This is a genomic window from Burkholderia sp. BCC1208 (genome assembly GCF_902833095.1).
Lineage (GTDB): Bacteria > Pseudomonadota > Gammaproteobacteria > Burkholderiales > Burkholderiaceae > Burkholderia.
On record NZ_CADFDY010000019.1, the window covers coordinates 1 to 51,624 of the forward strand.

29 protein-coding genes and 2 pseudogenes are annotated in these 51,624 nt (G+C 59.3%); 26 read left to right on the plus strand and 5 right to left on the minus strand.

Annotated elements, in window-relative coordinates; translation table 11 throughout:
• Window positions 1-106: 106 nt before the first annotated feature.
• From HWX09_RS32905 to HWX09_RS32940, 8 genes are all read left to right on the plus strand, one after another.
• The gene (locus HWX09_RS32905; protein ID WP_175888620.1) at window positions 107-355 is read left to right on the plus strand and encodes a hypothetical protein; all 249 of its coding nucleotides are present in this window, start codon (window positions 107-109) and stop codon (window positions 353-355) included.
• Between the two features lie 763 nt (window positions 356-1,118).
• The gene (locus tag HWX09_RS32910) at window positions 1,119-3,620 is read left to right on the plus strand and encodes a TcfC E-set like domain-containing protein (RefSeq protein WP_051421319.1); all 2,502 of its coding nucleotides are present in this window, start codon (window positions 1,119-1,121) and stop codon (window positions 3,618-3,620) included.
• The gene (locus HWX09_RS32915) at window positions 3,583-4,920 is read left to right on the plus strand and encodes a hypothetical protein (protein ID WP_155257288.1); all 1,338 of its coding nucleotides are present in this window, start codon (window positions 3,583-3,585) and stop codon (window positions 4,918-4,920) included. The genes HWX09_RS32910 and HWX09_RS32915 overlap by 38 nt, the downstream gene beginning before the upstream one ends.
• A 209-nt stretch (window positions 4,921-5,129) precedes the next feature.
• On the plus strand, window positions 5,130-5,906 hold the full coding sequence (locus tag HWX09_RS32920) for a molecular chaperone (RefSeq protein ID WP_155257289.1): 777 nt from the start codon (window positions 5,130-5,132) through the stop codon (window positions 5,904-5,906).
• 287 nt (window positions 5,907-6,193) lie between these two features.
• Window positions 6,194-6,709: a CS1 type fimbrial major subunit gene (locus HWX09_RS32925; protein WP_027782036.1), complete on the plus strand. Its 516-nt coding sequence runs from the start codon at window positions 6,194-6,196 to the stop codon at window positions 6,707-6,709.
• A 166-nt stretch (window positions 6,710-6,875) separates the two neighbouring features.
• The gene (locus tag HWX09_RS33930) at window positions 6,876-7,115 is read left to right on the plus strand and encodes a DUF2827 family protein (protein ID WP_027782037.1); all 240 of its coding nucleotides are present in this window, start codon (window positions 6,876-6,878) and stop codon (window positions 7,113-7,115) included.
• Between the two features lie 935 nt (window positions 7,116-8,050).
• On the plus strand, window positions 8,051-8,725 hold the full coding sequence (locus tag HWX09_RS32935; protein WP_063831205.1) for a response regulator transcription factor: 675 nt from the start codon (window positions 8,051-8,053) through the stop codon (window positions 8,723-8,725).
• A complete protein-coding gene (locus HWX09_RS32940) occupies window positions 8,722-12,081 on the plus strand; it encodes an ATP-binding protein (protein ID WP_027782039.1) in 3,360 nt (1,119 codons plus the stop codon). The genes HWX09_RS32935 and HWX09_RS32940 overlap by 4 nt, the downstream gene beginning before the upstream one ends.
• Window positions 12,082-12,169: 88 nt before the next feature.
• Here the strand turns inward: HWX09_RS32940 and HWX09_RS32945 are convergent.
• Window positions 12,170-13,376: pseudogene (locus HWX09_RS32945) on the minus strand (IS3 family transposase).
• Between the two features lie 1,167 nt (window positions 13,377-14,543).
• Here HWX09_RS32945 and HWX09_RS32950 point away from each other — a divergent pair.
• The 4 genes from HWX09_RS32950 (at window position 14,544) to HWX09_RS32965 (ending at window position 27,652) form a co-directional block, all read left to right on the plus strand.
• Window positions 14,544-24,875, plus strand: a complete 10,332-nt coding sequence (locus tag HWX09_RS32950) for a YadA-like family protein (protein ID WP_268907345.1) — start codon at window positions 14,544-14,546, stop codon at window positions 24,873-24,875.
• A gap of 265 nt (window positions 24,876-25,140) precedes the next feature.
• Entirely contained in the window at window positions 25,141-25,869 is a 729-nt protein-coding gene (locus HWX09_RS32955; protein WP_155257291.1) for a hypothetical protein, read from the plus strand.
• 447 nt (window positions 25,870-26,316) lie between these two features.
• Entirely contained in the window at window positions 26,317-27,042 is a 726-nt protein-coding gene (locus HWX09_RS32960; RefSeq protein ID WP_027782042.1) for a response regulator transcription factor, read from the plus strand.
• Window positions 27,043-27,139: 97 nt separating this feature from the next.
• Complete coding sequence (locus HWX09_RS32965) at window positions 27,140-27,652, plus strand: S8 family serine peptidase (protein WP_080681213.1); 513 nt, start codon at window positions 27,140-27,142, stop codon at window positions 27,650-27,652.
• Window positions 27,653-27,739: 87 nt separating this feature from the next.
• On the opposite strand, the gene HWX09_RS32970 is transcribed toward HWX09_RS32965, so the two are convergent.
• The 3 genes from HWX09_RS32970 to HWX09_RS32980 form a co-directional block, all read right to left on the minus strand.
• Window positions 27,740-31,357, minus strand: a complete 3,618-nt coding sequence (locus HWX09_RS32970) for an ATP-binding protein (RefSeq protein ID WP_230469056.1) — start codon at window positions 31,355-31,357, stop codon at window positions 27,740-27,742.
• A gap of 155 nt (window positions 31,358-31,512) precedes the next feature.
• Window positions 31,513-32,205 (minus strand): response regulator transcription factor, encoded by a 693-nt coding sequence (locus tag HWX09_RS32975; protein ID WP_051421325.1) that lies wholly within the window; start codon window positions 32,203-32,205, stop codon window positions 31,513-31,515.
• Between the two features lie 1,320 nt (window positions 32,206-33,525).
• On the minus strand, window positions 33,526-34,548 hold the full coding sequence (locus HWX09_RS32980) for a hypothetical protein (protein ID WP_155257292.1): 1,023 nt from the start codon (window positions 34,546-34,548) through the stop codon (window positions 33,526-33,528).
• A 960-nt stretch (window positions 34,549-35,508) separates the two neighbouring features.
• On the opposite strand from HWX09_RS32980, the gene HWX09_RS32985 reads away from it, so the two are divergent.
• From HWX09_RS32985 to HWX09_RS33050, 14 genes are all read left to right on the plus strand, one after another.
• Window positions 35,509-38,415: a YadA-like family protein gene (locus HWX09_RS32985; RefSeq protein ID WP_175888622.1), complete on the plus strand. Its 2,907-nt coding sequence runs from the start codon at window positions 35,509-35,511 to the stop codon at window positions 38,413-38,415.
• A gap of 522 nt (window positions 38,416-38,937) precedes the next feature.
• Complete coding sequence (locus tag HWX09_RS32990; protein ID WP_230469057.1) at window positions 38,938-39,945, plus strand: N-acyl homoserine lactonase; 1,008 nt, start codon at window positions 38,938-38,940, stop codon at window positions 39,943-39,945.
• Between the two features lie 563 nt (window positions 39,946-40,508).
• Window positions 40,509-40,937 carry an antitoxin Xre/MbcA/ParS toxin-binding domain-containing protein gene (locus tag HWX09_RS32995; protein ID WP_027782045.1) on the plus strand — a complete coding sequence of 143 codons (429 nt, stop codon included), beginning with the start codon at window positions 40,509-40,511 and terminating at the stop codon, window positions 40,935-40,937.
• Window positions 40,934-41,407 (plus strand): RES domain-containing protein, encoded by a 474-nt coding sequence (locus tag HWX09_RS33000; RefSeq protein ID WP_027782046.1) that lies wholly within the window; start codon window positions 40,934-40,936, stop codon window positions 41,405-41,407. Before HWX09_RS32995 ends, HWX09_RS33000 begins: the two co-directional genes overlap by 4 nt.
• A 466-nt stretch (window positions 41,408-41,873) precedes the next feature.
• Window positions 41,874-42,080 (plus strand): hypothetical protein, encoded by a 207-nt coding sequence (locus HWX09_RS33005; RefSeq protein WP_155257293.1) that lies wholly within the window; start codon window positions 41,874-41,876, stop codon window positions 42,078-42,080.
• A 967-nt stretch (window positions 42,081-43,047) separates the two neighbouring features.
• Window positions 43,048-43,692 (plus strand): lytic transglycosylase domain-containing protein, encoded by a 645-nt coding sequence (locus tag HWX09_RS33010; RefSeq protein WP_175888623.1) that lies wholly within the window; start codon window positions 43,048-43,050, stop codon window positions 43,690-43,692.
• A 19-nt stretch (window positions 43,693-43,711) separates the two neighbouring features.
• Window positions 43,712-44,071, plus strand: coding sequence for a TrbC/VirB2 family protein (locus tag HWX09_RS33015; protein WP_027782047.1), 360 nt, complete (start codon window positions 43,712-43,714; stop codon window positions 44,069-44,071).
• 19 nt (window positions 44,072-44,090) lie between these two features.
• Complete coding sequence (locus HWX09_RS33020; RefSeq protein WP_027782048.1) at window positions 44,091-44,411, plus strand: VirB3 family type IV secretion system protein; 321 nt, start codon at window positions 44,091-44,093, stop codon at window positions 44,409-44,411.
• 1 nt (window position 44,412) lies between these two features.
• Complete coding sequence (locus tag HWX09_RS33025) at window positions 44,413-46,893, plus strand: VirB4 family type IV secretion/conjugal transfer ATPase (protein WP_027782049.1); 2,481 nt, start codon at window positions 44,413-44,415, stop codon at window positions 46,891-46,893.
• On the plus strand, window positions 46,890-48,044 hold the full coding sequence (locus tag HWX09_RS33030; protein ID WP_027782050.1) for a type IV secretion system protein: 1,155 nt from the start codon (window positions 46,890-46,892) through the stop codon (window positions 48,042-48,044). Before HWX09_RS33025 ends, HWX09_RS33030 begins: the two co-directional genes overlap by 4 nt.
• Window positions 48,045-48,059: 15 nt before the next feature.
• Window positions 48,060-48,767, plus strand: a complete 708-nt coding sequence (locus HWX09_RS33035; RefSeq protein WP_027782051.1) for a type IV secretion system protein — start codon at window positions 48,060-48,062, stop codon at window positions 48,765-48,767.
• Window positions 48,768-48,948: 181 nt separating this feature from the next.
• Window positions 48,949-49,653 carry a type IV secretion system protein gene (locus HWX09_RS33040; protein ID WP_027782052.1) on the plus strand — a complete coding sequence of 235 codons (705 nt, stop codon included), beginning with the start codon at window positions 48,949-48,951 and terminating at the stop codon, window positions 49,651-49,653.
• Window positions 49,650-50,474, plus strand: a complete 825-nt coding sequence (locus tag HWX09_RS33045) for a TrbG/VirB9 family P-type conjugative transfer protein (RefSeq protein ID WP_027782053.1) — start codon at window positions 49,650-49,652, stop codon at window positions 50,472-50,474. Before HWX09_RS33040 ends, HWX09_RS33045 begins: the two co-directional genes overlap by 4 nt.
• On the plus strand, window positions 50,467-51,525 hold the full coding sequence (locus HWX09_RS33050) for a TrbI/VirB10 family protein (RefSeq protein WP_034185342.1): 1,059 nt from the start codon (window positions 50,467-50,469) through the stop codon (window positions 51,523-51,525). Before HWX09_RS33045 ends, HWX09_RS33050 begins: the two co-directional genes overlap by 8 nt.
• A 32-nt stretch (window positions 51,526-51,557) precedes the next feature.
• Here the strand turns inward: HWX09_RS33050 and HWX09_RS33055 are convergent.
• Window positions 51,558-51,624: pseudogene (locus tag HWX09_RS33055) on the minus strand (plasmid pRiA4b ORF-3 family protein); the annotation flags it as partial.

Sequence of the window (51,624 nt, forward strand, 5' to 3'; positions counted from 1 at the left end):
CGCCCGGGGTTGCGAGCGACAAGATCAAGAAGGAAGTGCTGGCGGGCAACTATGTTGGCACGGTGCCGCTGATGTTTGACACTGAGGTTGAATAAGGAGAAGTGGGGTGAAAAAGCTGATTTTGGCAATCGCCGCGAGCGCATGTGCAATGTCGGCGCATGCGGCAAATCCGGGACCGATTGATCTCAACGTCCAGTTTGCCGGTGAAGTCCCGCTGCCGAGTGTCTTTGAAGTGACGCCCAAGGGCTGGGATGGTGCGGCAGCGTCGCTCGCCGTGCCCGACGACTGGGCTGGGCACCGCAATGGCGGAAGTCCAGTGGGATGTGAAGAGCACCTATGGGTCTGTCCGGATTAAACTCCAGTCCCCGCTGCAGGAGAAAGAAGTGTCGCAAAAAAACCGCGGGGTGCTCGTACACAAGAGTGGTGATTTTGTTGAGCTTCTCGCGGCCGCAACCAGATCGAGCGGGAGTTGGGGTGATTGGGGAGTTTTGAATCATGACGAGGGGCAAGTGGTCTTGGGCGCCGACCAGGCCGCTAGAGGCGACTGGGTCGGTGTCCGATTGCGCCTGATGGCTCCGAACGGCATCCCGCGTAGCGGTACCTACACCGGCACGATGACTGCGATCTTCGAGACCGGGGTCGAGGGTTAAGACCGTACTGTGTACGTGCATGTGCGGTCCTCTCCGCCAGCACGCGACGACGGATTCCCCCTGTAAGCAGGGGCGAATCCGTCTTTCCGCAGGCGCCGGTTCAATGGCCATTGCGTGCCAGCATGGCGCTGGCCTATCCAAACAAACTGCGCCACTTTTCATTATTTAATAATCTGCTGCTTTCTCAAGCCGCCTCAGCGGTGTCCTGACTTCCTAAATCAGAGTTCTCTGATTCGTTTCGGTCATTCAATTTTCCATAATTCCATCTGTCGACACCGACCGCATCCCGTCGGCGTTGCGCTTCCATGCCGTCCACACCAATAAATCGCCGCGTCCGCAGGTGGTTGTGCTCGCGTGGCTTTGTGGCGCGCTTCGCCAATATGGGCTGTCCGGTTTCGATTGTTCCGCGTATCTACCGGGTTATCCATTTAACGGAATTTAACGAATGTTGGAGCAGTTATGCCAAAAATGAGCAAGATCAGCGTTGCTATTTTCCTTGCCATTGGCGCGCTGTGCCAACAGGATGCGTTCGCGCGTGCGGAGGTTGCCGGCTCGGGCACGGACCTATTCGAGCAAGCGGAGCAGCTTCCGGCGGATTTTCTCGAGCAACTGTTCGATTCGCCGTTGGTTGTGCGTATCGATTTCGATGGCCATTCGGCAGGCGAGGGCACGATCACGTTGAGTCGCGACGGAAAAGTCCAGTTGGTGGCGCTCTCGGATGAGCGGCGCAGCGGCATCGAACAGGGCGATCGCGAGCTGATCGAAAAATTTCTTCGTGAGCCGCGTGCGCTCGGCGCCTGCGAGACCGACTGCGGCGGCGTGCTCGCGCTTCACTACAACCTCCAGGACTCCGTTTTATCGATCGTGACGCGCCGTGCGGAACAGGATGGTGAGCAGAAGAAATATCACCCGCTGCCGGCCGGTGGAAGCACCGGCCTGATTACGTACAACTACCTGAATCTCACGGGTGGCCAGGGCCGTGAAATCGGCGGACGGTATTCGTTTGACGCCATCGGTAGCGTGGGAAACTGGTCCATCACGAGCGGCTTGCAGGCGACGCAGAACCGCGGCATGCGGCGAGCCAGCGAGATTGAATACTCGGTGCCCCGCCTGTACGCGCAGCGCGAGTTCGAGGGCAAGTTCGCGCGCGCGGGCTTCTTTACGCCGGACCTGGCAACGGGTATCCGCCCTCCGCGCATGCCGGGCGGAGGCGCGGCGACGACGCTTGGGGTGATGTTTGGCACCTCCGAGGCGCGCGAGGTCGAAGGTGCGCGCCCGAGCCTCTATCCCGTCTATGTGACCGCCAATCGCCAGGGCATGGTGGAAATCTACCGCAATGGCGCATTGATCCACAGCCAATCGGTGCAACCGGGGCTGCAGGTGGTCGATACGCGCCCGCTGCCCAGCGGCATCTATGAAGTGGAGGTGCGGCTCGTCGAGGATGGTCAGGTTACGTCCACGCAGAACGAGCTCGTCTACAAGCCCGCGGCGTGGAGCGATCCCACACAACGGTGGAAGTACGCATTTTTTGCTGGACAGGAACGCAACCTGATCGGCGAGGATCGCTCGCACGCGTTCACCGCGGGTGGCGCGATCAACTACCTCGCCCATCCGCGGGTCGTGCTCGGTGCGTCGGCGCAGCATGTGGCCGACGCCAACGTATTCGGCGCGTCGCTTGACTGGCAGTTTACCGACCGTGCGCGAACCTACTGGAATGTGTACCACTCGTCGAAGCACGGAGTCGGCGGCGATGTGCAGATCCTGATGCCGTACCGGGACGGGAGCGTATCGCTGAGCCACAGCCAGCGCTGGCAACGCAACGAGCGGCGCCATCGGAATGCGCGCTCGAGCGTGCGCAGTGGCAAGGTGCATGACTCGGCGATTACGTGGAGCCATCGCTTCACGCCGCAAACGAGCATCATGTCGCGCGCTTCATATGCCAGCGGCGCAACGACCGGCCTCGGTGTCGACCTGTCGGTTTCGCATCGACATAGCTTGTTCGGCAACGATCTCACCTGGCGTGTGTCCGGCTTCGATCGCCCCACCGGGACGTTGGCGAGAACTCGCAACCGAGGCGTCGATGTTGGCTTGAGTATTGCGCTCGGCAAGGAAAAGCGCAGTTACAACGTGAACCTCGGAACGCGAAGCGGCGCGGATGGCCAGCGTGATCATTATGCGTCGCTGGGCGTACGGCAGGAGCTCGACGCCGGCTTCTTCAAGTCGGTGGGGGCGAACGGAACCGTCGACCGGTATGGCTTGAGCATGGGCGCCACCACGCAGTTTGAACATTCGGTGGCTCGCGGCGATGCGTTCCTCCAGCGCTCGTCCAAGGAAGGCGGTATTGCCGGCGGGATGAACCTGTCCAGTACCGTTGGCGCGAACGGCAAATCCGCCGCCGTATCCGGCAAAGGCAACGCCTTCAACGGCGAGTCCGCGGTGATTGTGGACCTGGCATCCGATTTCGAGGACGTCAAGGTGCGTGCCCAGGATGCCTCGGGGGGCAGCATTGAACTGCGCCCGGGTCGCAATCTGGTTCCCGTGTCGGCTTATCGCGCGGGTCGACTCCAGTATTTCTTCGATCGATCGCAGGCGCCGGCGGCGACGCTGCAGCCGGCCGCGACCCATTACCACCTGAACAAGGGCGGCGTCGGGTACGAGAAGGTACACGTCATGAAGACGATGACGGTGATCGGTCGACTGGTCGACCATGCAGGCAAACCGGTGCGAGCAGCTCACCTGTCCAGCCCAGCGGGTCGGTCGGTCACCGAGGCCGACGGATTTTTCGCGCTCGAAGTGAGTCACGCCAAGCCGGTCGTAAAGGTCGAGAAAGGGGGCAAGCCGCTCTGCACGCTTCACCTGAAGCCGCAGGACCATCAAATGGAAGGTGACTCTCTGATTGTCGGGGAGTTGGAATGTGAACAGGAGCAGACCAATGCCGACTCTGGGGAAAGCCGTGATGAACAGGGGTAATCAGAAGGGTAGCGCCAATCGAGGCGCGCACGCATCCACCGCCCGAGTACTCATCGTGCTCATGCGATGGCTGGCCGGTTCAGTTTTGGTGCTAGCCGGCGCAACCGTGGCGCGCGCCGCCGATATGTCGATCGAGGCTGAATACCTGCCCGGTGCGCAGACCCAAGGCGAAAACGGCTTTCGCAATATCACGAGGCCGGCAGGCTTTTGTGCGGCCGATCCCGGTGGTTGTGCAGGTGTGACGACCGTCGACCTGCCGGTGGGCGATGTGAGTTACGGTGCACTCGATAGCGGTGCGAACGGGCAGGATGGTGTATATCTTCGGGCGCCAGCTAATCCGATTCGCGTCGAACTCAGGGACGAACGCACGAACCGGGTCACTGCGGTCACCTTCCGGGTCGCGGGCATGATCGGACAATACACACTCCGGCCGGATGTGTACCAACTGACCGGTACGCCCGCAGGAAGCGCTGAAACGGCACATGCGGCCCTTTGGAATGGAGGCGGCTGGCTACAGCCGCCGGCAGGGTGTACGGCGCTCTCCGTCCAGCCTATGGCCACGGCAAATGCCTACCGGTTCGGCTGGCGTTTGCCTCGCGACGGTGGGGGCTGTTTCAGGACCCCCCGCCAGTCGCTTCCCGCAGGAGCAGTCGTCCTGGATGGAAGTTCACTTGCCGTGGCCTACGAGCTCGTCACGCCGGATCCCGTATCGCTGCCCAATGGCACTTACCAAGGGGTGCACACCTTCACGGTGGGGCCAGGAAAGGATTTCGACTTCGGCGCGCATGCTCACGTGGCGCGATCGACCATTGATGTCGCGTTCGTCCTGAAGGTGCGCCACACATTCATGATCACGGACTCGGGCGCCGGTAACGACGTCAAGCTCGCCCCTGCTCAGGGCTGGTTGAACTGGATAGCCGAAGGCAAGCCCTCTACCAGGATCGAGCGTGACGTCGCGTACGGACTGTCTACGGGCGAGCCGCTGCGGGTAAGCCTGCGGTGCGAGGACGGTGAAGACGCAGCAGGCCGCTGCGTAATGCGCAACGCCCATGACTCGGTCGTACCGGTCGATCTTTCATTGACGGTGGCCGGCGCGACCACTGACCGTAAAGCGCCATTTAGTCGGATTCCACTGACCACGCGGGCACCCGCCTCACTCGATGTCGACCGGTATCTGGACAGTGCCGTGGCAACGGCCCATGTCGCCATTGACGGCCAGGGGGTCTCAGAGATGGGCCGGCATCCGGGGACGACTTATACAGGAAGGGCTTCCGTTGTATTTGATGCGATTGCCGAGTGACGCGGCGAGCAGGGCTGCGGCTGCCGCCGCCGCTTTCAGATTATTCCGATATTCGCGGCAACCTCGGGTGCGGAAAATGGAATCTCTGACATGCAGCCGGTCCACGCAAGCGCTGCATATTTTTGAACTGGCACACACGCAATGAGCGAAAGACGGGCCCCAGAAGCATCGGGCGAGATCGCATTCAGTGCCGATAAAAGGAGTGTCGAATGAAAGTCAATCTCGCGAAGTGTATGTTTGCTGGCCTACTGGCCATGTGCTCGCTTACGGTCAGCGCGGGCACGCCGTCGATCAACATTGGCCCCATGTTTGAGTACATGGGCGGAAAGCAGTCGTCGATCCTCAAGCGGATCCGGAACAAGGGGGATGCGACTGCATTCGTACGGGTCGAGGTGAGCGAGGTGGTGTTCAAGGATGACGGCAAGCAGGAAGAGGTGCCGCTCGATCCCGCGCTGTTGACCCAACGAGACGGCCAAGGGCTGATCGCGAGTCCCTCTCGCCTGATCGTGCCGGCCGAGGGTGCCCAATCGGTGCGTCTGCTCTATCGCGGCAAGCGCGACGCGGAGCACTACTATCGTGTGCGCTTTGTACCTGTCGTGCCGAAGTCGAAAGACGACTTTGTGCTGAGCAACGATGAAATCGAGCAATACAAGGAATCGCTGTCCGCGGGCATCAACGTCCTGACCGGATACGGTGCCATGGTGATCGTGCGTCCGGGCGATGAGCACTATCAAACGGAGTTCAAAGTGGAGGGCGGCAAGAGCATCGTCGAGAACAAGGGAAGTTCGATGCTGACGCTCGAGGCCTATCGCGTATGCAAGGAGAAGGGCGGTGCATGCGGTGAACCGACGGCGTACTACATCCGCCCGGGGAAAACGAAGGAGCTGCCGTGCGAAGCCGGCTCGCGTTGCGAGTTCGAACTGCGCGAAGGTGAAAAGCGAACGAGGATGCATGTCGAGGCTGGGCAAGTCGCGTCGGGGACGTAAAGGTGACCTTCCTCCACTGAAGTATTCCGTCGCAAAGGTGGTGGCAAGGCCGCAGTGACCCTGGCCCACCAATTTTCGAGCGGTGTACTCGAAGCGGTAGGTCAGTTGGTCGACAACCGTCGAGCGCTCCACTAGGAGCGGCCCCGATGACCTCGATAAGTTTTCCTACCTTAATCGGGAGTGAACAAATAAGAGTTGTCTGATTGGGGCAGGCGGGCTCGACACCGAGAATGTGGTTGGCAGCGCCAGTCTGATGCGCTGCCCTATTAACCGCTCTTGGAATATGTATGCATCAATCTATCATCCGCGCGTGTCTGCTGGGTGCGCTCGCAATCGCCGGTGCCGCGCACGCAGCGCCGCTGGAGCAGCATGAATTGGAGATCAAGCTGAGCGCTGAGGTGCCGGTGGCGAGCAGCATCGAGATCAAGGCGGAGGGTTGGGACCTTACCAAGCAGCAGCCGATCAAGTGGGGCGACGACCAGAAAAAGTTCGAGTCGCTGAAGCTGAAGGTGACCGCGAAAAGCGGGGTGGGCAAGGTGCGGGTCAAGCTTGCAGACGCCGCGGAGCCGCGCCTCGTCCACGAAGCCGACGCGCAAGCCTACTTCAAGGTGGGTGCCAAGGTCGGCGGCATGGACGTCGGCACCGATGCTGTCGAGGTTGTGACGAAGGACGAGGCGAAGAGCGGCACGTCGATCGAGCTGGTGATCACGCCCGGGGAGGCGAGCGACAAAATCAAGGCCGCCCCGGTGGCGGGTAAGTACACGGGCACGGTGCCGCTGGTGTTTGAGACTGAAGTCGAGTAAGGGGTGATCGGGTGAAAAAGCTTGCTTTGGCAATCGCTGCGAGTGCATGTGCGATGTCGGCGCATGCGGGAAATCCTGCTCCGATCGATTTCAACGTCCAGCTCGCCGACCAGTCAGGCACGCTCACGCGCGCCCATGAGCACATCTTGTCGATCGATTTGACCGTGTGCCAGCCGAGATCGCAGAAGGCAGCTACCGCTCACGCTGGCCGCTCTACCGCGCACATTCGGACGCCGTGCGGCATCTTTTCGTCGTCACCGCGATGCACATGAAGGGGCATCCGGCCGTCGTGCACTTCACGAAGAGCGTCGACAATCTGAACCACGGGATCACGTCGAGAGCACCGCGCTACCTGCTGTACGGGTTCATGGCCGCCTACGGCAACGCAGTGGTGTCGCGCACGTAGCAAAACGCGCCGAGCTACCTGTGCTACGAGCTGCTGTACGGCAGGCCATTTGCTGATCGACAGCTCGCCGCTCCCCGACAAGACCGGGTATTTCTATCCGGACTTCGACGCCAGGCCGGCGCGTGCTGTTGCAGGCATTTACGGAGTACGGCGCTAAACTCTCGACGCGTGCGACGAGCGCTCGAAGCACCTGCTCAATTCGGCCAGCATCCACAATCCCGGCAACCTCGCTGTGTATTCCCGCGCGATCGCATCGCCCTATCGCGAAGCATGACACATCGTATATTCTTTGGAGGCTTTGGCGCGTGTCAGGACTTGGGCCTCGACGAATTATCCACCGGATGCGGTGATGTCAGCCTGATTAATTCGCGGACGGTCTAGATTTCGAATACGGTCAACGAATGCTTCGTGGAGCTGAAATAGACGAGCAAGGTGTCCCAGGCAGCAATCAGCATGATGGGCTTTCGGCGTGTGTGCACATACGGTAACACGTTCTGGAGCGGCAAACTGAACTGCACGCAGAATCTCGATCGCTGATTCGGGCATGGGGTGGGAGACACACTATCATGCCAAATGGATTAGGCCGGATGTCGGCTCTTTGAATAAATTTCCATGAAAAATTGGCGCCAAGTATTCTACGTGAAAGCGACCCATGGAAATGGTGCACTGCAAAAATACCATGCTCGAGGCGAGACGTCGAGAAAGATGGACTGGCGAATGCCGTCACACGTCACATTGAGGTGCGCCATTGCCCCGCAAGCCACCATAGGAAACATGAATCCCTAGGCATGCAAGCGCGACGTCCGAAGAGAAATCTCGACTTGGTCGGTATCCGAATAGAAAGTTGATTAAGATTGGCAGAGGACCGAAGGGCGAGCCCGCGGATTGCAACTGGGTATCGGAAGGATAGACAGCTGTTTTTTGGGAAAATGTTGATGAATGCATCCACTGAAAGTGGTAACGCTCGTCGTCGCATCAATGTCGTCGTGGCCGATGACCATCCGGTAGTTTCTACCGGCGTCGCCGCGATCCTGTCGGCTGAGATGGATATCAATGTGGTCGGTGTTGCATCGACAATTTCGGACCTGCTGCATTTGTTGCAACAGCAGCCTTGCGATGTCTTGATCTGCGACTATTCATTCAGCGGCGATCAGCAGCCGGATGGAGTGGCGCTGTTCAAGCGACTAAGGCGCAGCCATCCACAGGTTGCGATTGTCGTGCTGACCGCACATCAAGATATCGCGCTGCTCGTCTCTCGCGTCATGAATACGGGCGTTGCTGGCTTCCTGAGAAAATCAAGCCAAGATTTCGCGCGCTTGGCTGCAATCGTGCGCCGTGTGCATGCCGGGCAAACGTTCGTTGATCCGGCCGTGGCTGTCGACCTGCTTGAGGCCGGACATGCTGCGCAGACTTCGATCGAATCGCTTAGCGAGCGCGAGCTCGAAATATTTCGAATGCTGGGACGCGGGATGTCGGTTACGGAAATCGCGATGCATACGAATCGCAGCATCAAGACGATCAGCCACCAGAAAATGCGGGCCATGCACAAGCTGGGGGCAAGATCCGAAGCGGACCTTTACCGCATCTACACGGAACATTTCGGCTCATGAGCCAGTCTCGCGCCAACGCAGAAGAAGCTTCGGACGGCACCGACGACGGAATCGTGACGGCAACCCAAGCTTACGTCCCGCTCAGGTTGACGTTTTCAAAGCGCCTGCTAATTGTTTCGACCATAACGCTGACGTGCCTTATCCTGGTGTGCGCTGGGGGCGTGACCGAACTCCTGATATCACATCAGCACGAGGAATTTGCGCAGCAATTTTCCGCGCAAAGAGAGGCATTGAAGGAGGAGGTCGACAGGCGCGAGGCCCGCATTCGCCAGCTGGTAGTGACGTACCAGATTGCAAAGGAGTACCTAGAGTTAGGTGACTCGCAGGCGCGGAAGGCTCTGTTGCCCAGAAAGAACCAGTTAGCTCAGACAGTGCCCGGATCTGCGGTGACCCGCGCATTCTCGATCGTTTCGACGCTCACTTCACCTTTGGACGCGGCTCGCCTTACAAATTTGATCGATCTGGCAAGATATGCGTCGACATTTTCGCTTTCCCATCAGGATCACTCGCCGGCGCTATCGGAGGGGTTTATCTATACACCGGATAAGCGATTTCTGGCAACGCTTCCGCCGCTCGCACCGGACCAGATTGCTCGGCTGAACACTGAAAAGGCCGCGGAAGACTTCATTGGGAAACGCATGGAGGCTATCGAAGAGGAGATGCAGCGCGATGCCCAGAACGGAGTTCGGGGCAAGGTTGTGTGGGTGACCGGGTCCAAGGATCCACTCAACGACATGACGACGACATATTTTGCGACATCCGTCTACGATGGTGAGCAACGCAAGGCAACGATCGCATTGTCAATTCCGTGTAATCGATTCAATCAGTATTTTCTGCACAACGAAGGCGATCCACATTTCTTTGTTGTCTCGTGCGCGGTGCAGCGACTATTGGGTATCGACGAAACGAATCCGCAAGAGGCGCATTGGGCGGAAATTATATCGAGAAATCCGTGGGTATACCGGGTGGCGAACGGACGGCTCCAACGTATCTGGCGAGAGGGCAGCTTCTTCGTTATTCAGCGCGTGCCGGGCCCACAGTGGGTTGCGGTATATGCATACACCTGGAGCGATCTTCTGAGCGCAATCAGGCAGCAACTGCTGCTTGTTGTACTAGCGACGCTGAGTGGGTGCGGTCTGGTCATCGGAGGCGCGTTCTGGATGAATCGTGAGGTGATTCGGCCGTCCAGGGAGCGGCTGCATAGCCTTTTAGAGGGCGAGGCGTTCAGTCGGTCCATCATCCAGGTCGCGCCAGTGAGCTTGATCGTCGTGGCCAGGGGGAGCGGTGCCATCCTGTTGCAGAATGCGGAAGCGCAAAGCCTTCAGATGGCCTTTGCCAGCCAAGGGGAAAAGGATTCCATCCCCGACAACGTACTTGCACGTGCCGGCGCACTGGTTAGGTTTCACGCGGGAAGTGCTGAGCGCTCCGGCGTGGTAAGCCGGTTTGAGATGGAGCCTGACCTCGAGGTTGCCTATGCGCAGGCAAAGTATCGCGGAGACGATGTTTTCGTGATCGGGATGGTCGATTTGGCGAAGCGAAAGGAAATCGAACGGCGGCTGCGAGAGTCTCGAGCGCGAGCTCAGGCCGAAAGTCACGAGAAGGGAATGTTTTTGGCGACGATGAGCCATGAAATCAGGACACCGTTGCACGGGGCATTAGGGAATCTTGAATTGCTTTCGCGAATGGGACTGACCCAGGAGCAGCGGTCGCGCTTATTGATCGCGCAGGACTCGTTCGACTCACTCCTTTCGCTGATCAACGGTGTGCTTGATCTGTCCAGAATCGAGGCAGGCGAGTTCCTGCTACAGGAACAGCCACAACACATTGATCAACTCGTCGAGCAGGCAAGCAGGACGTTTGCGGTGGACGCGCAGAAAAACGGCGTGCGGCTTCTCTGCCTGATCGATCCGGCTCTACGGGGCACGTGGATTTGTGACGGGTACCGGTTCACGCAAATAGTCACCAATCTCATTGGTAACGCCGTCAAGTTTACATCTCACGGGGCGATCACGGTTTCACTCGGCTCGACCGAGGACGGTCAGATTCGGCTCCGTGTCGCTGACTCCGGCAGGGGGATTCCCGAAGACGAGATTGAAAAGATTTTCATGCCTTACGTCCAAGGCTCGGCCGGGCCGAAAGGTTCGCGAGCAGGTACCGGGCTCGGCTTGTCTCTTTGCCAGAAAATCGCCGAACGAATGGGTGGAAGTATCACCGTCGAAAGCGAGGTTGGCGTCGGATCGATTTTCACCGTGGTGTTGCCACTTCGTCACGATTCAACGGCGCGAATCAACGGCGATGCCGGCCAAGGCATCGATTTCGTCGTGAGTTGCGATATTCCCAGTTGGCGTGGGCAACTGGTGGCCCAGCTCAGCGCGTGGTATCCGGCTGCCCGCGTTACGAGTGGTCAGGATGACGGGCGGGAGGAAGCGCATGCATCCACCGTTTTCATCGACGCGCGCGACTGGCTCGAACATGACGGTTCGCCCGAAAGGACTGGTGCTTACCGCCGCATTACGATCGGATTGGACGGGCCGCTTGTCCCGATTTCCACCGGCCATGCCGTCACAATTAGCGCCTACAGTGGTCAGTTGCTTCTCGACGCGATCGAAATGGTCCTTTTCGGAGCGGACGATGATGGTCGCGAGGGCACAGATGGTTCCGGCGAAATCACAGGTGGTGCGTGGAGTGATGCCAGCGTTCTGGTGGTTGAGGACGACCGAGTCAGTGCACAGTTGATGTGCGATCAATTACGGATGCTCGGGATCGGACATGTAGATGTCGTCGGTAGTGCGGAGGATGGCATTCGACGTTGCCAGTCCCGAATCTACGATCTCGTCGTCACCGATTCCAATTTGCCGGGCAAGGGCGGGGCGGAGCTGTTGTCCGACTTGCGATCAGCGGCGATATCGTGGCCGGTCGTTTTGTGTACTGCCGATGCGACACTCGCGGGAGTGGCAAACACCCCGTTCGATGCGCTCATCACAAAACCGTCGACTTTGAGCGACCTTTCTCTCGTGCTGCAAAACGTGCTCGGACCTGGCGACGTTCAGCAACAGACACTGGCTACACCTGGTGTCAGCCGACTTCTGTCGTTGTTCATCGAATCGTGGATTTCCGACAGAGAAGAACTCCGATTGATGGTGCAGGCGGGTCACGTGTCCGAGGTGCTAGAACGATTGCACCGGATCCAGGGCGCCCTGATGATTCTTGATAAGGGCGAGCTGGTAAGTCACTTGGAAGATTGGTCCGCGAAGATAGCGGAATCTAAATGTGTCGACGAAGCAGATTTGCAGTCGTTTGTCGATGCGGTGGAGTCTTGGCTGGCATTGCATGCTACAGCCAAAAAGTGCTCCTGAACGGTGATGCTAGCGGTTGAGATACATGCTGAACAGCCGTCAAGTGTCCCACGTCGGTGGAGTTGACCCTGTAATACCGGACACGGCATCACACTAAGGTTGCTGAATCCATCGCGCGCCGGAACTCGCGAAGCGAGCGGTATTTCAGCGCGCTATGGGGATGCTTCTCTTTGTAATGCTCGAACGCGATGGCCAAGTTGCATGCAGCAGTCGCTGCGTCCGGCTGCGGCATGAAGGCGACGTAGTCGCGTTTCATCATCTTCACGAAGCTCTCGGCCATCCCATTACTTTGTGGGCTGCACACCGGTGTGGTCAATGGCTTCAGGCCGATGGCCACTGCGAATCGGCGCGTGTCGTCGGCCGTGTAGCCCGAACCGTTGTCGCTCAGCCACTCGATTTCGGACGGTGTATGCAGTTCGTTGCCAAACCGATTTTCCACTGCAGTCAGCATCACGTCTCGCACGATGTCGCTGCTGTGGCCTGCCGTCGTGGCTGCCCAACTCATCGCCTCACGGTCACAGCAATCCGGCGCGAACGTTACGCGCAGCGGCTCGCCATTGTCGCAGCGGAACTCGAAGCCGTCCGAGCACCATCGCTGATTGCTGCGCGCGACGGCCATCTTGCCGTCGTGTCGACGTTGGGGGCGAGGCGGAAGCGGCCGGCGCTGCATCAGCAACCCGTGCGTGCGCATGACGCGATAGATTTGGCATTGAACGGCAACAGCCCAACCGCGACACGCTCGTTGCGCAATATGCCCCAAACCCGGCGATAGCCATAGCTGGGCAAATCGCCGATGACCCGGCGGATTTCCTCGACCGCGGTCGCGTCGTCAGTCTGCCTCGATTGACGGCCATCGCGCCACGTCGCCGGACGCGACAGTCGTGCCGATACGTTCGATCGCGACACGCCGAGAACTTCACAAACCAGTTTCACTGGTCGTCCTCCGGCAGCGAGGGACGAGTACGCTATCCATTTTTTTGCCCGGTCATACTCGACTGCTTGCCGGAGAATCTCGTTCTCCATGGTCTTCTTGCCGCGCACCCGTTGCAGATCATGAATCTGCTTGAGCGCGGCGGCCAGCTCGGAGGCAGGAACCACTTCCTCGCTAGCCTTGACCGCTGACAACTCCCGTTCTCGTACAGCTTGCGCCAGTTGAACAGTTTGTTCGGATTCACGCCGTGCTGGCGTGCGACCATCGAAACCGATTTCCCCGGCTCGAAACTCTCGCGAACCATCGCCAGATTTTGCTCCGCCGGCCAGCGCCGTCGGCACTCCGGGCCCGTCAACACTTCCATCAGCTCTTGGGAATCTATTCCCGGTAGGCGATATAAGTCGAACAATTAACTATGTCTTGGAAATTAAATATGCCTGATTCGAAATTTTAAAATCGGTTCGTTAATTGGCCTGTTATTTTTCGCCAGCAGATAATCATCTCCAATAAAAATTAGAATTTTTGATTGAATAGCATTGTCTTTAGGAGAACCCCGGCGATCGAATAGGAAATGGCTTATGTTTTCGCCAAAAAATAGGACATCGGACGGCTTTTTTGCGTCACTTCCTATATTTAATTGCATTCGGAGGGGCCGATAATTCGAGGGACTTTTGAGTCGGACCGTCATTACGTCCATGAGCGTAAAGCAGTGGACGTGCGCATGAAGCCCAGCGGATCTCGTGACCATTACCCGAATCGATGTGGGGCGGGATTTTGGTCGGCTGTTCGTTTGATAACAGTGATCGTCTGTGCTGATGGATGAATGCTATTTTTTGTTGAGATCGAGAGTTCTATGAATAAGTCGTACAAGGTGGTTTGGAACGCATCCAGTGGCACATGGACAGCGGTTTCTGAAACTGCGAAATCTCGTGCTCGCGGGGCATCGTCGAAAGATGTCTTGCGAAAAACTCCTGTTGTGTTGGCAGCTGCTATAGGGGTTGGGATGGCCGGGGGGGCAGGGCACGCTTATGCGTCCAATGCTGAGGGCGGCCAGCATTGCGAATCGGAAAGTGGTAAGTCAATGGAATGTGACAGTGGCGAAAATATTTCTAGAAAAAAAGTAGCGTCGTTGTTGGCGAGAGGCGTTGACGTCGCTAACTCGAAGATTACATCCTCCGCAGCAGAGGGGGCAGGAGCCGATGCGGCGAACGTCAAACAGTTGTATTCGGCGGGCGATGTGAGTGTCGTGATTGGTAACGGCGCACGTGCTGACAAGTACAATGGTTGGGAGGTTGGCAGTGTTGCGATAGGACCGAAAGCGATCGCCGGTAGATTTGACCAAGTCGTAATCGGCAATGAGGCGAGTGCTTCGGAAGACTACGCTGTCGCAATCGGCTTAAATGCAAACGGTGCGGGTCAATACGGGGTAGCGGTCGGGCCTCGGGCAAGCGCACAAGAATCTGCTGTGTCTATCGGGTCTGGAGCGGAGGCTCAGGACGAGGGTGTAGCTATCGGGGCCCGAGCAAAGGCAGTGAGCGGTTCGGTGGCTATCGGCGGTGACGCGAAGGCAGACCGTGTCGATACCGTTTCAGTTGGGGGTGGAAAGTACGGGCCGCTTCAGCGCCAGATAGTGAACGTTGCAGCAGGAACGCAAGACACCGATGTCGTTAACGTGAAGCAACTAAATGGCGTAGCGACTGCGCTAGGAGGCGGCGCAAGCATCGCTGCAGATGGCAGCGTAAAGGCACCGACGTACACGCTGGACAGCGGCAAGACGACTGCACACAACGTAGGCGAAGCGGTGTCGAACGTGGACGGCCGCGTGACGACGAACGCGACGAACGTCGCGAAACTGCAAGGCAACTTTGCTGATACCGGTCTGCTGGACGCGAAAACGGGCAAAGTGATTGCGGCGGTGACGTCAGATCAGATGAATGCCGCAGTTGCGAAGGCCAGTAGTGACCGGCTCGATGCAGGTCGGGTCACGATCGGGAAGGACGCGTACGCAACCAGTAACAATGTCGCGCTAGGCGTGGGCGCGAAGGCTGATACTGCGGGAGCAGGAACGGGCGTGATTGCTGTTGGCGATAACGCAGCAGCCGGTCGGCAGGGGTATTCAGGTGCTATTGCGATTGGCCAGGAAGCACGCGCGGTCGATGGCTCGCAAGGCGGCCTTATGCGTGCAATCGCAGTCGGAGCACGCGCGCAGGCGCAAGGGGTTTCTGTTGCCATCGGACCCGATGCTCAGTCCAGCCCAGGTAATGGGGTCGCGTTAGGGCACCAAGCCAGTGTAGGCGCGAATGCCACGTGGGCGGTCGCGCTTGGCACCGGCTCGGCAGCCGAGCGGGCCGATACGGTCTCGGTGGGGAACGCCGGACGCCAGCGTCAGATTGTGAACGTTGCGGCGGGTACACAGGACACCGACGTCGTGAACGTGACACAGTTGAAGGGCGTAGCGACGGCGCTGGGCGGTGGTGCAGGTATTGGCGCCGATGGCAGCGTGACCGCACCGAAATATCATGTTGGCGACAAGACCTACGGTAACGTTGGTGATGCGATTACGGCCGCGGCGGAAACCGGCGGCGGTGGCGGTACGAATCCGAATGCAGTTGCATACGACGATGCGACGAAGAGCGCGATCACGCTGGCTGGCGAGCAAGGCACGACGCTGAAGAACGTCGCAGCCGGCGCGGTGAGCGTCACGAGCATGGAAGCGGTGAACGGCTCGCAGCTGTATGGCGCCTCGCAGAGCGTGGCAAGTGCGCTGGGCGGCGGTTCGACGGTGGACGCAGCAGGCAAGCTGACGGTACCGGCGTACACGCTGGACAGCGGCAAGACGACTGCGCACAACGTTGGCGACGCGGTGTCGATTCTGGACGACCGTGTGACGACGGACGCGAAGAAGGTCACCGATCTGCAAGGCAATCTTGCCGAGTCCGGTCTGTTCGACAAAGACAAGAACCAGTCGATTGCGGCGCTGACGTATGACCGTAAGGCAGACGGTACGGCCGATCGCGGCTCGGTGACGCTTGGCGGCGCGGGTGCAAAGGACCCGGTGGCGTTGAAGAACGTTGCGATGGGCATTGGTGACACCGATGCGGCGAACGTGGGCCAGGTGAAAGGCATTACTACGGCGCTGGGCGCTGGCGCGGGCATCGGCGCCGATGGCAGCGTGACGGCACCGAAGTACCACGTTGGTGACAAGACCTACGGCAACGTCGGTGACGCGATCACGGCCGCGGCGGAAACCGGCGGCGGTGGCGGTACGAATCCGAACGCTGTCTCCTACGACGACAAGGCCAAAGAGGCGATCACGCTGGCTGGCGAGAAAGGCACGACGTTGAAGAACGTCGCAGCCGGCGTGGACGCGACCGACGCAGTGAACGTCGGCCAATTGTCGGATGCAACGAAGTCGATTCGCGATTCGCTCTCGGACGGCAGCCTGTCGATGCGCTACATCAAGGTCAAGGCTACGGGGCAAGCGGCAAACGCCATGGGAACCAATACCGTCGCGATCGGCGCGGGCGCAAACGCGACCGGAAATGGCTCGCTGGCCTTGGGTGCGGGTTCGCGCGCGAATGGGCTCAACTCGGTGGCGATCGGCCTCAATTCGGTTGCTACGGAGGCGAACCAGGTATCGGTTGGCGACGTCGGCCGCGAACGTCGCATTTCGAATGTGGCCGATGGTACGGAAGATACCGACGCAGTCAACGTGAATCAACTGACTGAAGCGGTCGAAAAGATGACCGACCGGACCGACAAGCTGTCGTCGGAACTCAGGTCGCGGCATAGCTCGCTGACGGCTAACGTCCTCGCAGCCAAAGCAGACTTGGCATCGGCCGACCCATCGAAATTCTTGCAAGTTGCCGGTGCGGGAGCGGATGGTAGTCAGGAGAATACCGCGAACATCGTCGGTGGCGATCCGGCGAGCGATACCGCCGCCGCGATCGGTGTAGGTTCCATTGCCTCGGGCGCAAATGCGGTCGCCCTCGGTGTGCGTAGCTACGCGTACTCGGATGGCGCAGTGGCCATCGGTAACATGGCCCAAACGGGTGCCGGCCAAGCCAACTCGGTGGCCATCGGGTCGAATGTGACGACCAACGGGGAAAGCGCGCTTGCTGTTGGTTCGCAGGCGCGGGCAAACGGTGACAACGCGGTCGCGCTCGGTAATAACGGCGTGGCGGCAATCGGTGCGAATTCCATTGCGATCGGTAACAAGGCCAGCTCCGCAGCAGGTGCGACTAATGGTATTGCGCTGGGCGCGTCCGCGAGTGTTGCACGCAATGTGGCCGACTCGATGGCGCTGGGCACAAATGCCAGCGTCGAAAAGGGCGCGAATAGTGCGGTCGCACTGGGTACCGGTTCCAAGGCGACGCGCGCCAATACCGTTTCGGTGGGTAACGCCGGAAGTGAGCGCCAGATCGTGAACGTTGCGGCGGGTACGCAAGGCACCGACGCGGTGAACGTGGCACAGCTGAGCGGCGTAACGACCGCGCTTGGCGGCGGGGCGGGCATCGGCGCCGATGGCAGTGTGACGGCACCGAAGTATCACGTCGGTGACAAGACCTACGGTAACGTGGGTGACGCGATTACGGCCGCAGCAGAAACCGGCGGCGGTGGCGGTACGAATCCGAATGCGGTTGCATACGACGATGCGACGAAGAGCACGGTCACGCTGGCTGGCGAGAAAGGCACGACGCTAAAGAACGTTGCGGCCGGCGCCGTGAATGCGACGAGCATGGAGGTGATGAACGGCTCGCAACTGTACGGCACGTCGCAGAGCGTGGCGAGCGCGCTGGGCGGCGGTTCGACGGTGGACGCAGCGGGCAAGCTGACGGCGCCGGCGTACACGCTGGACGGCGGCAAGACCACCGCGCACAACGTTGGCGAAGCGGTGTCGAACCTGGACGGCCGAGTGACGACGAACGCGACGAACGTCGAGAAACTGCAAGGCGATATTGCCGAATCCGGTCTGGTGGACAAGGACACGGGCAAGGTGATTGCGGCGGTGACGTACGACCGGAAGGACGGCACGGCGCATGGCAGTTCGGTGACGCTGGGCGGCGCGGGCGCGGTAGCGCCGGTGGCGTTGAAGAACGTTGCAGATGGCGCGGTGACCAAGACGAGCACGGATGCGCTGAACGGCTCGCAGCTGTACGGCGCGTCGCAGAGTGTGGCGAGTGCGCTGGGCGGTGATTCGACTGTGGACGCAGGCGGTAAGGTGGCGGCACCGACGTATACGCTGGACGGCGGCAAGCTGACTGCGCACAACGTTGGCGAAGCGGTGTCGAACTTGGACGGCCGCGTGACGACGGTTGCGACGAGCGTCGAGAAACTGCAAGGCGATATTGCCGAATCCGGTCTGGTGGACAAGGACACGGGCAAGGTGATCGCGGCAGTGACATACGACCGCAAGGAAGACGGTACGGTCGATCGTGGCTCGGTGACGCTTGGCGGTGCGGGCGCGGCAGCGCCGGTGGCGTTGAAGAACGTTGCAGTCGGTATGGCTGACACTGACGCAGTGAACGTGGGCCAGTTGAAAGGCGTTACCACGGCGCTGGGCGGCGGTGCAGGTATTGGTGCCGATGGCAGCGTGACGGCACCGAAGTATCACGTCGGTGACAAGACCTACGGTAACGTCGGTGACGCGATCACGGCTGCGGCGGAAACCGGCGGCGGTGGCGGTACGAATCCGAATGCGGTTGCATACGACGATGCGACGAAGAGCACGATCACGCTGGCTGGCGAGCAGGGCACGACGCTGAAGAATGTTGCAGCGGGCGCGGTGAACGCGATCAGCATGGAGGCGGTGAACGGCTCGCAGCTGTACGGCACGTCGCAGAGCGTGGCGAGCGCGCTGGGTGGCGGCGCGACGCTGGATGCAGGTGGCAAGCTGACGGCCCCGGCGTACACGCTGGACGGCGCCACGACGACTGCGCACAACGTTGGCGAAGCGGTGTCGAACCTGGACGGCCGTGTGACGACGAACGCAACGAACGTCGGGAAACTGCAAGGCGATATTGCCGAATCCGGTCTGGTGGACAAGGACACGGGCAAGGCGATTGCGGCGCTGACGTACGACCGTAAGGCAGACGGCACGGCGGATCGCGGCTCGGTGACGCTTGGCGGCGCAGACGCAAAGGACCCGGTGGCGTTGAAGAATGTTGCGATGGGCATTAGTGACACCGATGCGGCGAACGTGGGCCAGGTGAAAGGCATTACCACGGCGCTGGGCGGTGGTGCGGGCATCGGCGCCGATGGCAGCGTGACGGCACCGAAGTATCACATTGGCGACAAAACCTACGGTAACGTTGGCGACGCGCTCGCAGCTGCGGCAGCGAGCGGAGGCGGTGGTACGGATTCGAATGCGGTCTTGTACGACGATGCAGCCAAGACTGCGGTCACGCTGTCCGGCGAGAAAGGCACGACGTTGAAGAACGTTGCAGCCGGCGCTGTGAATGCGACGAGCATGGAAGCGATGAACGGTTCGCAGCTGTACGGTACATCGCAAAGTGTGGCGAGTGCGCTGGGCGGTGGCTCGACGGTGGACGGGGCCGGCAAGGTGACGGCGCCGACGATCCGCGTCGGCAGCAAGACCTACGGTAACGTCAGTGACGCGATTGCGGCCGCGGCAGCCAGCGGCGGCGGTGGTGGTAAAGGCTCGAGCTTCGTCACGATCGACGGCATGGGTTCGGACGGTAGTCGGTTCAACACCGCAAGCATCGCGACGGGCGATCCGGAGAGTACGACAGCCGCCGCGATCGGTGTGGACGCTCATGCGGCCGGGGCGAACGCGATTGCGCTCGGCCTGAACACCGGGGCGCTGTCGAACGAATCGGTTGCGATCGGCAATATGGCACAAACAGGCTCGGATCAATCGTACTCGGTGGCCATCGGTTCATGGGTGACGACCAATGGCGCGGGAGCGCTGGCGATCGGCTCGAATGCGAAGGCGAACGGCGAGAATGCGGTCGCGCTCGGCAGTAACGGCATCAAGGCAATCGGAGCAAGTTCGATCGCGATCGGCAATGCCGCTGAAGCCGCGGTAGGCGCGACCAATGGCATTGCGATGGGCACGAGTGCGAGCGTTGCACCGAACGTGACCAATGCGATGGCGCTGGGTGCCAATACGAGCGTGGAAGGCGCGGCGAACGGTGCCGTGGCGCTGGGCGCAGGCGCCAAGGCGACGCGCGCCAATACCGTTTCGGTCGGTGACGTCGGAAGCGAGCGCCAGATCGTGAACGTCGCGGCGGGTACGCAAGGCACCGACGCGGTGAACGTGGCGCAGCTCAGTGGCGTAACGACTGTGCTGGGCGGCGGCGCGGGCATCGGTGCCGATGGCAGCGTGACGGCACCGAAGTATCACGTCGGTGACAAGACCTACGGTAACGTGGGTGACGCGATTACGGCCGCGGTGGAGATTGGTAGCAGCAAGGATCCGAATGCTGTTGCGTACGACGATGCGGCGAAGAGCACGGTCACGCTGGCTGGCGAGAAAGGCACGACGCTGAAGAACGTTGCGGCCGGCGCCGTGAATGCGACGAGCATGGAGGCGATGAACGGCTCGCAGCTGTACGGCACGTCGCAGAGCGTGGCAAGTGCGCTGGGCGGTGGTTCGACGGTGGATGTAGCAGGCAAGCTGACGGCACCGGCGTACACGCTGGACGGCGGCAAGACCACGGTGAAAAACGTTGGCGACGCGGTGTCGAACCTGGACGGCCGAGTGACGACGAACGCGACGAACGTCGAGAAACTGAAAGGCGATATTGCCGAATCCGGTCTGGTGGACAAGGACACGGGCAAGGTGATCGCGGCGGTGACGTACGACCGCAAGGCAGACGGCACGGCGGATCGCGGCTCGGTGACGCTTGGCGGTGCGGGTGCAACAGACCCGGTGGCGTTGAAGAACGTCGCAGCCGGAGCGGTAAACGCGACGAGCACGGAAGCGGTGAACGGCTCGCAGCTGTACGGCGCGTCGCAGAGCGTGGCAAGCGTACTGGGCGGCGGTTCGACGGTGGACGCAGCCGGCAAGCTGACGGCCCCGGCGTACACGCTGGACGGCGGCAAGACGACCGCGCACACCGTTGGCGACGCGGTGTCGAACCTGGACGGCCGTGTGACGACGAACGTCGAGACGCTGCAAGACAACCTCGCGGAGTCCGGTCTAGTGGACAAGGACACGGGCAAGGTGATTGCAGCGGTGACGTACGACCGTAAGGAAGACGGCACGGCGGATCGCGGCTCGGTGACGCTTGGCGGTGCGGGCGCGGCAGCGCCGGTGGCGTTGAAGAACGTCGCAGCCGGCGCGGTGAACGCGACGAGCATGGAAGCGGTGAACGGCTCGCAGCTGTACGGCACGTCGCAAAGCGTGGCGAGCGCACTGGGTGGTGGTTCGACGGTGGACGCGACCGGCAAGGTGACGGCACCGAAGTACTACGTCGGCGACAAGACCTACGGTAACGTGGGTGACGCGATCGTCGCCGCAGCGGAAATGGGTAGCGGGACGGACCCGAACGCGGTTGCATACGACGATGAAGCCAAGAGTGCGGTCACGCTGGCTGGCGAGAAAGGCACGACGCTGAAGAACGTTGCAGCGGGCGCCGTGAACGCGACGAGCATGGAAGCGGTGAACGGCTCGCAGTTGTACGGCACGTCGCAGAGCGTGGCAAGCGCGTTGGGCGGCGGTTCGACGGTCGACGCAGCAGGCAAGCTGACGGCCCCGGCGTACACGCTGGACGGCGGCAAGACGACTGCGCACAACGTTGGAGAAGCGGTGTCGAACCTGGACGGCCGTGTGACGACGACTGCGACGAACGTCGAGAAGCTGCAAGACGATATTGCCGAATCCGGTCTGGTGGACAAGGACACGGGCACGGTAATCGCGGCGGTGACGTACGACCGCAAGGAAGACGGCACGGCGGACCGCGGTTCGGTGACGCTAGGTGGTGCGGGCGCGGCAGCGCCGGTGGCGTTGAAGAACGTTGCAGCAGGCGTGGATGATACCGACGCGGTGAACGTCGGCCAGCTGAACACCGGATTGTCCGATATGAAGCGCGAACTGGCTGAAGGCAACATCGATCTGAAGTACATCAAGGTCCGGGCCAGCGGCGCACCCGCGACCGCTACTGGCGCTCAGTCCGTCGCGATCGGTTCAAAGGCCCTGGCAGGCGGTTCGAATACATTGGCGTTGGGTACCGGTGCGCGTGCGCTCGCGAGCGGATCGGTTGCGCTGGGTTCCAATTCCGTTGCGAATGAGGCGATGACGGTGTCCGTCGGTGACGACGGGACCGAACGCAAGATCGTCCACGTGAAAGCGGGGGACGTTACAGCCAGGAGTACGGATGCGATCAATGGATCGCAGTTGTTCGAGGCGCTGGGCAAATTGAAATCCCGTGTCGCAGCTGAGCAGTCGCACCTGTTGTCTCGGGTCAATGCGCTTGCGGATTCGGACGAGTCGAATTCCCTGGTCGCGGTCGACGGTATGGGGGGGACGAACTCGGCGAGTATCAGCGGGGGCGATCCTGAGAGCACGACGGCCGCCGCGATCGGCGTGGAGGCTCATGCGGCAGGGGCAAACGCGATCGCGCTCGGGCTGAACACTGGGGCGCTATCGGACGAGTCGGTTGCGATCGGCAATATGGCGCAAACAGGCGCGGACCAATCGTACTCGGTGGCCATCGGCTCGAAGGTGACGACCAATGGCGCGGGGGCGCTGGCGATCGGTTCGAATGCGAAGGCAAACGGCGAGAACGCGGTCGCGGTCGGCAATAACGGCATCAAGGCAATCGGTGAAAGCTCGATTGCGATCGGCAATGCAGCAGAAGCCGCGGTGGGTGCGATCAACGGCATTGCGCTGGGTACGAGTGCGAGCGTTGCACCGAACGTGACCGATGCGATGGCGCTGGGTGCCAATACCAGCGTGGACGACAAAGCGAACGGTGCCGTGGCGCTGGGCGCAGGCGCCAAGGCGACGCGTGCCAATACTATTTCGGTGGGCAACGCCGGAAGCGAGCGCCAGATCGTGAACGTTGCGGCGGGTACGCAAGGCACCGACGCGGTGAACGTCGCGCAGCTCAGTGGCGTCGCGACCGCGCTGGGCGGCGGTGCGGGCATCGGTGCCGACGGCAGCGTGACTGCGCCGAAGTATCACGTCGGTGACAAGACTTACGGTAACGTCGGTGACGCGATCGCGGCTGCAGCGGCAAGCGGCGGCGGTGGTGGTACGGATCCGAACGCGGTTGCGTACGACGATGCGGCGAAGAGCACGGTCACGCTGGCTGGCGAGCAAGGCACGACGCTGAAGAACGTTGCTGCCGGTGCCGTGAATGCGACGAGCATGGAAGCGGTGAACGGCTCGCAACTGTATGGTGCGTCGCAGAGCATGGCCACTGCGCTCGGCGGCGGCTCGCAGGCAGGCGCCGACGGCACGATCTCCGCGCCGAGCTACTCGCTCGCGGGCGGCACGACGACGGTGAACAGCGTCGGTGCGGCGATCGGCAATCTCGACGGGCGGGTGACGGCCAACACGGGCGATATCTCGACCCTGAAGGATACGATCGAGAACAGCGGTCTGATCGATCCGACAACCGGGCACGCGGTCGCAGCGGTGCGCTACGATCGCAACGAAGACGGTTCGGCGAATCGTGCGTCGGTCACGCTCGGGGATGCCGGTACAGCTGTTGGCCTGCACAACGTGGCAGTCGGAGCGGTAAGCGCGACGAGCACCGATGCGGTGAACGGCTCGCAACTGCACGGCACGGCCACAAGCGTTGCGAATGCGATCGGAGGCGACACGACCGTCGACGAAAACGGGCATGTTGCGGTCAATTCGATCGAAGTGGGCGGTCACAAGTACGCGACCGTCTCGCAAGCGGTGCAGGCGGCTGCGGCGTATGGCGCCACCGATTCGCTGGCGGTGCGCTACGACGTCGACTCGCACGGCAACCCGAACTACGGTTCGGTGACGCTGGGTGGGCCCGCGGCGGCGCCGGTGATGCTGACCAACATTGCCGACGGCAAGAGCCAGTACGACGCAGTGAACTACGGCCAGCTGTCGTCGCTGAAGAGCGACTTCGAAAACCGCCTCGGCACGATGGACGATCGCGTCAGCAAGATTGAAACCACCGGCGGTTCGGGCGGTGACGCGCGCCGTACGGTCAGCAACGACCTGATCAGCGGTTCGGGCGAAGCGGGCCAGGCGGTTACGGCGGCCCAATCCGGCAACGGCAGCAACAACGTTGCGATGGGTTCGGGTTCGACGATCAACGACGATGCTGGCAACGCCACGGCAGTCGGCGCGAACGCGACGGTACGCGCCGCAGGCGGCACGGCGATTGGTGCGGGTGCTGATGCGCATGCGGCCAATAGCACGGCGATCGGCCAGGACTCGTCGGCTCGCGGCGAGAACAGCACGGTGATCGGCCAGGGTTCGAAGGCCCGGGGCGACAATAGCATTGCGATTGGTGCGGGTTCCGTCGCGAACGAGGACAACACGGTCTCGTTCGGTGACGGCTCCGACCAGGGCAAGCGCCGGATCGTCAATATCGCGGATGGCGTGAATGCGTCGGATGCGGCGACCAAGGGGCAGCTCGACCGGGCGGTTGGCGGGCTGCAAGGTCAGATCAACGGCGTATCGCGCAATGCCTATTCGGGCATCGCGGCGGCAACGGCGTTGACGATGATTCCGGGTGTCGACCCTGGCAAGACGCTGTCGTTCGGTATCGGCAGTGCGAGCTACAAGGGCTATCAGGCGGTCGCGTTTGGCGGGGAGGCCCGCATCAACAAGAACCTGAAGATGAAGGCCGGTGTGGGCTTGTCGAGCGGTGGCAACACCGTTGGCCTCGGCGCATCGTATCAGTGGTAACTGCCGACTGACGGAGCGGGGAAACCCGCTCCCGTATTTCCGGACCCGCCTCGCGCGGGTCTTTTTTATGTGTGTTCCGCAGGAGTGCACGCCAGCCGGTGCAACTCGGAGCGGATCGGAATCGGCCGACGCTGGACTGCGGTGATTCGTCCTTGGCTGATTTACGGCGGTCGGAATCGACAGCGATACTCGCCTTTTCATTCAAAGTGATGGAGGGGCGAGGCCACACGTCATGTGTCGGCGGATTCGTCGCTCGTATACGGATATGCAGGACATCACCGGTCATTTCGCACTACCGCTTGTCGCCCCTTTTTCCGACGTGCCGCCGCCGTACGGTCGGTGCGGCAGCGCGCTCGAGAAAATCCGGCAGCCCGGGCCACGCGTGTTCGACTTGTGCCCCCACGGAGTCTCGCGCGAACAAGCAAAAGCATCCGCCGCGGACTTCGGATCCGGCAACGCGCCATGGCGACGCCACCGTCCTGCGCGCCGCTCGTGGCGGCGAACGCTTGCCGTTGGCCTCGCGTTCGCGGCGCCGTGCTGCGTTGCTACACATATGCTCGAAAGCGGCGAGGCGCATCCGTCTCCCGACAGTGTTTATCGCGGCACGATCTCCGTTGCATCGACGCAGCAATCCGCACCCGCGCGCATACCTGCCGCGGAGGACGTAAATAGGCGGGCGGGTTCGCTCGCGATGCCGGAATATGAGACATCGCATGGTGACCCGGTGCGCAACGCTGCCGTCCCGACGACCGCGACGAAGTCTTACAACCCTGACTGGCACGCCACGGTACGCGCGGTGCCCAAGAGCGCGCGATCCAAGGCCAGGCATGCAGTCCCCATGGACGACGTAGCCGAAGGGCTCGACATGACGAACGCGGAATTCGCGTACTGGCGTGAAGCGACACGGGATCGCCAGCTCCATCGAGAGACCCGCTCCAAACGCGGCGAGTGGTATTTCAACTCCATCGACCATCCCCGCCTGATTCCCTATTGACGGTGGGCGACGCGTGCTCGATCCAGCCGAAATCCATGCGATCCAGAATCCGTTCAACAAGCGTGTGCTCCCGAACGTGTGATCGGACAATGCCATTCGGTCGGGCGTGACAGGCCATCTGCGCTGAAAAAGGCAGGCATGAGCCACGCGCACCTGCCGGACGGCGGGCATGTGGGCCATCGACCCATCTCGGCGCCGGTCGCGCGCCATGGTCGTCGTGCTTCCAATGATGCGCGGCGGATGCGCTTTTTTCGCGCTGACGATGAGAATTTTCTAGTCCCTTGAGGTGGTGTCGAGCGCTATTGTTCAGGCATGGATTTCGCGCGACCGTCTGTGTCGCGGTCTCCAGCTTGGGATGGCGCACTGTCGCAGTGACCGGATACCTTCTGTCGTGTCGGAGGCGTCATCGAGGCAATTTTTTGATAGCCATGTTCGGAATTTCCATCGATGAGCTTTATTGACCGAGAGAGTTATTCGATTTCGCCTTCGTCCGGTACGAATCCGGATGACTTTATTTCGGCGAGAAAGATAGATATTGTCGTTGCAGACCCTTATCCGATGATCGTGCAGGGTCTGCGCCACATATTCTCACGTGTGGATGGTATGCAAATCGTTGCCGAGGCGCATACGTTGTCTGGTATGGCCTCGCTGTTGAGCAGTTGTGCATGCGATGTGTTGATTTGCGATTATGCATTTGGCGACGATCCGGCGCCGGACGGGATGCGAATGCTCGAAAGGATCCGCAGAAACCATCCTCATGTGAAGATTATCCTGTTGGCCGAGTTGAGGGATGGCTTGTCTATCCGGCGTGCGCTGAAAAACGGTGTTTCCGCGTTCGTTGTGAAATCGAGCGACGATTCACTTTTCCTGCCCAAGATCGTTGATAAAGTCATGCGGGGGAAAAAGTATGTGGATCCGGACATTGCGGGGGATATGCTGTGCGATTCCAGTCGAGGTGGTGGCCGACAGGCGAGAACCAATTTATTGTCACCACGAGAGCTTGATGTGGTCCGATTTCTCGAGCGCGGATTGGCAGTTGGAGAGATTGCGGAAAAACTCAGTCGGAGTCGGAAAACCATCAGCACTCAAAAAGCAAGCGCGATGAGGAAGTTCGGCGTGAAGACCAATGTCGATCTGGTAGACGCTGTACGAGACATGCTTTGGCGAAGTTAACTCATTTTGTCTTCTGGTTCGATCTTCACGTCGACGCATGCTTACGTAATTAAAAGAGTGGGTCGCGTCATCTTTGAATCAATTTTTCGAGTTTGACATGATTGAAAATTTCAGGAGATATCTTCGCCTATTCACAATTTTTATGTTGATTATCGTCGAGCAAGGCGTAGCCGTTGTCGCTGCCGCCGGTAATGATGGCGTCAACGAGATCGACGCACCGGAAAATTGCCGAGGCGTGATTTCATTGGGGGGAAGCGACGTGACCGGTCGTCGCGTGTTGGACAGCAATACGCAACCACACGTGATGCGGAGCGCACCGGGGACGGACATCTGGACACTCTCAAACACCGGTACGCAAGCTCCGGCCGATGCATCCTACGGCTATATGCATCGCACCAGGGTCGCAGCGCCCAAGGTGTCGGGCGTGGTATCGCTGATGTTGACGACCAACCCCTGGTTGACTCCGGCTGAGGTCGCGAGCATTTTGAAGCGCACGGCATGTCTTATGTCCATTGTGTCGAAGACACGACCGTGCAGAGTGATTTCGCCGGGGCGGGGCGTACTTGATTGCGGAAGCTGCGGTATCGGCTGCTGCGGCCGAGCGAAATAGCCCGGCCCGCTAATGAACGGACCGACTTTCATTTGCCAGGCGGCTACCGCTCCGGTTGGATTTTCAGGCTGAGCAGCGGCGCTATCACTATTCACGCTGTGCGGCCATCAACGTGTTGAGTCTGGTAGTCAATAGCTCGACTTGTGCGAAAAACGCCGACAGTGCTGCCTCCTGGCCGATCACGCCATCCGCTCGAAGTCGGGCGGATAACCGCTCGCCCGCTTCGGCCAGGACGTCCGAACCGAATAATTTGCTTGCGCCGGCGATGCGGTGGATATGCTCGGCCGCTGCCACTACGTTGCCGCTTCGTACTGCGGCCTGAAGGAGGGCAATATCCTTCGCGGTCTCGACAAGAAATCCCGGGATCAACGTCGGCAAGTACGCGGAGTCTTCGGGCGAGAGGGGGGAAGCAAGACAGCGCATGGCGTCCGTCAGTGTCAGACAAGGCGACGCCGGTACCCAGCGTGCAAGCTGCTCCCGCAGTACGGTCAGCGTCGTGGGTTTGACGAGAAGGTCGTCCATGCCGGCTTCGGCGCACCGAATTGCTTCGTCGGGCAATGCGTTGGCCGTCAACGCAAGAATGGGGATGCGCCGCGACCGGGGTTCCCGTGAGCGGATGCGTCTTGCCAGCTCGTAGCCATCCATGTCCGGCATCGCGCAATCGCTAAGTACCAGTGCGATATCGTAATCATCCAGTGCGTGTAGTGCGTCCGCTCCGTTGGAGACTGCAACGACGGTATAACCGAGTCGGGCGACTTGCGCCTCGATTACAAACCGATTGATGGGATGGTCATCAACGACAAGAATGCGAACGCCTGACGACGGACATTCAGCGGATGGAAGACTGGTATCGGTCTCTGTGAAGCGAGGCACGGCGGCGGCATGAAGGCACAGTGCTTCGATTGCGGCGCTTGTCAACGGATTGTGGCTGAGCCGACAGATGCCGTCCGGCGAGATCTCGTATCCCGTCGGGATGGGTTCGTCTGTTAGGCTGATAACGAGCCTGTCGTCGCGGATTTCGAAAGGCTTGCATTCGTCCACAAAGCGTATGTCTGCCTGCGAGGTATCGCTAGTCACGACGACGCCGAGCGGCACCAGCAGTTCGCGCAGCGCGGATGCGAGCGCTATGTCGGATAGATCGATACTGGCGTGCTTGCCTGCCACCGGTGTGGACCGAACCACGAGATGGACATTCAGGTCGAATTCGACGATCACGTGCGTACCGATACACGGGGTGCTTTCAATGCGAATGGAGCCCTGCATCAGTTCGACCAGTCGTTTGCAGATGGCTAGCCCCAGGCCGGTGCCGCCGAATCGGCGTGATATCGACGTGTCGGCCTGGGTGAAAGGCGCGAACAGACATTGCAGTTGCGCCGGGGTGATGCCGATACCCGTGTCATGTACCGTGAAGCGAACACGTTGGCACGCGTTGCGGCAGTCGATAATCTCGACGCGTATGCCGACCTCGCCGCTTTCCGTGAACTTGATTGCATTGCTCATCAGGTTGAATAGAATCTGGCGAAGACGCAGGCCGTCTATTTCCAGTTCGGCGGCGAGTCGGTGGCTGACGAAATTGCGCACGACGAGGCCCTTGTCGTGGGCGAGCGTAGCGGCTACGGCACTGACTCCGTCCAGGAGCGCACGCAGGTCGGTCGGCTCAGGCACGATTTCCAACTGTCCTGCCTCGATCTTCGAGAAGTCGAGAACGTCGTCGAGAATCTGCATCAAAGTCATCGCGGATTCCCCGATCATGTGAAGCATCCGCTGCTGCTTGATGGTCAACGATTCGTGTCGCAACAGCTCGAGCATCCCAACGATCCCATTCATCGGTGTGCGTATCTCATGGCTCATGGTGGCCAGAAATCTTGCTTTTGACGCCGCGGCCAACTCGGCTGCTTCTTTCGCACGAGCCAGTTCTCTGGCTTGCGCCTTGATGTGAGTGACATCTGACCAGACGCCGCTCCAGAATATCGTTCCGTCATGCTCGGCTTGCGGCGTCGCTTCTGTGTGAATCCAACGCTCGCATCCATGGGAAAGACAGCGAAAATCGATGGAGACGGGCGTCATGGTCAGCGCGGAATGCTTGACAGCCGATTTGATGAGAGATCGGTCATCGGGGTGGACGCGTGAAAGCGCCGTCAGCGCATCGTCTTCCATCGCTTGTGCATCCAGGTCCCACATGGCACGGGTATTGCCTCCGATGTAAGGAAAATGATGCAAGCCATTTGGAGTGCGACGTAATTCGAAGACGACTGCTGGAAGATGGGCGGTCACGCGCCTCAATCGCTGGTCCAATGCGCGTGCGTGTTGTTCTGCATCGCGAATGGTGGTGACATCCACCAACGTGACTAGAAGTCCGCCCGGCTTCCCACTAGGTAATTGAAAGGGATGCATCCAGTACAGCCAGGACCGCTGCTTCTGGTCGCTGTCCATCAGGTTGACCTCGGCATGATGAGGTTGTTGCTGCCCCTGCACTTGTTCGCTTATCGCATGGATGTGCCTATTCCATTGGGGATCCAGCGGGGACGCCTCGAGCGTCGTTTTACCGATCAGCTCGTCGCGCTTCAACGAGAATGCAGTTTCATAAGCGTGATTGAGTGCGATATATCGGTTCGCGCTATCTTTCGCGACCAGCGGGTATGGAAGAGACTCCATCAGCGCTTCGCGGAAGCTGAGCTGATCTGCCAGTTCACGTTCAACTGCTAATCGCCGGCGGATCTCGCGGCGCAGCCGGACGTATGCAGTTGTGATGGTTGCCAATACGATCGCGGTGCCGAGCAACACAAGCTCGAACGTTTTCCATGGCAGACCCGCCGAATATCGAGGCCATAGCCATCGGCTTCGAATGCGTTGCTGTTCCCGTTTCGGGATAGCGGAAATCGCGCGGTTGATCAGGGGAATCAGTCGTTCGTAGCGACGGTTGACTGCAATACTGAGCCGACTGTCGAGATCGGCCGGCGACGCGATTTTGAGAATGCCGGGAAAATAGTTCCGGATGTTGAAATCTACGATGGCCGCGTTTCCGACATAGGCATCGGCACGTCCTTCCGCCACTGCGTTCATTGCTTGATGGGCGCTCGCAGCCACGACAATTTCCGTCTCGGGCATCTGTTGCCGTACCGTGGCGGGAAGCTCGCTGGGATCCGAGATGGCTACCCGGCGGCCGGCAAGGTCGATGATGCCTTGCGGCGACGCGTGAGGTCGAGTGACGACTACGTCGGGGAGAGTGATAAACGGGACGCTATAGAGCAAGACCCCGTCCCGGGTGACCGGCGTATTGACTGGTATGGCTGCATCCAGATCACCCGACTGTGCGAGTGACAAGGTTTCGGCCCACGAATTCGTTTTCACGACAGCAAAGCGAATGCCGAGCGATGCCGAAATATGTTCCAGGTAGTCCGCAGCAATGCCGCTCGGGCGATCCTTCGTGTCAAGGTAGGCAATTGGTGCCCATTGCGGGTCCACGCCGAGCTTGATCGGGGGAAGCGAGGCCAGCCAGCTTCGCTCGTCCGACGTAAGCAGCAAGCGGTCGGCCGTTCCGTGAATTTGAGTGTGCACCGCCGGCTCCTTCGGCCAAGGCACCGCCGACCGAAGCGTCGATTCTTCGACATTTTCGACCGTCACGGACTCGATCGGGCACGTGCTCAGGACTGCGACGACGATGGCAACGCTCAACCGGAAGCTGACCCAGAAGCTGTTCTTCAAAATTCACTTACCGTGCGATTGAATTGCGATGTTGCCGCTGATGCGGCACGCACATTTCAGTTGATTGGGGAGTGGGCCGAATCGTTCTGGTGGACATGACTCTGAACCGAGACCATACGGCACCTCCGACCGTCGCCGCGACCGGGCAAACGGTATTAGCCATTGAGCCCGAGGTTGCCGACATACTCGTAGAGTTCGGCATCGCTTTTGAGGCCGAGCTTGCGCTTTGCCGATGTCTTGGCCCAGCTGACGGTCTTGATGGTCCGATGCAATATCTGGCCTACTTCCGTTGGCGATTTGCCGCTGGCAAGAAGGCGCAACACTTCCAACTCTCGTGGCGTCAAATTCGCAGCCCTCTGGCTTTCCATCTCGGTCAGCCCAAGTTTCGTCAATTCGCGCTGCAGTCTGGCACTGATGTAGATCGCGCCTCGCAGGGCGGTGCGAACGGCAGCGAACAGTTCGCTTTTTTCCGCTCCCTTTTCCACGATGCCCAGTACGCCCTCGTTCAACATTGCACGCAACAAACCGGCGTTCGCCATATTCGTGAGCACAATGACGGGTAAGGCTCTGTGATCCCGCCGTAGGGTCGAAAGCATTGCGAGTCCATCAGCGCGCCCCGTGTTGGGCATCGAGAAATCCGTGATTACGACATCACAAGCAACCTGGGCCAGGATTGACATCAACTCGCTCGGGTCGCCAGCCTCTCCCACAACCTCCATGCCATTCTGCTCGATCAGAAGGCGGCAACCGAGCAACATGATCGGATGGTCATCTGCGAGCACAACGCGCCAAGCCATTTCACAATCCCCCAAATTAACTTCGGCGAAGTTTAGCAAGCGATAGATCATTTATGTTCATCAAATAATAAAATCAGAATGCGCCTACAAGTTTAGTGAAAAATAAGAATTGTCTGATGTCGGAAATGGAGGATTTGCCGTACAGTCTTATCGGGAATGCTTTATCTTTTATTTATTTTCTATTAATCTATTTTTGGCGGGTTTTGGGTGAGTGTAGCGGTAATTAGAATGCTAGTCGTTACGGCCCTTTTTTGGGGTATTTCTGTTCCGGGCAACGTTGGCAATGGCCTTGAGGACCAAACCGAGTAGATTCGAGAAGTCTGAAAAAGAGGCGGATCGTGGCCCTGATCGTGACAAACCACCGTCAAACGAAGCATGGGCAGCAGAGCCACGCGACTTGATGCAAGGAGGAGTAATGAAAAGTGCTTGGGTGGAGGGTAAGACAGTGATCGTGGAGGTGCGTCCCGATGATTACCGACATGTCGAGTCGGCGGCGCTGAAACTCGGGTATACAGTGCCGGAATTCCTACTGTTGAGTGCCTCTCTTGTTGCTGCTCACATACAGGAAATGGGAGACCTCCAGGAATGAAACGGTCCGACGTAATCGGGCAGGCCCGATATCGTGTGGACCACGCTGGAGTTCCGTCGAAACATGGATTACGCATCGGATGATATGGCTCAGGCGCATCGGGTCACGTTTGCCTGCTGGAGCATCACCGGCGTCTTTCCTGAAATTCCCTCATGATTGCGCGATCCACCGATCGCGGTGCGATCCGGCGTCTACAGATTTGCCTCCTCCGTGTGGATCAAGTAACGGGCCCGTCCGCCCGCGTAAGCGTCGGGGGCGCGAGCAACCTCGCGTGTGCGCTCCGATGCGCACGTCTGCCTCGACCCAGCCAGTATCGGACTTCTGGGCAATGCCCCCGCGGGCCAGCCACCGCGCCCCCTCCGTCCGCGTGGGGGGCCTGTTCATCTGTTTCATCATCTGATCGCTAACTATCGACGCTCGCTATCCCTGTCGAGTGCGACGGCACGATGCTCGCATTAGCGACATTGATGTTGATGAAGAATCGATAGCGCCGTGTTGTCGTGTGCGGTGTATCGAAGTATGAGCAGCGTGAACGGAACGACCATCCAGTCACCATCGCAGATCTCCGCGTTATGGACGGCGTCGGGATATCCCAGCCACCCCTTTCAGGAACCCCAAGCCACCCGCCAAGCCCGGTGACAACACCCTGGATCATGACTGCATTAGGGCGAGAATCACGCCGAGCCTGGCTGGTCCAAGCCCCGGATTATCGGAGCGTGGAAAGGGTAACGGGGCGTGACGTCGTCGACAGATGGCCCATATTTCAGGTTCTCATATAACGGTTACAAAACTTCCGGAGATTGATCGCTGCGTTTATAGGAAAAAGAGGCTTTCTTGCCTTTTGATGCTGGAAGAGTGATCGCAATAACCGGAACTACAATTCCATATTCTTGATAGAAGGTTTTTTGATCGTTTTTGGCATTGGTTAAGGCCTGGCTGTCTCCTGCTATGTAGAAAAACGAATGAATCGGAAGATTTTCGCCGTTGTTTGGCTTCCATGTAGCGATCCGCAATTCGTTTTGGATCTCCCACCATGGAGAAAGCATCTTTTGTCTTGCAAGAATGCTTTGATAAAAATGATCTGCAGTGTCCTCGTGTCCTTTGGTGACGTCCCAGCCGCATTGATCGCTGTATTTTATATTTAGGGAATTGAAATGTTCTATCCACTTTTGAGCATCCGTGATTCCCTGTGCGATGCAGGGGCGGCTTTCGGCGGGGTAATTCGTCGACGCGCCGCAACCATTCCCAGGACGCTGGTCGGTGCCGCCGTCCATTGAATAAGCGCAAAGAACCATGATGCTGTCTTTGCCTTTAAGTGCGCTATATCCGGGATATAGTATGAATCCGTTTTTGTAACCAAAAACAAGCCGTGAAAAGTTACTATCGGCTCTGATCCACGAGAAAGAGACGCCGCCACTGGCTTGCGAGGCTGGACTTGGGTTCCATGGTCGGAAAGCGGGACTTTCTACGGTGGCGCGCAACATTACTCCGCTACACAGGAAAGCTGGTCGATACTGGCTGCCACAGCTTTTTGGGGTGTTGTAATACCAATCGTAAAGTTGGCTGATCGCAATAGGTCCGACGTAGTCGATAACTTTTGCTTGCGCCGGAGCCGCGCTGTTTTGTGCAGTCGCAGCTTGGCTGATAAAAAAGAATGCTATTGAAGATAAGCAGAGTTTAAAAAAATGATTCATGGTGATGCTGCTGGTGTAAAAGTTTCCTGGTGGTACCTTGTTGTGGTTTTTGATCGTCGTTTCTGATCGATAGATTTCTCCGTGTCGTTCGGATGTTTCAGGGGTTGACATGTTTTAAGGAAAAATCGCTTGCGGTGGAAAGCTTGAACGGATTTCATGGGCGCATTGTTTAGCGCAATCGCATTCACCCACTTGGCGACGCGTCACGCCAGACCGGCCACAGGATCGGAATAGCTGGCTTAGCTCGGCGACTATTTCCCTCCGGAGTCGACGGCAAACCGGGGGCTTACGTTGCGCAATACTTGGAAAGAGAGAACGGTTTTCATGTCCGTGAGTATTGGTCTTCGACTATGTCTCGGTGGCCACGCCTCGGATCGCCGCTAGAAACAGCCGGCCCTCATTAGTGAGCGCGAACGTGATATTGCTCACGCGCACCTAATTCGGTTGTCGACCGCCAAAACACCCGGATTCGGTGCTCCAAGGATGCTATGCGTCGAGTCCGTCGTTACACCGCGCAGAGCGGTCAACGCCCACCGGATTTATGTAACCGCGCGACCGGAACAATAAGCGCGTTCGCCCCGAAACGCTGCTAGATAATTCTGGAACTCGAAAAATTTCCGAAATTACAACGGTACGAAGACTATGTATTGAGGCTGGCCCCGGGATGCCGGTATTCTGCCGCCGATGCAGTCGAGTTTCAAAACTGCATAATTTTTTATTGGTATTAAATTCGTGTTGTGATTATTGGAATTGATTGGTATGCGATGTAAATTTGTTTCAAGCACGGTATTGCGTGTGGGCGCGCGCGGGCTGTACAAGGTTCCCGTCGCGCTTGCAATGGTCGCCGGCGGTGGGTGTGGCGTCCTATTTTCTTCTGCTGCGTATGCGCATAATCCATATGTTGGATATGAAACTCCCGCGGCCAGCAACTGCATAAATAGCGGTTTGCTATTTGAAAATTGCGCTAGATGGGATAATTTAAAATATAGGGGAGTGCGGGGGGCTCATTTTTCCCAGATGGCGGGTCGGTATTTTTCTTATCTTACCTCCGGGGATGGGGCTGATACATATTTGTGGTCGGGTGTATGGGCGGGAAGTAAATCAGCCGGGCTGTTTTATGGTGATGATCCGTTCAAGGCGAATCGGATAACCGTCGATGCCGAAGGAGCGACCATTGCCGGCAATCGGCTTGTGTTGTCGTCCAAGGAGGGAATCAGCGTTTCGGGTTCTAGAGTCTCCAACATCAGGAACGGCGGCCGCGCCGGTGATGCAGTCAACGTCAACCAGCTTTCGAGGGTGGCGAACGTGCTTGGCGTGAACATCGACACCAACGGCCACGTATCGGCGCCGACATATCAAGTAGGCGGCAAGTCATTCGACAACGTTGGTGATGCGATCGCCGCGGCTGCCGATAGCGGTACGGATCCGAATGCGGTTGCTTACGACGATTCCGCCAAGCGTTCGATCACGCTTGGCGTGAAGGGTACGACTTTGAAGAATGTGGCGGCCGGCACGGTCGGTGCGACGAGTATGGAAGCGATAAACGGTTCGCAATTGCACCGTGCGTCAAAGAGTGTCGCGACGGCGCTGGGAGGCGGTTCGACGGTGGACGCAGCAGGTGGCGTGACGGCGCCGAAGTATCGCGTCGGTGACAAAACCTACAGTAACGTCGGCGACGCGATCGCGGCAGCCGCGGACAGTGGCGGCGGTATGGATCCAGACGCGGTAGCGTACGACGATGCCGCCGGCAGCACGATAACGCTGCGCGGCGAGCATGGCACGATATTGAAGAACGTCGCGGCAGGCAGTGCGGATACCGATGCGGTCAATGTGGGGCAATTGACTGCTGCGACGCAGCCGATACGGGATGAGCTGGCTGACGTCAGCCTTGCGATGAAGTCCATCCAAATCAAGCCGCAAGGTGTAGACGCGATAGCGACGGGAACCAATGCCGTTGCAGTTGGCGCCGGTGCAAATGCGATAGCGAACGGCTCGATCGCTTTGGGTGCTGGTTCGCGCGTGACCGGACTCAATTCGGTCGCGATCGGTATCAACTCGGTCGCACTGGAAGCAAATCAAGTGTCGGTGGGCGACGTCGGGCGCGAGCGCCGCATTTCGAATCTGGCGGCGGGTACGAAAGGTACCGACGCAGTCAACTTGAATCAGCTGACTGATGCGATCGGGAAGGTGTCGAGCCGTACCGACAAGCTCTCGTCCGATCTGGCGTCGCGGCGCAGCTTGCTGGTTGCCGATCCCTTTGCCATCGACGAGCAACGTTTGTCGAATTTCGTGCTGATCGACGGTCAGGGCGCTGACGGTAGCCTGCCGAACGCGGCGAGTATCGCCGACGGCGATCCGGCGAGCACGACCTCGGCTGCGATCGGGGTCGGGTCGGTTGCGTCGGGCGCAGACACTATTGCCATTGGCATGCGTACCATCGCGAACTCGGACAACTCCGTGGCGATCGGCAATATGGCGCAAACTGGTGCCGAGCAGCCGTACTCGGTGGCGATCGGATCGCATGTGACGACGAATGGAGCCAGTGCCGTTGCAATCGGTTCGCAGGCGAAGGCAAACGGTGAGAACGCGATCGCTGTCGGCAATAACAATGTGCACGCGATCGGGGAGAGTTCGATTGCGATCGGCAATGGCGCCGAGGCCGTGGTGGGCGCAACGAATGGCATTGCGCTGGGCACGGGCGCGAGCGTTGCCCGAAACGTGACCGACGCGATGGCGCTCGGCGCGAAAGCCTTCGTGGAAAAAGGGGCGAACGGCGCCGTGGCGCTGGGGGCGGGTTCCCAGGCGAATCGAGTCAATACCATTTCAGTGGGCAATGCTGGAAGCGAGCGCCAGATCGTGAACGTTGCGGCGGGTACGCAAGGTACCGACGCGGTGAACGTGGCGCAGTTGCACGGCGCAGCTACGAGTCTTGCGAACGCGATCGGCGGCGACACGACGGTCGATGGAAGCGGCCACGTGGCCATTCATTCGATTGAAGTGCACGGTCACAAGTACGCGACGGTATCGGAGGCGGTGCAGGCGGCCGCGGCGTATGGCGCCACAGATTCGCTGGCGCTGCGCTACGATCTCGACTCGCACGGCAATCCGAACTATGGCTCGGTGACGCTGGGCGGTCCGTCGGCAGCGCCGGTGATGCTAACCAACGTTGCCGATGGCAAGAGCCGATACGACGCGGTGAACTATGGCCAGTTGTCGTCGCTGCAAAGCGACTTCGAAAACCGAATGGGCGCGATGGACGATCGCGTCAGCAAGATCGAAACCGATGCCGGTGATCTGCGCAATGATAGTCAGGTCATGACGATGGCCAATCTGCGCCGGGATGTTAGCGACGTCGGGGCCGCCTCAGGCTCCGTTATCAACAGCGATGCCGGCGACACCATGGCAATCGGCGCGAATTCGGCCCAGCAAGCGTCGGGCGGGACAGCGATCGGCGCCGGGGCGGATGCACGTGCAGTCAATAGCACTGCGATCGGGCAAGCTGCATCGGCTCATGGCGAGAACAGCACCGTGGTCGGCCAGGGCGCGACGGCGTGGGGCAATAACAGCGTTGCAATTGGTACAGGTTCCCTGGCTGACGCGGACAACGCCGTCTCGTTCGGCAACAGCGCCACGGGCATGACGCGCACGCTGACCAACGTGTCGGCCGGTGTCGCACCGACGGATGCCGTCAACGTCCAACAGCTCAACGAATCGGTGGGAGGCTTGCGATCGCAGATCGAACACGATCGTGCGGATGCAAATGGAGGCACCGCGTCAGCCGTGGCCATTGCGTCGCTGCCGCAAGCGCCGGCGCCCGGAAAGAGCGTCGTCTCAGTGGGCGGCGGCACGTACGCCGGCCAGTCTGCTCTTGCGGTGGGTTTGTCCACCTACGCCGGGCGCTGGATCATCAAGGCTTCTGGCTCGACGAACACACGAGGAACCGTGGCGGGTGGTGTCGGCGCCGGTCTCGTATGGTGAGCAACCGGAATGACGCTGTGAGTTGCGTTGCGGGTGGCGCTTAGGACGCACCTCATTGCCTGCGCTGGTCCTGTTGGCAATACGCGGCAGGACCAGCAGCCATGGAGCGACGAGATAGAGGCCACCGACGAGCCGCCCGCCTTGGGCAAATATGCTAAGTGACGGCGGCGCCGAACGAGCGTTGGGACTTCAACGATCGATCGCCTGCGAGTACGGACGATATCCGCCGCAACCACCCGGAAATTGTACCGCGCGGCTCATGACAGGCCGCGGGCGGTTACCGTGCGCCGAAGCCGTCGCAAACGAGAATCGCGGAAACGCATCATTCACTCCCGTAAGCAGTACCGCCATCGGGCTAACGGCGCCGTGGCGCCTATTCGACACCGTCTCTGATTATTTTCCATTTTTGTATGCCCATGTCGAGGAGCGTCCACTCCATTAGCGCCCGGGTGAGATGGTGGAGCTCGCCTGTCCAATCATATTAAAAGCAAGAGTGCCGATGATGAAAAATCGGCATATCTCATGAATTTTATCAATTTTAAGAAAAGTGGAAAAATGAAATTAAAATCGTTTTGTATCTTCATGATAATGATGTCTTCCCTCGCTGGGATCTCACTCGCCCATGCATACTCGGGCGAGGGTGGCTCGGTCGCGCTTGTCGGAGTCGCTGGCAACAAGGTCACGCAACAACTCACGGACAATTACAATAATCTGGCTGCAGATTGCGGCAGTGCGACAAACCCAGCGTTTCGCTGTTCCGGGGTAATGCTTCGCGGGACCGAGCATTCGTCTCAGTACCACTCATGGAACCCAAGTCCTGCTTCCGTTTCGAGTGGAGGCGTCTCATTCTCCTATCTGCGAAGAGATTCGAAGTTCAGCAAACTGGCTTATGGGTACAGTAATGGGTTAATTTTCGTTCCTTATAGGTATAATATAAAGCCGAATGTCGTGGAGCCTGAAGTTCTATGCTCATTCCCCATCGATGCTAATACTGAAAATCGAGTGGGCAACGGATGCGGTGCGGATAACTCATTTCCGACTGATAGCGGTCCATGTCAGGCGCGAGGCATTTCAACTGCTTCGGAGTGGCTGTCACACTACAACAACACAAATGGTAATAAGCACGCACACCAATGCGGCTTCGACGTACATCACGGCGCCCCAGCGAGCGCCGCGATTTTCAAAACCAGCATTGAGGCAATGGCGTTGATCGGCGAAGAATCCATACACGAGCAAAATGAGCTGCGTTTAGCTACATGGGATCAAGATATCCCTGAGAAGCTGCCAATCATGGCATTTTTCTATCTTGCAGGTCACGCAAATGGACTTAAGGGAGCCCAAGGTGACCAAGTGGATTACCAGCAAGCCTCGAAGCGCATCGTACCCATCATCCGGATAACGCTTCCGTCATCGCGGTCAGACGAAGCTACGTTCGTCTATGACAAAAATGATCAGATGATTGTGCCTCCGGAAATTGCGAATCCGCCGGTTGATCCGATTCCGCTGGTTCCACCGATCCCTCCCGCGTGATATTGAACTGCTTAGGGTTTGTCAGGGGCTGCTGATTCTGGGGTCCGCTTCCGGGCCCATGCGACGGCTCGCCTTGGAGCCTTACCAGCGCAACAGGCGCGTCAGCAACTGCCCTGTTGCACATGGAAACTCCATGTATGGTCCGTCGATTCGTCAGTGACTTATCGCACTCCCGTCCCCGCGATGCCGGCAAGCCGTGGCTGATGCGCTCAGCAGTCCGGCCTTGCCGAGCCGCGGCGCTTCTCGCGGGGCCACGATTGCCGCACACCGAGTCGCGCAGCACTCAGCCCGAGCGTTTGCCAGCAGGTGTGTCATGCGCAATGACGTCGTGCAAGCGTTCGGGGGCCGTCGCGGATGGGCCGGCACGGCAGCCTGTTTGAAGCCGCCACCCGTTGCTCGCCAGCAGGCTATTGAGTGGCGAGGAAGAATGCCGCGTGGCCATACCCGGTGCCGACAAGCCGCGTCTTACGATTGGGACACCCAGGCGCTGTCTGAGAACGTCATGCGATGAGTATCATATGGTCTATAATCAGGTATCAATCGATACCGATTTGGGAGTCGTCATGTCACTCGTTACGCCGGAAGCTGTGGCAGCTGTCATGGAGCTTCGCCCCTTGCCTCATACCCTCGCGGAACTAGAGGCCCGCGTGCGTGACGGTCTTCCGAAGTCTGCTCTGCGTGCGGGTGTCGAGCATGCGACGCAGGGTGCCGACGCCCGACGCGCGCTGCTTGCGCGCATCATTCCGGAGGCGACCTACAAGCGCCGCCGCGATCGTCTGACGCAGGACGAATCGGAAAAGACAGAGCGCCTGGCGCGGATCGTTGCGACGACCACCTACGTCTGGAACGACGAAGAGGACGCGCGGGAATTCCTGGCGACGCCGCACCCCGAACTTGAGGGGCGTGCACCGCTCGACGTTGCGTTGACCGAGCTCGGCGCGCGCCGCGTCGAAGAATTGCTCTGGAAGTTGTTCTACGGGCTGCCGGCATGAAGTTGTATCGCATCGCCGACACACGACACACGATCTGGAGCGGCACCGGCGCGATGCTGGCCGGCGGCCGCTTCAACAGCCCGGGCCGTCCGGTCATCTATGCGGCGCTGACCTTCGCGGGTGCGATGCTCGAGGTGCTCGTGCATGCGCGCATCGGCAAGGTACCCAGGACACACGGATGGGTCGAAGCGGCTGTTCCCGATGATGTCGTCGTCGAGCGCCATACGGTCGAAACGCTGCCGGCAGGATGGGATGCAGCAGCACTGCAAGTGGCACGTCGGTTTGGTGACGCATGGCTGACGGAGTCCCGCTCGGTGCTCCTTGTTGTTCCATCCGTTGTGGCCCGCGCGGAATTCAATGTGCTGGTCAACCCGATGCATCCCGATGCCCCGCGGATCGTCGTGGCTGACCCACAACCGGTCGTGTGGGACGAGCGACTATTTCTGGCGCCTTACGTTGGACAGTCTTAGCGGCATCCAGATGAACTGCTAGAGTTCACGGGCGGGCACAGGGCGTGACCGCAGACGCGCAGCATCTGTGTTGGATGTGAGGTAATGGCATTGCCACGTGCTACAGGTTGCGCCGGCCGGCTGCATTCACGACGGACAGTTGCGTAGACTTCAGCGAGTGCGCTGCGGCTCAGGAACCGACGTCATGGTGCGGGTAGGATTCTGCTCGAAAATGCGCGGCTTGCGCCCTCGCTCGGAGCGTCTCGTGTCTGCTTTTTAGTGTCTATTTAGTGTTCGGGCTGGGTGACGCGGATTTCATTTTAAGGGGCCGGGACAGAAAGCCTTGTGGATATTGGCTCGCAGCGTAGGCACGATCCAAGTTAAATGAAATGTGAGCATTTGAACGAACGTCCATTAGGAGAAGTCGACGATTTCAACAGTTTCCGCACCGTCCGCCACACCGCCGGCCACCACCCTAGAGTGACTTGTGAACACGCTCGCCGACGACTTTACCGCCCGTCAGATCGTGCGGCGCGAATTGAGCGTGGCCGTGACGAACCATTTGCGCGCGTACCCTGGCAATCGCCTCGGCACGCTCGCGCAAGTAGTGAATAAGCCAAGCTCAGTCAGTTGGATCGACGCGTGGTTTGAAGGCGGTGGGCGGGACGTCATCGCGGCGATGCCGCGCCCCTGAGAACCACGCCTGAATGGATTAAGCTGCAATAATGTCCACCTCCGACCGGTGAATTGCATCGCCGCCCAATTCAAACGATCGCACATCTCTATCCACGACCCGGATAGATTCGAGCAAGTCCACCTTAGGTCAGTACTGCCACGCTTGCAAAAATCCGACCGACCATAGATTTTTATTTGGCGCGGGCAGTAGGAACGACATCTGAGCCGAGTGCCGGCAGACTTGGCCGCTGATGGGCTGGGTGCGCTTACCGTGCTCATCCGCCCGCAGCACCAGTTCGGGCGTGCCGCCACCGAATACCAAAGGCGATGTAGGCCGGGCACCGATTTCGTCTGTGGAATTGAATTGCGAAACTTCTCGACACACTTGCCAAGCGAAGATAATACCTATTGACAGCGCTGACCTGGCAATGCGCTAGACGAATAGCACACTGCTCTACATTGCCGGAATCTGAAATGGCGCTTGGTTGTCTCGCATAGCTGACCATAAAGTACCAAACTGCCGGTGACCCCTCGCGATGGCGAAAATGCGTCCGAGTCGAGTCGCCCTGTGGAGGACTACTCTCTTGCCAGCTGGCGATTACGCATGCCGGATTCGGTGGTCACTGCCCATGAAAACCTGGTTCAGGTACATGGGGCAGAGTCGGCCAGTCTCTACAACTCGCGGCGCGGTTCATAGCGACGATCCGCTATTTTTAACTTGCTGAGCACAACGCCTCGATTCGACGGGAGAATCCGTCGACAAGACGGATTTGGGCTCTTGCCAGCTACTGCATAAATTCCCTCCTGTTCCCACCACGGTTCGCGTACAACTCAGGACCGAGGCGGTATGCGACTCATAACACGAACGAGCTCCTGACTATGTGCCGTCGCGATCAGGGCGGCTTCAGCGGTTGTGGTGAAACCGCTTTGAGTGACATGTCGAAATAGTCGAGAGATTTCGGCGGAACAATAGAGAGCGATTGATGATGGCACACGACCTTACGGCGCTGGCTCAGCAATGTGCACCTGCCGTCGCACCGCCGACGCTAGCCGCTATTGTGCGCGTCGAATCCGGATTCAATCCGTACGCAATCGGCGTTGTCCACGGCCGTCTGGCAAGGCAACCGCGGCGCCAAGATGAAGCAATTGCCACGGTCAACGCGCTTGAGGCAACCGGGTGGAACTATAGTGCGGGCCTCACGCAAATCAATCGAGCGAACTGGTCTCGCTACGGGCTGACGGCATCAAACGTGTTCGATGTCTGCCAAAACTTGGCTGCTGGCGCGACGATTCTAAGCGAGTGCTTCGCACGTGCACGTGTTGTCTACTCGAACCCTCGGCAGGCACTGCGCGCGGCGTTGTCATGCTATGAAAGCGGTGACTTTATCACCGGCCTCCGAACGGGATACGTCGAACGTGTGGTAACAGCTGCAAACGCTACCCAAGCCATCGTGCCCGCTCCGACTTCAGTGGCAAAGCCAATTCCGGTGATCCCCGCGCGCCCCGTAGCTTCACACAGGGAGATTAGACCGCGGTTTTCGCCAGCATCTTCTGCGCTCCAGAACCCGGAAGACAGGACGGTGCGCGGTCAGCGAGATGGCGAGTCCGAAACCGATGCTGTGATCTTCTGAACGGAAAAGGTGATAGAAGATGAGAAAGGGTAATGTTAAAAGCGTAGCACTGCTACTAAATAATAGTCTATTAAAGATCGCCGATATATTCTGCAGAACAATTTCTCTTGTTCCTCTTCGAATTGTAGTGGCCAGTGCGCTTGTCGTGACGGCTGTGCCAGCAAGCGCTCAGCTTACTCAGGTTAGCACCTTGCTGATTACGATCCAGAATACATTGCTCGGCGTCGGTGGAGTGGTGTGTTCGATTTCGATCATCTGGGCAGGTTTCAAGATGATGTTTCAACATGCCCGGTTTGGTGATATTGCACACGTCTTTATCGGCGGTCTATTCGTCGGCTGTGCGACGGTGATCGCCGGCATGCTGATTCCGACAAGCTGATGTGTGCATGGAGTGATTAATGGACGCACTCACGGACCCCGTCTTCAAAGGTTGCACCCGGCCTGCAATGCTATGGGGGGTACCGCTCGTGCCGCTCTTGATCGTCCTCGGCGGCATGCTGATTCCTGCCGTGTGGGTATTGATTGCCAGTCCACCTGCGGGCGTTGGGCTCGTGCTGCTGATCATTCCAGTATTCGCGACGATGCGAATGGTCGCGCGCGAGGACGATCAGCGGCTCGCCCAGCGTCTGTTGCGTTTCAGGATGAAGCTGCGTCAGCGCAATTGTCCGTTCTGGGACGCTCACGCCTATGGGCCTATCCGTTTCAAGCGCAGAGGTTGACATGAATATGCGCTCAACGCTGGCTGCAGTCGCGCAACGCGAAGTGGTGCTTGCCGACTTTATTCCGTTTTCCTCGCACGTCACAGACCGGGTTATTCGTACGTGCGAGGGCGACTACGTGCAAATCTGGAAAATCCCCGGCATCGCGTTCGAAGCGGTCGATCCGGCCGAGATCCTTACACGCCACATTGGATTCAATCAGCTCGTACGTAACCTCCCTGGCGGCCACATTGCGCTTTGGATACATCGGCTACGGCGGCGCACCGCAGATCGCTTCGAGACATCGTACTCCAACCGGTTTTGTCAGGAGTTGGCTGAGCGCTACTACGCGAGCTTTTCCGGATACCGAATGATGGTCAACGAGCTGTATCTGAGCGTGGTGTATCGACCACATCGCACGACACTGGGACGGGCATTTAGCCGTGCGGCCCGTCGTACGCTCGACGATATTCGTCGCGACCAGCAGGACGCGTTGCGAGCCATGGGAGATATCGCCTCGCAGATGGAATCGGGTTTAAAACCCTGGGCGCCTATCGCATTGGGTGTGGTTGAGCGTCCCGATCCATTGACGGGGCAGTCGCGCTGTTATTCGACCGCGCTCGAGATGCTGGGCTATCTCGTCAATGCAACGTGGGAAGTGGTGCCGGTGCCGGCCAGTCCAATCTACGAGGCGCTGCCGACCTCTCGGCTGCTGTTTCAACGGGAGAAACTCGAAATCCGTATGCCTGCGCAAACCCGATACGCGGCCATGCTCGATCTGAAGGATTATCCGGAGCAAACCGAACCAGGAATGCTCAACGGATTGCTGTATGGAGAATTCGAGTATATCGAAACGCAAAGCTTCACCGTTCTCGATCGTCCAAGTGCCAAGGAGACGCTCGAGCGTCAGCGCAATCAACTTGTCGCTGGCGACGACGTGGCCGTCTCCCAAATTGAAGCGATGGATCGTGCATTAAACGATCTTGTGAACGGTGACTTTGTGCTAGGCGAGTATCACTACACGTTGGCTGTAATGGGCGACTCGTTAAACGACGTGGTCCGCCATGTCGCCCACGCACGGACGTCCCTGGCCGACGCCGGGTTCCAAAGCGCACTCATCGACCTGGTGGCCGACGCCGCATGGTTTGCGCAGTGGCCGGGAAATTGGCGATATCGGCCGCGGGATGCGAAGCTCACTTCGCGCAATTTCTGCGCAATGGCCAGTCTGCATAATTTCGCAACCGGAAAACGCAATGGCAATCCGTGGGGCGAGGCCATCACAATCGTGAAGACGCCCAGTGGCCAACCGCTCTATCTGAATTTTCACGCGACGCCTGAGAAGACCGACGCCATCGACGAGAAGGCTTTGGCCAATACGCAGATCATCGGTCGTGCCGGCGCGGGTAAAACGGTGCTCGAACTATTCTTGCTCGCCATGGCGACGAAGTATGGCGTAACCGCCGTGCTCTACGACAAGGATCGCGGTGCCGAGATCGGCATTCGTGCAATGGGCGGTAAATATACGGTCTTTCGTCGGGGAGAGCCGACCGGTGTGAATCCGTTCCAGCTTGAACCGGACGAGGCCACGCGCAATTTTTGGGAACGTCTCGTATGCAAGCTCGTCGATAGCGGCTCTGCGCTGTCAGCCAAGGAGGAGCTCGACATTTCCCGCGCCGTCCAGCAGGTCGCGCGCATGGAGCGCTCGTTGCGACGATTGTCGATGGTCCGACAACTTTTACCGAACGTTGGCGAAAACAGTTTGCATGCGCGGCTTGCTAAATGGTGTGCCGGTGGACGTCTAGGCTGGTTGCTCGACAATCCAGTGGACCGGATTGATTTTCACAGCCATAGTCTCCTCGGATTTGACGATACGGAGCTTCTTGACGATCCCGAAGCGTCCACACCCCTCACGATGGTGTTGCTCCATCTGACCGAGCGCTTGATGGACGGACGGCGCTTTATCTACGTGATGACGGAGTTCTGGAAGCGGCTACGCGATCCGGTTTTTAGAGAATTTGCAAACGACAAGCAAAAGACGATTCGCAAACTAAATGGTCTGGGTATATTCGACACGCAGTCGCCCGCGGATGTACTCAATAGTCCTATTGCCCGCGCACTTGTCGAGCAAACAGCCACATTCTTCTTTCTACCGAACCCTACAGCTGACTACGGCGACTACGTGCATGGGTTTAAGCTTTCCGAAGCCGAATTCAACATCGTGCGGCGCATGGGCGAACACAGCCGGCTATTTCTGGTTAAGCAAGGCCATCGTTCGGCAGTCGGGCGGCTGGATTTAACCGGTTTGGGTGACATGCTCGACGTACTGTCTGGCACGACGGATAACGTTGCATTGCTCGATGCGATTCGAGCCGATGTGGGTGAGTCACCGGAAGCATGGCTGCCGCACTTCCATGATGCAGTGGCCGCGCGCCGAGCGCGATCAAGTTCGCGTCGAACAGATCATGTGAACACCGTGGTAAGCCCTGAGCGAGGTGCGCGATGAACGGGCTTTTCAGTGCGGTGGGCGGCACGCTCGAAAATGGTATGCAAACGTATGTGACAGACGCATCGTCGGCGCTTTCCTCCGCGCTTGTACCAGTGGCGACAACGGGGGTGACGATCTGGATTCTCGCGTTTGGCATGGCCGTGGTTCGCGGCGAGGCCCATGAACCGGTCCCTGCGTTCGCTTGGCGAGGCATGAAAGTCGCAATCACACTCGCATTTGCACTGGGCACAGGTCTTTATCAGTCGCATGTTGTCACCGCCGTGAGCGGGGCCACTACCGGCGTTGCTCAGGCAATTCAAACCGCGGCAGTCAACGCTGGTGCCGGCAACGCGGGGTGCGCGGATCTCGTGCAAGCAAGCGCATCAGACACAAGCGCGGCCGGCATCTACCGCACGCTTGATTGCTATGACCGGCAGCTTAACCTCGTGGTTGACGCCTATTTCGATAAGGCAACCCACGAGGGGTTGAGTATGAGTGGCATTGTCGCAGGCATCGGTGACCTCGCCTGCGGTCTGGTAGCTGCGTTCGGCGGGGCGATTTTCCTGATGGTGTTGGCCGTCGAAGTTCTCATGGCGCGCATGCTGCTTGATCTCGTGCTTGCGCTCGGACCCGCATTTATCGCGTGCGCTGCATTTAGCCCGACCGCGCGCTTTTTTGAGGCTTGGACGGCCAAGGTGGTGAACTATGCGCTGCTTCAGGTATTGGTCGCAGCGTTCCTGGGGCTCGCGCTTGCCGCATTCTCAGCCAATCTCGCGCCATTTCATGTGACGACGGCACCGCCCGAGACTTCTGCTGATGCGCTTGCGGCAGCCGCGCGCGAGGCACTGGAGGCGAGCGCGCCATGGGCGGCGGCATTTGGCATGTTCGTGACGTCCGTACTACTGGCCATGATCGGCTGGCAACTGCCGGCCGTCGCCTCTGGGCTTGCCGGTGGCGCGACCCTCTCCGGTTTTGGCGCCTTCGTCTCGGGATACGCGTCCCAACAGATGATCGGCACACTGGCGTCCGTACTGCATGCCTTGCCCCGAGGCGCGTCGTCGAGTGTCCGGACAAGTGAGGTCGGCGCGCTTGCGCGCACAACCGGGGCCGTGCGAGCGCCCGCTTATCAGCGCGCCGCACGTGCTCATCTCGATCAAACCGAGGATTGACGAGGGATTCAAACCATGAAGCGTCACTCATTAACGGCCCACATCCTAATTGCTGCGACTGCGGTCGCCGGTGTGATTGCCATGCCCGCAAGCGCGGAGATTTATTCCGTCTATGACGAACGGAACGTGGCTCAGGCCATTGCGATGGTCGGACAGTTAAAGCAGCAAGTGCAGCAGGAAATCGCGCTGTATCGCTCGATGAGCGGTGCGCGCGGGTTCGGCGCGTTGCTTGACCGACCGGGGCTAGCCAATGCGCTGCCTGCTGATTGGCAAGACATTTATGCAGCGATTCGACAGGGTGGGTATGCGGGCCTCACCGGTCCTGCAAAAGCGTTACGTGCGCAAAGCAAGCTCTATGACTGCGAGGACCAGCGCGGCATCGATCGGCAGATTTGCCAACGCGCGCTGAACAAGCCATTTCAGGACAAGGCACTCGGTCTGCAAGCGTATCAGACCGAGCTGGCGGAGCTTGACCGGATCGAGCGCTTGATGCGGCAGATCGATGCCACCCAGGATGCGAAAGGCATCGCAGAGCTACAGGCGCGCATTCAATCTGAGAGCACTGCAGTCGGCAACGAAATGACGAAGCTGCAGCTTTTCAAGGCGCTGTCGGATACCGAGGACCGCTTAATCGCGCAGCAGCAGTCCGAACTGATTCTCAAGCGAGCTGGCAACACTCGCCGCCTTCAGGACGAGATGGTACCGGCGACATTTGGACGGTAAGGAGGACGATCGTGAAGCCGATTTGGTCGTCGATGACGTTGAGCATGCTGATCATAGTGCTGTCAGGGTGTGGCAGTGTGCCGCCCAAACCGGAGCTGCCCGATGGTTCTCATCGGGTGCCGGTCAATCAGCAGTCTCCTATTCCGCTCGGCAAAGTTGCGCCATCAGTTGGGGACTGCCCATGAAAGGCGCGGACGACTACCGACGCGCGCTCGACTTTGAGACGTCGCTCACGCATCTGCAGGCGCGCTCCGAACGCCGAGCATGGCAGGTGGCGGGCGCAGCCGTTGCCGTTGCAATGGGCTCTGTGGCCGCGCTTGCCGTGATGACGCCGTTTTACCGTGTGGTGCCGTTACCGATTGAGGTGGACAAGCTCACTGGTGAAGCGCAACTCATCGATGTGCTTGACGCAAAGCACATTCCACTGCGCGAGATACAAGACAGGCATTGGGTCGCGGTCTATGTCCGCTCGCGAGAGCGATATGACTGGGGATTGCTGCAGATGGACTACGACCGTGTCCTTGAAATGAGCGACGAGTCGGTCGCACGCGCATATCGCCAAATCTACAGCGGACCTGACGCTTTAGATCAACGCCTAGGAGCGTCGGTACAGTACCGTGTTCGAGTTGTGTCCACCACTCTGGTGCCTGACGAGCCCGGCCGTGCAGTCGTGCATATCGAACGCACGACTCTCAAGAATGGTATCGACAGTGGCGAGCCCGCACAACGTTTCGTGATTACGCTGGCTTTTACGTATCGTCCAGCTACGCTGATGCGCGAGCGTACGGCAATCGAAAACCCCTTTGGTTTCAAGGTCACTGCGTACAGTCGGGATGCCGAAGACATATCACCTGCTCAGGCTGCGGTTGCAGGAGGGACGCGATGAACGTGCTCGTGTCCGCGACAGTTATGCTAGCAAGCGTGGCGGCGCAATCCGTCGATGCTCATATCGTGCCGGAATGGACTCGTGATGCGCGGGTGCGCCAAGTACGCTTCGTGCCAGATGACGTGGTGCGCGTTGTCGCACAGCGCGGCTTCGCCACGCATATCGCGCTGGATCCGGGCGAGCATATTCTTGTGGTCGCGCCAGGTGATCGTGACGGATGGCACGTCGTCGCCAACCGGGGCGATCACGACGTTTATCTGAAACCAAAGCTTGCGGCGCACGACACGAATCTCGTCATTCGGACCGATCGACGCAGTTACAGTTTCGATCTTGTCGTGCTGCCGCTGAAAGCCCGCTTCGGTAATGCGCGCGAAATGTACCGGGTAAGTTTTGTGTATCCCGACGCCAACGCAGCGAACGCTCGTATTGCGGCGCGCATGACGTGTCTGCAACAACGCCTTTCCCAACCTTCGAGCGTGCGCAATACCGCTTATTCGATGCAGGTCATGCCGCATGCCGAAGACATTGCACCGTCTGCGGCGTGGGATGACGGTCGCTTCACATATATCCGAATTCCGAACAATCGCCGAATACCCGCTGTCTTTCGCGTTGAAGACGACGATAGTGAGCGCGTTGTGGACAAGCATATGGACCACGATGTGATCGTCGTTCATGAGCTGGCTCGGCGTCTCGTGTTGCGTCTAGGCGACGAGACGGTCGGACTGTGGAACGACGCATTTGACGTTGACGGCGTAGCGCCTCGGCACGGTGTAACGGTCGATGGTGTGCGCCGTACTTTGCGGAGCAGCGAGGATGATTGACGAGACTTCGCGCAACGGTAGATCCCCTCACGACAATCTCGAGCCACACCAAATCGACCTGTCAGGATCCGATTCGTTTACCGTCCTGGATCGCGGCTTACCCAGTCTAGATGGGCAGAATCGTCGCTCGATAGCCGGCTGGCTTATCCCACTCCTGATTGTCATGCTCGCGCTAGCTGGCGCCGTGTGGACGGTTCATGGCGTGCTCAGCCGCCATGATGCTGCCGAGCGCGCTCGGCGCAATGCGGTTCGTGCTCAGGATACGCACGACAAGGTATTCGAGATCGATCCAGCGCTTGCGGAAATTGCCGGAGCTGCAAGTGCGGGGCCTGCGCCATCGATGGCTGTATCAGCGCCACGCGCGGCCGTAGCCGTGGATCGCATCGGACCGGCACACAGCTATTACGATGCACCGTTGCTTGTCGTTGCCGGCCGTGAGAGTGAGCCTGGCAACATGAAGGAAGCAGCCTCCGGTGGGTCGGAAACGGTCCTGGCACACGTGAGCGAACAGACCGGTGGCGCGGATCAGGGTACGTTCTCGAGCCTGGCGCAGACGCTGGTTCCGACCCGCACGCCAAAGGTGAAAGCCGCGTTTATCGGCAACCGCAGCTTGCTGCTCAGTCAGGGCACCAAGATCGACTGTGCGGGCGACACCGCGTTCGATTCGACACAAGCCGGCATTTCGACCTGCACGGTCACTCGCAATATTTATTCTGACGACGGGCGCGTTGTGCTCATCGAGCGCGGATCGCAAATCAATTGCGAATATCGTGCCAATCTCGCGCCCGGGCAAAAGCGCGTATTCGTTCTGTCGGCCAGAATCGTCACACCGCATGGCGTGATCGTACAAATCGACTCACCCGTGGCCGATGCGCTAGGTCGTATGGGCGTGGCCGGTGCACTCGACAATCACTGGGGCGAGCGTGTGGGCGCGGCGATGCTGCTCGGACTGAGCCAGGATGCAATCGGCTATCTGGCCACGCGCGGGGGCAACGCCAACGGCACGATCGTTTATCAGAGTACGCAGGCACAAGGCAACGACATGGCGTAAGCGTGGAGCCGATACCATCTTGACGGGGTGAGTTACCGGTTTCCCCAACGATTGGATGCCATACGTAGCAGCGTGGCATTGGCAGCACGTAGATCGAAC

Excerpts from the sequence above, each read along its gene's own strand:
- HWX09_RS32910 (WP_051421319.1), top strand. The coding sequence starts at position 1,119 with ATGAGCAAGATCAGCGTTGCTATTTTCCTTGCCATTGGCGCGCTGTGC.
- HWX09_RS32915 (WP_155257288.1), top strand. The coding sequence starts at position 3,583 with ATGCCGACTCTGGGGAAAGCCGTGATGAACAGGGGTAATCAGAAGGGT.
- HWX09_RS32920 (WP_155257289.1), top strand. The coding sequence starts at position 5,130 with ATGAAAGTCAATCTCGCGAAGTGTATGTTTGCTGGCCTACTGGCCATG.
- HWX09_RS32925 (WP_027782036.1), top strand. The coding sequence starts at position 6,194 with ATGCATCAATCTATCATCCGCGCGTGTCTGCTGGGTGCGCTCGCAATC.
- HWX09_RS32935 (WP_063831205.1), top strand. The coding sequence starts at position 8,051 with ATGAATGCATCCACTGAAAGTGGTAACGCTCGTCGTCGCATCAATGTC.
- HWX09_RS32940 (WP_027782039.1), top strand. The coding sequence starts at position 8,722 with ATGAGCCAGTCTCGCGCCAACGCAGAAGAAGCTTCGGACGGCACCGAC.
- HWX09_RS32955 (WP_155257291.1), top strand. The coding sequence starts at position 25,141 with ATGCAGGACATCACCGGTCATTTCGCACTACCGCTTGTCGCCCCTTTT.
- HWX09_RS32960 (WP_027782042.1), top strand. The coding sequence starts at position 26,317 with ATGAGCTTTATTGACCGAGAGAGTTATTCGATTTCGCCTTCGTCCGGT.
- HWX09_RS32965 (WP_080681213.1), top strand. The coding sequence starts at position 27,140 with ATGATTGAAAATTTCAGGAGATATCTTCGCCTATTCACAATTTTTATG.
- HWX09_RS32975 (WP_051421325.1), bottom strand. The coding sequence starts at position 32,205 with ATGATCTATCGCTTGCTAAACTTCGCCGAAGTTAATTTGGGGGATTGT.
- HWX09_RS32980 (WP_155257292.1), bottom strand. The coding sequence starts at position 34,548 with ATGTCAACCCCTGAAACATCCGAACGACACGGAGAAATCTATCGATCA.
- HWX09_RS32990 (WP_230469057.1), top strand. The coding sequence starts at position 38,938 with ATGAATTTTATCAATTTTAAGAAAAGTGGAAAAATGAAATTAAAATCG.
- HWX09_RS32995 (WP_027782045.1), top strand. The coding sequence starts at position 40,509 with ATGTCACTCGTTACGCCGGAAGCTGTGGCAGCTGTCATGGAGCTTCGC.
- HWX09_RS33000 (WP_027782046.1), top strand. The coding sequence starts at position 40,934 with ATGAAGTTGTATCGCATCGCCGACACACGACACACGATCTGGAGCGGC.
- HWX09_RS33010 (WP_175888623.1), top strand. The coding sequence starts at position 43,048 with ATGGCACACGACCTTACGGCGCTGGCTCAGCAATGTGCACCTGCCGTC.
- HWX09_RS33015 (WP_027782047.1), top strand. The coding sequence starts at position 43,712 with ATGAGAAAGGGTAATGTTAAAAGCGTAGCACTGCTACTAAATAATAGT.
- HWX09_RS33020 (WP_027782048.1), top strand. The coding sequence starts at position 44,091 with ATGGACGCACTCACGGACCCCGTCTTCAAAGGTTGCACCCGGCCTGCA.
- HWX09_RS33025 (WP_027782049.1), top strand. The coding sequence starts at position 44,413 with ATGAATATGCGCTCAACGCTGGCTGCAGTCGCGCAACGCGAAGTGGTG.
- HWX09_RS33030 (WP_027782050.1), top strand. The coding sequence starts at position 46,890 with ATGAACGGGCTTTTCAGTGCGGTGGGCGGCACGCTCGAAAATGGTATG.
- HWX09_RS33035 (WP_027782051.1), top strand. The coding sequence starts at position 48,060 with ATGAAGCGTCACTCATTAACGGCCCACATCCTAATTGCTGCGACTGCG.
- HWX09_RS33040 (WP_027782052.1), top strand. The coding sequence starts at position 48,949 with ATGAAAGGCGCGGACGACTACCGACGCGCGCTCGACTTTGAGACGTCG.
- HWX09_RS33045 (WP_027782053.1), top strand. The coding sequence starts at position 49,650 with ATGAACGTGCTCGTGTCCGCGACAGTTATGCTAGCAAGCGTGGCGGCG.
- HWX09_RS33050 (WP_034185342.1), top strand. The coding sequence starts at position 50,467 with ATGATTGACGAGACTTCGCGCAACGGTAGATCCCCTCACGACAATCTC.